Source organism: Marinobacterium litorale DSM 23545 (genome assembly GCF_000428985.1).
Taxonomy (GTDB): domain Bacteria; phylum Pseudomonadota; class Gammaproteobacteria; order Pseudomonadales; family Balneatricaceae; genus Marinobacterium_D; species Marinobacterium_D litorale.
Genome location: NZ_AUAZ01000016.1, coordinates 1 through 55,522, shown reverse-complemented (window position 1 = coordinate 55,522; position 55,522 = coordinate 1). Strand labels below are relative to the sequence as shown.

At 57.7% G+C, this 55,522-nt stretch carries 56 protein-coding genes and 1 rRNA gene (1 of these 57 cut by a window edge); 31 read left to right on the top strand and 26 right to left on the bottom strand.

Translation table 11 applies throughout. The features are described from left to right. Positions 1–210, top strand: the 3' end of a protein-coding gene (locus G403_RS0112660; RefSeq protein WP_027854319.1) for a molybdopterin oxidoreductase family protein. The gene continues 1,866 nt to the left of window position 1, outside the view; only the last 210 of its 2,076 coding nucleotides appear in the window; its start codon lies beyond the left edge, outside the window; its stop codon occupies positions 208–210. Positions 211–318: 108 nt separating this feature from the next. Continuing rightward, entirely contained in the window at positions 319–1,392 is a 1,074-nt protein-coding gene (gene gspK / locus G403_RS0112655) for a type II secretion system minor pseudopilin GspK (protein WP_084404026.1), read from the top strand. 93 nt (positions 1,393–1,485) lie between these two features. On the opposite strand, the gene G403_RS23245 is transcribed toward gspK, so the two are convergent. Further along, positions 1,486–2,295: an alkaline phosphatase PhoX gene (locus tag G403_RS23245; RefSeq protein WP_051298973.1), complete on the bottom strand. Its 810-nt coding sequence runs from the start codon at positions 2,293–2,295 to the stop codon at positions 1,486–1,488. Here G403_RS23245 and G403_RS0112645 point away from each other — a divergent pair. Genes G403_RS0112645 through G403_RS24545 form a run of 8 tightly spaced genes read left to right on the top strand, consistent with a single transcriptional unit; the run spans position 2,294 to position 7,200 of the window. Next, a complete protein-coding gene (locus G403_RS0112645) occupies positions 2,294–2,761 on the top strand; it encodes a type II secretion system F family protein (protein WP_027854317.1) in 468 nt (155 codons plus the stop codon). The genes G403_RS23245 and G403_RS0112645 overlap by 2 nt on opposite strands. A 25-nt stretch (positions 2,762–2,786) precedes the next feature. Next, a complete protein-coding gene (gene gspG, locus G403_RS0112640) occupies positions 2,787–3,233 on the top strand; it encodes a type II secretion system major pseudopilin GspG (protein WP_036233693.1) in 447 nt (148 codons plus the stop codon). Positions 3,234–3,245: 12 nt separating this feature from the next. Next, entirely contained in the window at positions 3,246–3,728 is a 483-nt protein-coding gene (locus tag G403_RS23240) for a prepilin-type N-terminal cleavage/methylation domain-containing protein (RefSeq protein WP_051298971.1), read from the top strand. Next, entirely contained in the window at positions 3,729–4,094 is a 366-nt protein-coding gene (locus G403_RS0112630; RefSeq protein WP_027854315.1) for a type II secretion system protein, read from the top strand. Next, positions 4,094–4,759, top strand: a complete 666-nt coding sequence (locus G403_RS0112625; protein ID WP_036233690.1) for a prepilin-type N-terminal cleavage/methylation domain-containing protein — start codon at positions 4,094–4,096, stop codon at positions 4,757–4,759. Before G403_RS0112630 ends, G403_RS0112625 begins: the two co-directional genes overlap by 1 nt. Positions 4,760–4,763: 4 nt before the next feature. Continuing rightward, positions 4,764–6,056: a hypothetical protein gene (locus tag G403_RS0112620; protein WP_156899697.1), complete on the top strand. Its 1,293-nt coding sequence runs from the start codon at positions 4,764–4,766 to the stop codon at positions 6,054–6,056. After that, positions 6,053–6,487, top strand: coding sequence for a hypothetical protein (locus G403_RS0112615; protein ID WP_027854312.1), 435 nt, complete (start codon positions 6,053–6,055; stop codon positions 6,485–6,487). Before G403_RS0112620 ends, G403_RS0112615 begins: the two co-directional genes overlap by 4 nt. Beyond that, positions 6,484–7,200 (top strand): type II secretion system protein N, encoded by a 717-nt coding sequence (locus G403_RS24545; RefSeq protein ID WP_027854311.1) that lies wholly within the window; start codon positions 6,484–6,486, stop codon positions 7,198–7,200. The genes G403_RS0112615 and G403_RS24545 overlap by 4 nt, the downstream gene beginning before the upstream one ends. A 4-nt stretch (positions 7,201–7,204) precedes the next feature. On the opposite strand, the gene tatC (G403_RS0112605) is transcribed toward G403_RS24545, so the two are convergent. Genes tatC (G403_RS0112605) through tatA (G403_RS0112595) form a run of 3 tightly spaced genes read right to left on the bottom strand, consistent with a single transcriptional unit; the run spans position 7,205 to position 8,519 of the window. After that, positions 7,205–7,948 (bottom strand): twin-arginine translocase subunit TatC, encoded by a 744-nt coding sequence (gene tatC / locus G403_RS0112605; RefSeq protein ID WP_027854310.1) that lies wholly within the window; start codon positions 7,946–7,948, stop codon positions 7,205–7,207. Then, complete coding sequence (tatB, locus tag G403_RS23230) at positions 7,945–8,262, bottom strand: Sec-independent protein translocase protein TatB (RefSeq protein ID WP_051298969.1); 318 nt, start codon at positions 8,260–8,262, stop codon at positions 7,945–7,947. Before tatB (G403_RS23230) ends, tatC (G403_RS0112605) begins: the two co-directional genes overlap by 4 nt. Before the next feature lie 11 nt (positions 8,263–8,273). Next, on the bottom strand, positions 8,274–8,519 hold the full coding sequence (gene tatA, locus G403_RS0112595) for a twin-arginine translocase TatA/TatE family subunit (protein ID WP_027854309.1): 246 nt from the start codon (positions 8,517–8,519) through the stop codon (positions 8,274–8,276). Positions 8,520–8,689: 170 nt separating this feature from the next. Here tatA (G403_RS0112595) and G403_RS0112590 point away from each other — a divergent pair, with 170 nt between their 5' ends. The 4 genes from G403_RS0112590 (at position 8,690) to G403_RS0112575 (ending at position 14,186) form a co-directional block, all read left to right on the top strand. Further along, positions 8,690–9,742, top strand: a complete 1,053-nt coding sequence (locus tag G403_RS0112590) for a polyamine ABC transporter substrate-binding protein (protein WP_169719902.1) — start codon at positions 8,690–8,692, stop codon at positions 9,740–9,742. Then, positions 9,729–12,056: a putative bifunctional diguanylate cyclase/phosphodiesterase gene (locus G403_RS0112585; protein WP_027854307.1), complete on the top strand. Its 2,328-nt coding sequence runs from the start codon at positions 9,729–9,731 to the stop codon at positions 12,054–12,056. Before G403_RS0112590 ends, G403_RS0112585 begins: the two co-directional genes overlap by 14 nt. A gap of 124 nt (positions 12,057–12,180) precedes the next feature. Next, on the top strand, positions 12,181–13,428 hold the full coding sequence (locus tag G403_RS0112580; protein WP_245578316.1) for an EAL and HDOD domain-containing protein: 1,248 nt from the start codon (positions 12,181–12,183) through the stop codon (positions 13,426–13,428). Further along, complete coding sequence (locus tag G403_RS0112575; RefSeq protein WP_027854305.1) at positions 13,425–14,186, top strand: sulfite exporter TauE/SafE family protein; 762 nt, start codon at positions 13,425–13,427, stop codon at positions 14,184–14,186. The genes G403_RS0112580 and G403_RS0112575 overlap by 4 nt, the downstream gene beginning before the upstream one ends. 6 nt (positions 14,187–14,192) lie before the next feature. Here G403_RS0112575 and G403_RS0112570 read toward each other — a convergent pair whose 3' ends face one another. From G403_RS0112570 to G403_RS23215, 6 genes are read right to left on the bottom strand one after another with little or no spacing between them, the layout of a single operon-like run. After that, entirely contained in the window at positions 14,193–15,095 is a 903-nt protein-coding gene (locus tag G403_RS0112570) for a hypothetical protein (protein WP_027854304.1), read from the bottom strand. Further along, positions 15,092–17,227 carry a putative bifunctional diguanylate cyclase/phosphodiesterase gene (locus tag G403_RS24540; protein WP_051298965.1) on the bottom strand — a complete coding sequence of 712 codons (2,136 nt, stop codon included), beginning with the start codon at positions 17,225–17,227 and terminating at the stop codon, positions 15,092–15,094. The genes G403_RS0112570 and G403_RS24540 overlap by 4 nt, the downstream gene beginning before the upstream one ends. Then, positions 17,224–18,222, bottom strand: coding sequence for a phosphate/phosphite/phosphonate ABC transporter substrate-binding protein (locus G403_RS0112560; RefSeq protein ID WP_084404024.1), 999 nt, complete (start codon positions 18,220–18,222; stop codon positions 17,224–17,226). The genes G403_RS24540 and G403_RS0112560 overlap by 4 nt, the downstream gene beginning before the upstream one ends. 6 nt (positions 18,223–18,228) lie before the next feature. Beyond that, positions 18,229–18,810, bottom strand: a complete 582-nt coding sequence (locus G403_RS23220) for an LOG family protein (protein WP_051298963.1) — start codon at positions 18,808–18,810, stop codon at positions 18,229–18,231. Positions 18,811–18,813: 3 nt separating this feature from the next. Continuing rightward, a complete protein-coding gene (locus tag G403_RS0112550; RefSeq protein WP_027854302.1) occupies positions 18,814–20,715 on the bottom strand; it encodes a sensor histidine kinase in 1,902 nt (633 codons plus the stop codon). A gap of 21 nt (positions 20,716–20,736) precedes the next feature. Beyond that, positions 20,737–22,968, bottom strand: a complete 2,232-nt coding sequence (locus G403_RS23215; RefSeq protein ID WP_051298960.1) for a putative bifunctional diguanylate cyclase/phosphodiesterase — start codon at positions 22,966–22,968, stop codon at positions 20,737–20,739. 273 nt (positions 22,969–23,241) lie between these two features. Here G403_RS23215 and G403_RS0112540 point away from each other — a divergent pair, with 273 nt between their 5' ends. The 3 genes from G403_RS0112540 to G403_RS0112530 are packed head-to-tail and all read left to right on the top strand — an operon-like array spanning position 23,242 to position 24,581. Next, positions 23,242–23,850, top strand: a complete 609-nt coding sequence (locus G403_RS0112540) for a YjaG family protein (RefSeq protein WP_027854301.1) — start codon at positions 23,242–23,244, stop codon at positions 23,848–23,850. After that, positions 23,850–24,119, top strand: coding sequence for a hypothetical protein (locus G403_RS0112535; protein ID WP_027854300.1), 270 nt, complete (start codon positions 23,850–23,852; stop codon positions 24,117–24,119). The genes G403_RS0112540 and G403_RS0112535 overlap by 1 nt, the downstream gene beginning before the upstream one ends. 6 nt (positions 24,120–24,125) lie before the next feature. Beyond that, positions 24,126–24,581, top strand: coding sequence for a hypothetical protein (locus G403_RS0112530; RefSeq protein ID WP_027854299.1), 456 nt, complete (start codon positions 24,126–24,128; stop codon positions 24,579–24,581). Here G403_RS0112530 and G403_RS0112525 read toward each other — a convergent pair. After that, on the bottom strand, positions 24,578–25,528 hold the full coding sequence (locus G403_RS0112525) for an NADP-dependent oxidoreductase (protein WP_027854298.1): 951 nt from the start codon (positions 25,526–25,528) through the stop codon (positions 24,578–24,580). The genes G403_RS0112530 and G403_RS0112525 overlap by 4 nt on opposite strands. Before the next feature lie 201 nt (positions 25,529–25,729). Here G403_RS0112525 and cysZ point away from each other — a divergent pair, with 201 nt between their 5' ends. Beyond that, the gene (gene cysZ / locus G403_RS23210) at positions 25,730–26,512 is read left to right on the top strand and encodes a sulfate transporter CysZ (protein ID WP_051298957.1); all 783 of its coding nucleotides are present in this window, start codon (positions 25,730–25,732) and stop codon (positions 26,510–26,512) included. Here cysZ and phoR read toward each other — a convergent pair. The 4 genes from phoR to G403_RS0112495 form a co-directional block, all read right to left on the bottom strand. Further along, positions 26,509–27,825, bottom strand: a complete 1,317-nt coding sequence (phoR, locus tag G403_RS0112510) for a phosphate regulon sensor histidine kinase PhoR (RefSeq protein ID WP_027854297.1) — start codon at positions 27,823–27,825, stop codon at positions 26,509–26,511. The genes cysZ and phoR overlap by 4 nt on opposite strands. 33 nt (positions 27,826–27,858) lie before the next feature. After that, positions 27,859–28,554, bottom strand: a complete 696-nt coding sequence (gene phoB / locus G403_RS0112505; RefSeq protein ID WP_027854296.1) for a phosphate regulon transcriptional regulator PhoB — start codon at positions 28,552–28,554, stop codon at positions 27,859–27,861. 105 nt (positions 28,555–28,659) lie between these two features. Next, positions 28,660–29,541, bottom strand: coding sequence for a 4-hydroxybenzoate octaprenyltransferase (ubiA, locus tag G403_RS0112500; protein ID WP_027854295.1), 882 nt, complete (start codon positions 29,539–29,541; stop codon positions 28,660–28,662). Positions 29,542–29,558: 17 nt separating this feature from the next. Continuing rightward, a complete protein-coding gene (locus G403_RS0112495; RefSeq protein ID WP_027854294.1) occupies positions 29,559–30,098 on the bottom strand; it encodes a chorismate--pyruvate lyase family protein in 540 nt (179 codons plus the stop codon). 115 nt (positions 30,099–30,213) lie between these two features. Here G403_RS0112495 and G403_RS0112490 point away from each other — a divergent pair, with 115 nt between their 5' ends. Next, positions 30,214–30,801, top strand: coding sequence for a DUF1415 domain-containing protein (locus G403_RS0112490; protein ID WP_027854293.1), 588 nt, complete (start codon positions 30,214–30,216; stop codon positions 30,799–30,801). Positions 30,802–30,824: 23 nt separating this feature from the next. Here the strand turns inward: G403_RS0112490 and phoU are convergent, their stop codons facing one another. The 6 genes from phoU to G403_RS0112460 all read right to left on the bottom strand — a co-directional run bounded on the left by phoU (position 30,825) and on the right by G403_RS0112460 (position 38,255). Continuing rightward, on the bottom strand, positions 30,825–31,574 hold the full coding sequence (phoU, locus tag G403_RS0112485; protein ID WP_027854292.1) for a phosphate signaling complex protein PhoU: 750 nt from the start codon (positions 31,572–31,574) through the stop codon (positions 30,825–30,827). Positions 31,575–31,767: 193 nt separating this feature from the next. Beyond that, positions 31,768–33,396 (bottom strand): methyl-accepting chemotaxis protein, encoded by a 1,629-nt coding sequence (locus G403_RS0112480; protein WP_027854291.1) that lies wholly within the window; start codon positions 33,394–33,396, stop codon positions 31,768–31,770. Between the two features lie 100 nt (positions 33,397–33,496). Next, complete coding sequence (pstB, locus tag G403_RS0112475; protein ID WP_027854290.1) at positions 33,497–34,387, bottom strand: phosphate ABC transporter ATP-binding protein PstB; 891 nt, start codon at positions 34,385–34,387, stop codon at positions 33,497–33,499. Between the two features lie 11 nt (positions 34,388–34,398). Continuing rightward, the gene (gene pstA, locus G403_RS0112470; RefSeq protein ID WP_027854289.1) at positions 34,399–35,670 is read right to left on the bottom strand and encodes a phosphate ABC transporter permease PstA; all 1,272 of its coding nucleotides are present in this window, start codon (positions 35,668–35,670) and stop codon (positions 34,399–34,401) included. Beyond that, the gene (gene pstC / locus G403_RS0112465; protein WP_027854288.1) at positions 35,663–37,051 is read right to left on the bottom strand and encodes a phosphate ABC transporter permease subunit PstC; all 1,389 of its coding nucleotides are present in this window, start codon (positions 37,049–37,051) and stop codon (positions 35,663–35,665) included. The genes pstA and pstC overlap by 8 nt, the downstream gene beginning before the upstream one ends. Before the next feature lie 160 nt (positions 37,052–37,211). Next, complete coding sequence (locus G403_RS0112460) at positions 37,212–38,255, bottom strand: substrate-binding domain-containing protein (protein WP_051298955.1); 1,044 nt, start codon at positions 38,253–38,255, stop codon at positions 37,212–37,214. Between the two features lie 242 nt (positions 38,256–38,497). On the opposite strand from G403_RS0112460, the gene G403_RS0112455 reads away from it, so the two are divergent. Next, positions 38,498–38,914, top strand: coding sequence for an acyl-CoA thioesterase (locus G403_RS0112455; RefSeq protein WP_027854286.1), 417 nt, complete (start codon positions 38,498–38,500; stop codon positions 38,912–38,914). A 3-nt stretch (positions 38,915–38,917) separates the two neighbouring features. Here the strand turns inward: G403_RS0112455 and G403_RS0112450 are convergent, their stop codons facing one another. From G403_RS0112450 to G403_RS0112435, 4 genes are all read right to left on the bottom strand, one after another. Then, positions 38,918–40,252, bottom strand: coding sequence for a DASS family sodium-coupled anion symporter (locus tag G403_RS0112450; RefSeq protein ID WP_027854285.1), 1,335 nt, complete (start codon positions 40,250–40,252; stop codon positions 38,918–38,920). 105 nt (positions 40,253–40,357) lie between these two features. After that, on the bottom strand, positions 40,358–42,568 hold the full coding sequence (uvrD, locus tag G403_RS0112445) for a DNA helicase II (RefSeq protein WP_027854284.1): 2,211 nt from the start codon (positions 42,566–42,568) through the stop codon (positions 40,358–40,360). A gap of 166 nt (positions 42,569–42,734) precedes the next feature. Then, complete coding sequence (locus G403_RS0112440) at positions 42,735–43,709, bottom strand: homoserine kinase (RefSeq protein WP_027854283.1); 975 nt, start codon at positions 43,707–43,709, stop codon at positions 42,735–42,737. A 9-nt stretch (positions 43,710–43,718) separates the two neighbouring features. Beyond that, positions 43,719–44,000, bottom strand: a complete 282-nt coding sequence (locus tag G403_RS0112435; protein ID WP_036233687.1) for a DUF2782 domain-containing protein — start codon at positions 43,998–44,000, stop codon at positions 43,719–43,721. A gap of 125 nt (positions 44,001–44,125) precedes the next feature. Between G403_RS0112435 and polA the strand changes: the two genes are divergently transcribed. Then, on the top strand, positions 44,126–46,861 hold the full coding sequence (gene polA, locus G403_RS0112430) for a DNA polymerase I (RefSeq protein WP_027854281.1): 2,736 nt from the start codon (positions 44,126–44,128) through the stop codon (positions 46,859–46,861). Positions 46,862–47,046: 185 nt separating this feature from the next. On the opposite strand, the gene yihA is transcribed toward polA, so the two are convergent. Beyond that, complete coding sequence (yihA, locus tag G403_RS0112425; protein ID WP_027854280.1) at positions 47,047–47,688, bottom strand: ribosome biogenesis GTP-binding protein YihA/YsxC; 642 nt, start codon at positions 47,686–47,688, stop codon at positions 47,047–47,049. Positions 47,689–47,879: 191 nt separating this feature from the next. Here yihA and G403_RS0112420 point away from each other — a divergent pair, with 191 nt between their 5' ends. The 10 genes from G403_RS0112420 to G403_RS0112375 all read left to right on the top strand — a co-directional run. Then, entirely contained in the window at positions 47,880–48,482 is a 603-nt protein-coding gene (locus tag G403_RS0112420; RefSeq protein WP_027854279.1) for a c-type cytochrome, read from the top strand. A gap of 129 nt (positions 48,483–48,611) precedes the next feature. After that, positions 48,612–49,241, top strand: a complete 630-nt coding sequence (locus G403_RS0112415) for a thiol:disulfide interchange protein DsbA/DsbL (RefSeq protein WP_027854278.1) — start codon at positions 48,612–48,614, stop codon at positions 49,239–49,241. A 156-nt stretch (positions 49,242–49,397) separates the two neighbouring features. Then, a complete protein-coding gene (locus G403_RS23205; RefSeq protein WP_051298953.1) occupies positions 49,398–50,966 on the top strand; it encodes a GGDEF domain-containing protein in 1,569 nt (522 codons plus the stop codon). A 54-nt stretch (positions 50,967–51,020) separates the two neighbouring features. After that, positions 51,021–52,652 carry a ubiquinone biosynthesis regulatory protein kinase UbiB gene (gene ubiB, locus G403_RS0112405; RefSeq protein ID WP_027854277.1) on the top strand — a complete coding sequence of 544 codons (1,632 nt, stop codon included), beginning with the start codon at positions 51,021–51,023 and terminating at the stop codon, positions 52,650–52,652. 79 nt (positions 52,653–52,731) lie between these two features. After that, positions 52,732–53,139 (top strand): phosphoribosyl-AMP cyclohydrolase, encoded by a 408-nt coding sequence (gene hisI / locus G403_RS0112400; protein ID WP_027854276.1) that lies wholly within the window; start codon positions 52,732–52,734, stop codon positions 53,137–53,139. Continuing rightward, positions 53,136–53,468, top strand: a complete 333-nt coding sequence (locus G403_RS0112395) for a phosphoribosyl-ATP diphosphatase (RefSeq protein ID WP_027854275.1) — start codon at positions 53,136–53,138, stop codon at positions 53,466–53,468. The genes hisI and G403_RS0112395 overlap by 4 nt, the downstream gene beginning before the upstream one ends. Positions 53,469–53,516: 48 nt before the next feature. Next, complete coding sequence (gene tatA / locus G403_RS0112390; protein ID WP_027854274.1) at positions 53,517–53,774, top strand: twin-arginine translocase TatA/TatE family subunit; 258 nt, start codon at positions 53,517–53,519, stop codon at positions 53,772–53,774. Between the two features lie 15 nt (positions 53,775–53,789). Then, on the top strand, positions 53,790–54,155 hold the full coding sequence (tatB, locus tag G403_RS0112385) for a Sec-independent protein translocase protein TatB (protein ID WP_027854273.1): 366 nt from the start codon (positions 53,790–53,792) through the stop codon (positions 54,153–54,155). Then, a complete protein-coding gene (tatC, locus tag G403_RS0112380) occupies positions 54,148–54,903 on the top strand; it encodes a twin-arginine translocase subunit TatC (RefSeq protein WP_027854272.1) in 756 nt (251 codons plus the stop codon). The genes tatB (G403_RS0112385) and tatC (G403_RS0112380) overlap by 8 nt, the downstream gene beginning before the upstream one ends. Before the next feature lie 508 nt (positions 54,904–55,411). Next, a 16S ribosomal RNA gene (locus G403_RS0112375) occupies positions 55,412–55,522 on the top strand; the annotation flags it as partial.

The window sequence follows — 55,522 nt, the reverse complement described above, 5'->3', positions numbered from 1 at the left end:
GTGTACATGGGTAACCGTCATGGCCAGGTCCGTGTCCATGTCATGCTTTTCGAGGGTGTGCAGCCGGGCGTTGTTATCGTTGAAGGGATATGGCCGAACAAAGCCTTTGTGGATGGCCGAGGGATTAACACTCTGGTCAGTGCAGAAGCTGCATTACCCGCCGGTGGCGCCGTCTTCCATGATACCAAGGTCTGGATCAAGGCCGGTTAGATACTGAACCGCCTGCCCGCGCTTATGATCTAAGACCTTGTACAGTCTTCATGGGCCTGTCATCTAAAGCGTGTTTACTGATTGGTCGACTTAAACGAGCGGCCGATCATGTTGCACTTACCGGTAAACAGCCACGTTCATAAACCCCGTCCCTTAACCCTTGCGGGTTGTTGCTCCGCTCAATCAACGTTTGATCGTCAGCGCGGTGTTGCGCTATTGATGGTGTTATTCGCTCTGGCGCTGGTGGCGATTGGCCTGCCGGTGGTGGTGCAGCAGAGCCGCGCCGAGTTGGCCGCGTTACGGGAGCTGCATAATGCCCGCCAGGCCCGTGAGTTGCAGCGAGCTGCCCAGCTGTTGGTGCAAGCCGGGATGACGCAGCGACGTTGGCGGGAAAGCCCGCTGTTCTGGCAAACATTGCAGGGGCAATGGATGGATTTGCCGGTATCCGAGTTGGCGGAAGAGGGGCTGCCGTCCGCTCAGATACGCATCCGGCTGCGAGATCTGCGCGCCTGTTTCAACGTAAACCTTCTGCGAGGGGAATCGTCGGCCGAGGGGCAGCGGCAGCTCAGGTACTTACTGCGTTCGCAACGTTCGGCCGGTTTGTCGCCCGCTCAGCTTGTGGATCGCCTGACGGATTGGATCGATGCCGATGGACAGGCGCAGCCTCAGGGTGCCGAGGCGATCCAGTACACTCAGGCTAATCAGCCCTGGTTACCATCCAATGCCGCAATGGTTGATCTCAGCGAGCTGAATCTGCTGCCACCGGGTGACAGTTTGCGCGTCTGGCGCTACCCCGAACTCTGTGCCTGGCCGGATACCGGCCCCTGGCGGCTGAACCTGAATGCGCTGACGCTGGATCAACTACCTCTGCTGGAAGCGCTTTATGCGGGTGAGGTGCCGGGCTCGATTCTGCAGCGGTTGTTGTTGGGGCGTCCGGCCATCGGTTATGCAAGTGCAGATGAGGTTAAAGCGGCGTTGAGCGGTGTGGGCGAGGAGCAAACCGAGCGGATCCTGGATGGGTTGGTGTTGAATTCGGAGCGTTTCCGGCTGGAGACCGAGATTGAGTTAGATGATGAGACCTATGCCTTCAAGCAGGATTTTCAGCTTCAGGGTGTCTCCAAATGGGCCGCCAGAGTGCCGGCTCAGCGAATCAACTGGCTGACGCTACAGCGAGGGTTCTGAAGGTGTAGTCTCAGCCCGTTGGGTTGTTTGGCTGATAAAAGAAAAGGGGTGCGTTGCTGCACCCCTTTTTCATAGAGCAGAGTGATCGTTAGATCAGACGCCGATCGGGCCGCCGTCAGCCTTCTGGATAACCACTGTGGAGGCGCGCGGACGGACACTGGTACCGGCCGGAGTCACTTCAGTAGCATCCGCAGAGTACGGCCAGTTACCCGGGTGCTGGATGTTGACGAACATCGCAGTGTTGTCCGGGTTGAATGCCAGACCGGTCACTTCACAGCCGTTCGGACCCACGAAGAAGCGCTTGAGCATCTCCTGGTTTTCGGCGGTGATCGTGGTCTGGTTCCCTTCGGCATCAACCACGTTGGACGGTACAACACCCAGTACCTGGTCGTTGGTATCGTCGGCCACGTCGGAACCGTTATCCGTCTGGATCCACAGGATACCGCGGCTATCGAAGCCAAGGCCGTCCGGGCTTGCGAATTCGTTCAGGTCGGTCAGACCCGAGCGGTTGATTTCGGCAGAAGCGGAATCGTTGGAACCGAATACGAAGATATCCCACTCGAAGCCGGACATATCGTCCGCTTCGCTCCAGCGGATGATATGACCGTAGTCGTTATCGATACGCGGGTTGGCAGCGTTCGCTTCGGTGCGGCGGGTGTTGTTGGTCAGGGTGAAGTAAACGTCGCCGTTGAGCGGGCTGACAGCACACCATTCCGGACGGTCCATCGGCGTTGCGCCCATGGCATCAGCAGCACCGCGGGTGTTGAGGATGATATCGGACAGATCACCGAAGATAGAACCCAGAGTGCGGCCATCCTGAGCAACGGCTTCCGGAGTCAGCGGCAGCCATACACCGGTGCCGTTCTCATCGAAGCGCGCAACGTACAGAGTACCTTCATCCATGTACCAGCGGCTGCTGAGTCTGCCCAAGGTCGGTGCTCTGCTGGTACTGCTCGACAGTGCGCGACTGTCCCGGGCGCTGGCCATTCTGATGGGGAGCGGCGTGCCGCTACTGACTGCTCTGCGGGTCAGCGTCGACACCCTGGGCAATCGTATTCTGCAGGAAGCCTTGCAGGTGTCTGCTGAAGAGGTGCGTAACGGGACCCCGCTGCACCGGGCTTTGGGGGAGCGGGGTTACTTTCCGCCGCTGCTGGTCAACATGATTGCCAGTGGCGAGGCGAGCGGACGGCTCGATGAGATGCTGGAGCGCGTCGCGTCCCATCAGGAGCGAACATTTACCCAGCGTGTAGATACCACGCTCGCTCTATTCGAGCCACTGATGATTCTGTTCATGGGGGGGCTGGTGCTCTTTATTGTTCTGGCTATCCTGCTGCCGATCATGCAGCTCAATCAGGCCCTTAACTTTTAGTCCCGAGATCTGAACGGAGGTTTTGATGTCAGCATTTACTTACGCCAGACCGTCAAGAATGAGAGGTTTCACCCTGATGGAGATCATGGTGGTGATCTTTATCATCGGCCTGCTGGTCGCCATCGTCGCGCCCAATGTGCTGGGCAATCAGGACAAAGCGATGGTGCAAAAGGTCAAGGCCGATCTGTCCACGCTGGAGCAGGCGCTGGATATGTATCGTCTGGATAACCTGCGCTATCCCACCAGCGAACAGGGCCTGGCTGCGTTGGTTCAGAGGCCCAGTATCGAGCCGGCACCGCGCAGCTACCGAGATGACGGTTATATCCGTCGCCTGCCCGAAGATCCCTGGGGTGGCGCTTATCAGTATCGGGCACCCGGCGAGCATGGCCGGATTGATGTGTACTCGCTGGGGGCTGATGGCCTTCCCGGGGGCGAGGGTGCCGATGCCGATATCGGTAACTGGTCACTCTAAGGAGCCTTACGGATGAGGTTTCGGCGCGCTCAGTCGGGTTTCAGCTTGCTGGAGCTGATGCTTGTGCTGGCGCTGATCGGATTGATCAGTGGTCTTGGCCTGGCAATGCTGGGCGGCAATCCCGGGCGCCTGTACGAAGCGAGATTGGAGCAGTTGGCCGCACGCTTTGAGGATGCCCGGGCACGGGCGCGTTTGCAGGGCTGGGTGATCGGTTGGGTGTGGGATGAGCGAGGTTACCGTTTTGTGCGTCTGCGCGCCCTGTCGCAGGGCCTGCAGTGGGAAGCATTGGGCCGGGAAGGGCCCGGAGACAGCCCGGACTGGCCGGAACATATGCAGTTGTCAGCAGTGGCTCTGAGCGACGCATCTGCGGACATGCCGTTGTATCGAATCTGGATGCCCGGTGGAGAGCGCTTGGGGCCTGTGTTGCAGTGGCGCTGGCCTGAAGGACAGGCGCAGATAGATCGAGACGGCCGGCTGGCGATGAGTGTCCGTTAGATGCATCGGGATCGGGGCTTTACGTTGATCGAAGTGCTGGTGGCGCTGTTTATTGCCGCGGTGATGTCACTGGCGGTTAGCCAGGTGGTGGCACAGCGGGTTGATGTGCATGTGATGGGTGCTGTCCGCACCCATGCGGCGCTCTGCATCCGGGAGCTGTCTGCGGTGTTTAGGGTGGAAGCATACTGGCCCGCGCCGGGGCGGCAGACGGGCGAGATCAAGCAGGGAGAACGGACCTGTTACTGGCAGGCGCAGATCAGCGCCACCGGTCTGAGTTCGGTGCGCCGGGCGGAGTTGACGCTATACAGCGACCCTGCCCGGGAGAGGCCGGTCGATCACTACAGTCTATTCCTTGCGGCTCCCTGATGGCTTTATACCCGCATCGGAACGCTCGACAGCGCGGCTTGACGTTGATCGAGCTGCTACTGGCGCTGGCCTTGACCGCGCTGTTGGGTGTCATGCTGGCCGCCCAGATCGACCTATGGGTGGGGCTTAAAACGGGTACGAAGCTCACTGACAGCCGCGATGCGCAGGTGCTGGAGCTTTGCAGTGCGCTGGATAACCGGTTTGCAGCGCTCGTCGAGCGACCGCTGCACACACAGGGGTTAGCGCTCTACAACGAACGTCTGGAGTGGCTGCCGGATCAACAGCGTCTGGAGTGGGTGGCACTGAATGGTCCGGCCCTGGGCGGTCTGTTTGCGGAAACGGATGATCAGCTCGCTTCAGTACCGGTCCGACAATACAGTGCGCTGCAGCGCCAGGCACTGAGTTGGCAGCAGGAGGGCGGGTTGGCGCTGGAGGTCAGTGCAGATCTGGACAGTCCACGGGCGACACGCTGGCAGCCGCTTATCGAGTTGACCGGCGTCGATCAGGTGCAGGTTGAGTTTCGAGTTGAAGAGCGTTGGCAGTCTTTCCCATCGGATGGGCGGGTTGCCACTGAGGCGGTCAGGGTGCTGTTGATGTTGGATGAGCAGGCGCCGCAAGTTGCGCCTTACCGGTGTACTTTCACGTTGCCCGCGCAAGAGGTGTAGCGCAGTGACCAGAGTTGAACAACGAACGGCGGGGAATCGCCGCCCGGTCCCCGGACAGCGGCTGTCGGCGTTAGTGAGAAAGCGTCTGACGAAGGCCGGACGTGGTGGCGAGTTGTTGCTGCGCCCGCTAAAGCCCGGCTCGCCAGAACCCTTAGGCAGCGGTGGTGATGGGCACAGTGCAGGAGTCTGCTGGCTGTTCCGGCAGCCAGGGCAGGACACGCGATGCGGTTATGGCCTGCCGCCCATGGCGTTGCGCGATAGCCCGGCAACGCTGTTTTTGAATAGTAGCGATTACAGCCTGTTCGATGTTGAAGCGCCGCCTGGAATCAAAAGAAGTGAGTACTCACTCCTATTGGAAGATTTGCTGCTAGGCGATGTCTCGCAGCAGCAGATCGTATGTGTTGGTGAGCGGTGGGGACGTCTGCAACTGGTGGTGTGTGCCCGGCCACTGATCGATGAATGGCAGCAATGGGCGTTAAGCAATGGAATCGATCTCCGGCGGATCCTGGCGGATTTTCAATACGTGCCCGATGCGGAGCAGCAAACCGTCCTCTGGCGACAGGGGGAGATGCTGACACTGGTGCGACCGGTATTGCCGGACAACCCGGGCGGCGTGCTGGCGTGGCCCGACCGGGAGCCGCCCCCCTTGCCTTCCGGCTGGCAGGCTGAGGTCGAGTTCGAGAGTGCCAGTGAAGCTGAGGCGCTGGAGCTGCTCGCAGCGCAGTATCGTAGTGCCGGGACGTCCCTTTTGCCGCGCCAATCGGCTGATGCTGCCCGGGTTCTGGATACCATCTGGCACCGCCTGGCAGATGAGCTGACCGTGTTACGTAAACCGCTGGCCTGGGCTCTGCTGGCTATGGTGGGTTACGGCCTGCTTACCTGGGTTCAAGCCCAACAGGCGCAGGCCTATTACCGGGAGTCGCTGGCGCAGCGACTGGGGCACAGTGCTGCGTTGCCGCTGGAGCGCGTAAGACGCCAGTTGATGCAGCAGCTCCATGCCCGGCAGGAGCCGCTGCTTGAGCTGGCGGACAGCGAGGATCGCTATCGTCGCGTTGAGCAATGGCTGCGGCAGAATCCGGGCTGGCAGCTCGAACATCTTGCGCGCACCGAGGCGGGCGAGCGTCTGCGCTTGAGCTGGCGTGGTCCAGAGACAGCACCGGAGCTGAGCCAGTTACAGCAGGCGTGGGATGAGCAGGTCGGCGGTTTACGTTGGCAACAGTCGGTTGACGATGGCCCTGCCGTTTACACCCTGTATCGCGGAGAGACAGCGGATCGCCCGGAGAGCGGACAGAAATGAGTGTTATTCAGCAGTATTGGCAAAGTCGGCCCCGGGCAGAGCGGCAGCGTCTGACGGTTGCTTTGATCATCAGCGCCCTGCTGTGCGCCTGGCTGGGTGCTCAGCAGTGGTTGAAACAGCAGCATGCTCTGGAGCAGTGGTGTTCGCTCTATCAGCTCAGTGGACAGCTGGTGGAAAGTACCGAGCTCGATGCCCAGAAACTGGGCCAGCTAGCGCAGGCTGAGGGGGTGCGCTTGGCGCGTCTGGAGCCTGGAGACGGGGGATGGGCATTGCAGGGTGTCAGCCCTCAACTCGATGGACTGAGAGACTTGATGGCGGTGCTGGCAACGCAGGGCTGGTATCCCCATGCCTGGAATATCGATTCACACCAGGGCCGGTTTAACTTTGAGCTGGTGATTTTGCCACTGCAAAGCCGGGAGGTTAGGCGTTGAGACTGAAGTCGATACTGTGGAGCGGGTGTTGTCTGGTTGCGGGCGGTACCGTGTTTACCGGCACCCTGTTGGCGGGTGTACCCCTGTCCTACTGGGCGGAGCAGCTAGAGTTACCACGGGATCTTGAGTTGGAGACGCTGCAAGGCAGCCTGATTCAAGGGCAGATTGACCGTGTAGCGGGGCCCGGCTGGCAACTCGAGGATGTGAACTGGTATCTGGCAGCAGACTGGCCGCTGACTGCTCGGGGTGGGTTTGCGATCTCGGGTCAACGTTGGCAACTGCATCTGAGTGGCTGGCCCTGGCGCTGGCGGGCTGATGTGGTCCCGCAGCCCGGTCAATGGGTGTCCAGGGGAGCTTCACAGTCGCCGTTTAGCTGGGCAGGGCAGTGGCAGGGGGCCGTGCAGCTGGAAGGCCGTGCAAACGGCTGTGCTCAGGCGCAGGGGGCGTTTGTAAGTAATAACTTACGGTTGCAGACGCCACTGGTTGCGCCCTTTGGTCAGGTGACATTAACCCTGGATTGTCAGGCGGGCCTGTTACTGAGGGCACAGACGCGGGGTGAGGGGCAGCAGCTGAACTTTGTTGCGGATCTGGCCGCCCGGCGCAGTCGCCTTAACGGCCATATCCGCGCTGGCAGCCCGCTGGCAGAACCGGCGCGAACCATCGGTCTGAACCGGGGCGGTGGCGAGCAGATTCAGCGCGGCTGGCGTTGGTAATCGTTTAAGCGGTTTCGGCTTCCGGACTGCGGATCATGGCGCGAGCCATCAGGATACCCAGCTCGAACAGCAACCACATCGGTATCGCCAGCAGGCTCTGCGAAATCAGATCCGGCGGTGTCAGCAGCATGCCCACCACGAAGCAACCCACGATCACATAGGGACGCTTACCGGTCAGGTCCTGTACGTTGGTTATGCCTGATCCTACCAGTAGCAACGTCGCCACCGGGATCTCAAACACCACGCCAAAGGCGAAAAACAGCTTCAGGACAAAGTTCAGGTAGCTGTCGATATCGGTCATGACCGCCACGTTTTCCGGCCCGACGCTGGTGAAAAAACCGAAGATGATCGGGAATACCACAAAATAGGCGAAGCTGATGCCGAAATAGAACAGCAGGATGCTGGAGAGCAGAATCGGCACCGCCAGTCGCTTTTCATGGCTGTACAGCCCAGGGGCGAGGAAGCCCCAGGCTTGATGCAGAATCAACGGCATCGCGAGAAACAGGGAGAGTACCAGCGTGAGTTTAAAGGGGGCGAAAAAGGGTGAGGTAACATCGGTCGCGATCATGCTGGTGCCCTCCGGCAGCAGCTGCGACAGAGGAGCCGAGATCCAGGTGTAGAGCTCATTGGCGAAATAGAACAGCGGCATGAAGATTACGATGACGGCCAATACGCAGTAGAGCAGACGCTGACGTAGCTCCACCAGATGGGCGATCAGTGGCTGAGAGGATTCTGTGTTTGGGCTCATGTCATCTCTTTACTGTCGGGCGCGCCGCTGCGCGTTGTGTCAGCCGAAACGTCATCCGACCGGTTTGAACCGAAACTCCGCTTTACCGGCCCCAGCTCCTGCTCCAGGGTTTCCCGTTTGCGAGCCGCGGCCTGCTTGAGCTCCTCAACCTTCAGCTCCTCCCTGATCTCCGATTGGATGGAGCCGACGGTACGACGGATGCGGCCCAACCAGAGACCGCAGGTCTTCGCGGCAATGGGTAAACGGTCCGGGCCAAGGACCAGAAGCGCCACAACTGCGATAATCAGCAGTTCGGAAAATCCGATATCCACCATGCGCCAGTCGCTTACTTGTGAGTTACGGGATCGGCTGCCTGGGACCGGGTATCGGTGCTATCGAACCGGGCATCCTGAGCGTTTTCCAGCTTGCCGTTGTCGGACAGAGCTGCATCACTGTCACTGACCGCTTTCTTGAAGCTTCTGAGGGCGCCGCCAAGATCACCGCCCAGGGTACGCAGCTTTTTGGTACCAAAAAGCAGAATAACGATCGCCAGTACGATGACCAGCTGCCAGATACTGATATTGCCAAGCATGGAGTTGTCCTCAGTTCACAGGAATTCGGCTGCGGATTAAATCAGAACAACGTGATCACTTTATGACAGCAGTGCGTGAACCCGGATTTAACAGGGCGCTTTCACTGTCCCCGAGGATTGGTATACTCGGATTTTTCTGGCTGGAATCGCTCCTGGATCAGAGGGCACTGATGCAAAAGGACAGGATACGCTGGGTAGCCGCAGTGGCGGGATTACTGGGAATAACAGCCGCTGCTGGTGCCGAGACGTTAACGCTGCTCAACTGGGAGGAGTACCTGGACCCGGCGGTGATCGAGCGCTGGGAGGTCGAAACCGGTATTCGTATTGATCAGGTCTACTTCGACAACGACGAGCGCCGAGACCAGATTCTGGTGGATGTGGGGCGCCATGACATTGATCTGGTCGTTGTCGATGAGGTGGCGTCCCGTCTGTTTGGTGAGCGCGGCCTCATTCATGCACCCACGCGTGAGCAGGCGCCCAACCTGCAGCATCTGGAGCCCGAATTCCAGGCCCAGTGCAGTCAGTACGCGGTACCTTACATGTGGGGGACGTTAGGGATTGCTTACCGGGCAGACAAGGTAGCGAAGCCCACCAGCTGGGCCGATATAATGGAGCCCCCGGCGGCGCTTTATGGACATATCGGTATGATGGACGATATCACTGATATGCTCGCGCCCACTCTGTTGTTGAACGGTCACTCTATCAATACCGACGACCGTGGCGAGCTTGAGCAGACCTTTGAAGCTCTGCGCCAGCAGGTCCCGGCGGTGCTCACCTACGACTACGCCATTACCTACCTGCAAACCTCAGCCCAGGCTGATGAGCTCTATATGGCAACCGTCTACAGCGGTGACCAGGAAGTGCTTAACGCGATCAGTGGTAGTGAGCAGTGGCACTATGTGGTGCCTGATGAGGGCACGATTCTGTGGGTCGATTGCCTCTCGGTGGTGACGGATTCCCCTCAAGCCCGTTGGGCAGAGCGGTTTATCGATTTCCTGAACCGTCCTGAAATTGCCGCGCTGAACGCCGAAGCGCTTTGGGTGGGTACACCCAACCGTGCCGCGCGGGCGTTGCTTGGCTCCGAGGTGCGCGCAGATCAAACCGTTTACCCACCGGAGTCGGTGATGGCAAAGCGCCAGCTGTATGAGCCGATCTCCGATGAGAATCTGTTGCTACGTCAGCGTATGACCCATGCCATAAGAAAGTTGCATGAATCTCAGTAAGCGCGCCGCCTTTCTTATCGTTCCGGTACTGCTGGCCAGTTATGTGCTGGTCGCCGTGGCGGTCTACTATGCGGAACGTTCATCGGTTGAACGGCTGGAGCAGGCGCGGCTGAGCAACAAACTCACCGAGTTGCGCTCCACCTTCTCGGTGTACGCGTCCTTTGCCGACAGTTATCTGTTTGCCCTGTCGGAATCTGAAGCACTCCACCAATTTCTGCTGGAGCAGGATAACAGCTACCGGCAGCAGGCCCTGGGCAGCAAGCTGGAAGCCGCTCTGGGTAATTTGACACGGCAACGCTCTGACTATCTGTCGTTTACGGTATTCGGGCCCGCGGCGGTGCCCGAATTTTACTTTGCCAGTACCGATAACCCGTTCAGCGAGATCAGCAACGTAGAGCTTGATCAGGCGCGGCAGGCCTGGCTGAGTGGCGGGCTCAGCGGTGTAAGCCTTGAGCGTACGGAAACCGGTGACTCACTCCTGATTCATCACAAGTTGATCGACCGACGAACCTTTGCCGCCCCCTTGGCCACTCAGCGTGAGAACAGCGTTTTGGTGCAGATTGCCGTGGAGCTGAATGCGTTTGATCAGCAGCTGGCCGAGCTGGTGGAGGCCTACGATGCACGCGTGACCTGGAGTGAAGAGAGTGGGCCCAGGCCTCGGCTACTGGAGCACGAGGTTCGGTTATTGCCTTCCCTCTACCTGCGCGTGGAGCCGGATGAGCGGTTTGTTGCCAAGCAGTTGACGACCCTGGCTCAGGGGCTGACGATCGGTGCTCTGGTGCTGAGCGGGTTATGTGCGCTACTGCTGACTTCACTGATGCGGCGCTTTATTACGGAGCCGGTGGCGGAGCTGGAGCATCAGCTGAACGATGTGATGCACGGACAGCGCAACCGTATCGATATCCAGAGCCGAGACGAGATCGGGCGGCTGGCGCAGCGCTTCCAACAGCTCTACGGCCAGTTATCCGATGCCTATCGGCGATCACGGGAGTTGGCTGAGCGCGATACACTCACCGAGCTGCCCAACCGCAACCATTTTTATGAAATGGCGGTTCGTGAACTCAAGGCTGCGAGCGACCACGGCTACCATGTAGCACTGCTCTATATCGATCTGGATCACTTTAAGTTCGTCAATGACAAGTACGGCCACAGTGTGGGTGATGCCCTGCTTAAATCATTCTCTCAGCGAGCCGGTGTGCTGGTGAAGCAGGAGACCGAGCGCTCACCCAGAGCCGGCCAGGCGATTCTGGCGCGTCTTGCCGGTGATGAGTTCGCGGTACTGCTCTATCGGTATCAGGATGAGAACCACTGCGAGCGTGTGGCCCAGGCGCTGTTGGGACTGGTTGAAGGGGGCTATCGGTTTGAAATGGGCAGCTATCCGGTGACCTGCAGTGTGGGCATTGCGCGTTATCCACAGGATGGCCATACCATCACTCAGCTGATCTCCAACGCGGATACCGCCATGTACCAGGCCAAGAACGGCGGTAAGAACCAGGTCGCGTTTTATTCTCAGGAGCTGGCCCGTCAGGCGCGTTGGTCGCTGGAGATCGAACATCAGCTCAAGGCGATCGATTTTGATGAAGAGTTTTTCCTCACCTATATGCCGATTCTGGACGGAAGAGGTCGGATTGCCGGGTGTGAAGCGCTGCTGCGCTGGTACTCGCCGGTGTTGGGCGCAGTGCGACCTGATCAGTTTATCCCCATTGCTGAGCGCACCGGTCTTTACAGTAAGCTGGACCGGTGGGTGATCGCGCAGGCGTTGTCTGACTTCGCCGCACTGAGCAACATGATCGGCCGTCAGGTGCAGCTATCGATCAACCTGTCGTCGGCAGAGCTTACCGGCGGCGATGTGGATCGGTATATCGGTGAACAGATCCAGTTGTTGTCGGTACCGGCCGACATGATCGAAGTGGAGATGACCGAAACCGTCGGGGTCGACGCCAGCCGTCAGCGCGACCAGTTGCTGCATCGCCTGCGCGATCTGGGTCTGCAGATCGCCATCGACGACTTTGGTACCGGCTACACCTCGATGATGCAGATGCTGGAATACCCGGTGGACAAGATCAAACTGGATCGCAGTTTCGTCGAACGGCTGATGCTTCCCGGAAACTTCGCCCTTTTGGAGCCGATAATCTCTCTCTGCCACGCGCGTGGTCTCAAGGTCACCGCCGAGGGTGTAGAAACCGAAGCCCAGGCCCAGGCGCTGATTGACAGCGGTTGTGACCTGCTACAGGGCTTTCTCTACGGTCAGCCGATGCGCCTGGCGGAGTTTGAGCTGTGGCTGCAGAAGCATCAGCGTGATACACAGAGTTGAACAGGCGTTTGCCGTTGCAGACAATAGGCCGCTGTTGAGTATACTAGGGCGTCGTGTCCACAGTCGGGCAGTGAGTGGGAGGTTGTGTCCTCCCGGCGGGCATTAACAATCAGAGGTTTTACAGGTGGCTACAACAGGCAAGGATATCGACGGGGGCGCCGAGGACATTCAGGTTCTGATGGCTCGCCAGCCAATCTATACCAAGAGTCAGGATGTGGCGGCGTTTGAGCTTTTGTTCCGGGACCCAAAAGGCAGTTTCGTTGAGGGGCTCGCCGATAAGGATGCGACACTGGGCGTTTTGCAGGGCACATACTCCAGCGTCAGCCAGGGTGGTGAGGTGCACAATCTGCCCTGTTTTCTGAAAGTGACCGATAGCTTCCTGCTTGATCATGATATGCCGGACCTGCCGCGTCAGAGCTTCGTGATCGAGATACTGGGTCATTCCAAGTTCAGCCCGGCCCTGGTCGATCGGGTCAAGGATCTGGCGTCGCAGGGGTACCGTCTCGCATTGGCGGATTATGATCCCACCGATGAGCGTTTTGCACCGCTTATGAATACGGTCCACGTGCTGAAGATTGATATTCAGAAGTTGGGCCTGGATAACCTGCCCGCCATTTTGCAAAAGCTGCGTCCCTATCAGCTTGAACTGCTGGCCGATAAGGTAGAAACCAAAGAGGAGTTCCGTCTCTGTCTGGAGATGGGCTTCGAGCTCTATATGGGCTACTTCCTCAGCAAGCCTGAACCGGTTAAAGGTAAGAAAATCACCGGCAACAAGGTGGTTTTGATCCAGCTGCTGGCGGAACTGCAACGCCCCAACGCCACGGCACAGTCGGTGGAAGAGATTGCGCTTAATGATCCGCAGCTGACCTATCGGATCCTGCGTGTGGTTAACTCCGCCGCGTTTAATCTACGCCGGGAGATTACCTCCCTGTCCCACGCTATCGCGTTGCTGGGAATGGATCAGATCCGCCGCTGGGTGATGCTGTTCATGGCCAACAGCGATGGTAACAAGCCGGATGATCTGACCCGCAACATGCTTCAGCGTGGCCGGATGTGTGAACTCGTGGCCGAGATGACCGAGCGGGAAGAACCGATCAACCACTTTATCGTAGGTCTGCTCTCTCAACTTGATGTGATGATGGATATCGAGATGAAAGAACTGATGGATCAGGTCCCGCTGCGTCAGGATATGAAGGATGCACTGGTGAGCCGTACGGGCTCCATGGGGCAGATCCTGCAGGAAGTGGAGCACTACGAGCGTGGCGAGTTTGAACATCTCCAACGCCTGCTTGAACGCCACTTCTATGAGATGGCTTATCGCCATAGTGTGGCCTGGTCCACCCAGGTGATGCAGGCGTTGCAGGCGGCATGATCTCATTGCTGCCACCGGATCTTTCGGTGGCGCAAGCTATCCTGCTGGTCTTGACCGCGGGGTTCACCTCCATGATGACCGCTGCCATGGGAATCGGTGGCGGTCTTCTGCTAATCGCGGTGATGGGGCAGGTTGTGCCACTGAATGCCCTGATTCCGGTTCATGGCCTGGTTCAGCTGGGCTCCAATGCCAACCGCGCCGTGATGATGCGCCGTCATATCGATTGGCGAATGGCCGGTTTATTCGCCGCCGGCGCCGTTCCCGGCGCGCTGTTGGCCTCCATGATCGTGGTGCAGCTGCCGCTGGCGACGATACAGCTTTCCATTGGTCTCTTTATTCTCTGGCTGGTGTGGGGCCCCAAACCCTCACGCCGCGAGTTGTCGCGGTTATCGCTGATACTGATGGGATCGATCACGACGGTGCTAACAGTGTTTGTCGGTGCCACCGGGCCGCTGGTGGGCGCGTACATCCATCGCAACAGTTTTGACCGGTTTCGCACCGTGGGGACTTTCGCCACCTGTCTGTCGATCCAGCATATGCTCAAGGCTGCCGTTTTTACCTTTATCGGCTTCAGCTTTATTGACTGGCTGGGGCTGTCACTGGTGATGATCGCCAGCGGTGCGCTGGGGACCTGGATCGGCCTTCATCTGCTCAAAAAGATACCGGCCGATCGCTTCAGCCTGATTTTCAAGACGCTGGTCACGCTGCTGGCGGTACGCCTGCTGTGGTTGGCGTTGACCGCCCTGATGGCGTCCTGACGGGCCTTAGAACTCGTAGCTCAGCTCGAGCCCATAGCGCATATTCCTGCTGTCAGCACCGTTCAGCCAGTGCTCGGCCTGCAACTCCAGCTCGAATCCCGGTGCAGGAGACTCGTACTCCAGCCGCAGCGTTCCGATCCACTGCTCTTCATCCTCCCACTCCCAGGGATCTCCCGGGTGGCGGTCGGCTTTCTGTTCCAGCTGCCAGGTGGGTCCGGTGGACAGCTCCCAGCCCGGTACCGGGGTAATCCAGCTGATCCAGAGCTGCGCTTCGTACTGCAATTCCTGTTCTGCTTTCTCGCTATCCTGCTGGGCCGTGTCGGTCCAGGCGCTGAACTGCTCATGCTTGAAGCTTAGACGGGGAAGCAGGTAGAGGCTGTATAGCGGTGTCCCGTACTCGGCCTGAAGGCTGATTTTGGTTTGAAACCCCTCGCCCCGGCCCGCTACAGGCTTGGCATCGTCGGCCAGTTCCGTGGCCTTATAAGCCACATCCAGATAGCGATCATGACTCAGGTGTAAAGACCAGCCATAGCCTCCCAGCGCACTGTCCCAGTCCCGGCGCAGTCCGACCCCAACAAAGGGATACTGGCGCCACTCGGTTCGGGTTTTATCCTTTTTCAGGGAGTCGTCTTCGCGGTAGTTCCGTTTACGATCCAGTGTGCGTCGCAGGTTATAGCCCAGCCGTGCGCTCCACTGCCAGTTTTCATCCGGGGTCAGTCCCAGGTCCAGCAGCGTCTCACTTTCCCAGCGGCTCTTTCGCTCATATTCCCGTTTGTCGAACTCGCCGTCATCAAAGTCGATCACGCTGTGACTGGTGCCGTCGGTGTATTTGATGTCGGTTTTGAGCTCAACGCCCGCCCAGGCGGACGAGGTCATCAGGAGCAGGGGGAGTGCAGGGAGCAGTTTCATGTATTCAGCGGCTGTTGTTCGGAGATGAGTTTAAGCAATTGTGCCTTTCGCATGGGTCGGGCGAGACCGAATCCCTGGCCGTAATCGACGCCCATTTCCATCAGGCGCTGGTGTTGTTCCGGTGTCTCGATACCCTCGGCCACGGTTTCCAGTGAGAGGGAACGGGCCAGGGCGATCATGGCTTCGATCAGAGGCTGGGAGTGTCCTTGCAGTAGATTGTTGACGAAGGAACGGTCGATCTTCAGACCATCAATGGAGAGGTTGTTGATGTAAGCCAGCGAGGAATAGCCGGTACCGAAATCATCAATCCAGATCTCGATGCCCGCGGCTTTCCAGCGTCTCAAGGCCTGTTCGCAGCTTTCCAGGTGGCTGATCATGCTGGTCTCGGTGATCTCGATGCACAGCCTGTCATCAGGCAGGGCGTGTTTTTCCTTCAGGTCACAGATGTGCTGACACAGCTCGGGTTGATGCAGTGCCGCCCCGGAGATATTGATCGAAAGACCGAAATCGGGCTGCTGCTCCAGAATATCTGTCAGGTCTGCCGTGGCATGTTCGGCCACCCAGCGGGTGACATCCTCGATCAGGTCTGACTCCTCGATGATCGGAATGAAGCGGCCTGGTGAAATTAAACCATGTTCCGGGTGTTGCCAGCGCAGCAGAGTCTCGGCGCCAACAATATGGCCGGTTCTCATGCTGAATATGGGCTGATAGTCCAGGTAGAGGTAGTCTTTGCCAATCGCTTCCCGAATCCCCTGCTGAATCTGCAGGCGTTCGCGAATCTCTTCGGTCATCTGCGGCTGGAAGAAGGCGTACTGGTTTCGTCCATGCTGTTTGGCCGCGTACATGGCCACATCGGCATGTTTAAGAATCTCGCTGCTGCTGACGCCATCATCGGGGAAGATCGTGATGCCGATGCTGCAGGAGATGGAGAAGTACTGACCGGTGAGCAGGAACGGCAGCGCCAGTGAGGTGGCCAGGGTCCGTGCGACCTCTGCGGCATCCTCGGAGCTGTCGATCACGGGTATTAATACCACGAACTCATCCCCCCCCAGACGCGCCAGTTCCGGGGCGGGTGTACGCTTATGCTGGTGGCAGCTCTTGAGAGCATTGGTCAGGCGGCGGCCCACCTCCCGCAACAGTTGATCGCCCCGTTCGTGGCCGGCCGTATCGTTAACCTCCTTGAAGTGGTCCAGATCGACGAACAGCACCGCGAATCGACTGCTCAGCCCGGCGCTACGGTGCATGATGTCGTGTAGTTTCTTCTGGAACCAGTGGCGGTTGGGTAGCTGGGTCAGCGCGTCTTCAAAGGCCATCTGCTGGACCTGGTCATGACTCTCTTCCAGGTTCTGGCGCATTCGCTCCAGAGCCGAACCCAGCCTTGCAAACTCATCATGGCCACCCAGCTCAAAGTTAATATCCCGATCACCCTGTGCGTAACGTGTGCTGCGCTCCGTCAATACTTTCAGCGGTGAGAGGTAACGGCGGGTCAGCCAGCGGGCGCAGAACATGCAAATGGGCAGCAATATGATGAAGGTAATCAGGAATGCCTGCCGCATTTCGTGGAACAGCGTGTTTTCATCATTTTCCAGAAGCTCTGTCTGATCGCGGGCCGCTTTGATGGCGGTGCTGAAATCGAAACCGGTGGCCATGGTCGCCAGTGTCTGATCGGCCATCCGGATTTGGGTGCGAAGATGCAGTGTGTCACCATCCCACAGGGTGTCCGGCGCCAGGGGAGAGGTGGGTAGATATTTTTCGACCGCATTGCCGTAGCCAGGTACCGATGGCTTGCCATCATGGACTACCCGGCCATCCAGGTCGTAGATAAAGAAATACTCCAGATTACGGGTCTCATTCAGCCGTTCAAACGCTTCCTGAATCGCACTGAGGTCCCGGTTGTAGATCTCTACATTGAGACCGTCTCCCAGCGCCTGCATCAGCAGACGGGAGTCCCGCTCCAGGTGGTCTTGAATAACACGGCTCAGGTAAGCCTCATTGGTGGTGGACGATTCGCGCTGGAAGCGCTTAAGCGAGTCATCAAGTGCCATCATCAAGATCAGCATGATCGCAGCGGCCAGCAGGGTCAGGAGCAGTGACAGTCGGGTGATGACGGACAGGTGACGAACGGGCGTCATGGGCGGGCTCCTTCGCTCAGGAGCTGCTCCAGGAATAGATGGTCCCGGGGGGCGACCGGTTCAAATCCTTCCGTATCCTCGTAGCGTAATAGCAGCGACCGTTGAGGGCTGCCCATCGCCAGCAGTGTATCCTGAAGACGCTGGGCGGCAGCGTCCGAGAGGGCGGGGGTTGCCAGTTCGAACGCCCGTGGGTAAAGCGCGGAGCGGTGGATCACGCGCAAATGCTCTCTGACCGAAATGGGAACCCGCTCAGGATTTTGCCAGTCGCCATTGTTGAGGGCGCCGGCCTGAACCAGTCCCTTGTCGACCCAAAGCACATTGTTCTTCTCGTTACGGCTGAACAGATAACCGATGCGACCTTGGGGTACGGGATCGCTGTGGTGGTCCAGCTCAATCAACTTGAGCCCTTGCGAGGTGATGATTTGGCGGGGCAAAAAATAGGAGGAGAACGAGGCTGTGTGCTCAAAAGCGATACGTTGATTGACCAGGTCTGCCAATGTACGGAACGGAGAATCGGCACGGACATAGATCAGGGTTTGATATTCGCGCTGACCGTTCTTGAGCTTTTTGACAATCGCCCGTGCCTTGGCTTCACGTATCAGTCGAGCCGCGGTGTAAGGTGTTTCGGTGATCCAGTGAACCTGTCCCTTTTGAATAGCCTCAATCAGCGCATCTACAGAGGGGAACAGCCGGACCTCGCCGCGATCGAAGCCCAGGTCCGCCATTCGGCTGGCCATATAGTCCACCATCGGACGCAGCTGTTTGAAGTCTTTCTTGGGGCGATCGCTGACCTGTGCGATGACCAGGGGGACAGCGTTTGCTCGGGGTCCCGAAAGCAGGCCCATACAGAGCGCAATCAGAAGTGGATATAGCCAGGAAGTTAGCGTTTTCTGCATGAACGAGTGCACGCGGTTATAGCCGTAGTGAACCACGGAGAATAACGTAAAAACGTTACCAAGCACCAGCACGGTGCCGCTCGCACCGGGCGATCGCATGGCGGGCTAGATTTTGTTGGAGGCCAGATTGGGGCTGGCTGCCAGGGCGGCGGGCAGTAGCTGGGCCAGCAAGGTTTCAATCTCAGTATGGACCTGCAGCAGGTCGCGACAGCCGGGCCTGATAAATCCCTGGTTGAGCGTGTGATTCAGGAACTCCAGCAATGGATCGTAGAAGCCCGCCACATTGAGCAGGGCGATCGGCTTGCTGTGGTAACCCAACTGAGCCCAGGTCCAGACCTCGAACAGCTCTTCGAAGGTCCCGATGCCGCCGGGCAGGGCAATGAAGCCATCGGCCAAAGACGCCATGCGTGCTTTGCGGATATGCATATCGGGCACCACCTGCAGCGCACTGAGCTGGCCGTGGGCCACTTCCGCCGATGAGAGGGCCTCCGGGATAATCCCTGTGACTTCGCCACCGGCTTCGAGGGCTGCATCGGCCAGCGTGCCCATCAAGCCGATGGAGCCACCGCCGTAGACCAGTCCGATCTCTTGTTGCGCCAGCGCCTGGCCCATTTGCCGTGCAGCTTCAGTAAAGGCGGGATCAGTTCCCTGACTGGAACCACAGAAAACGCAGATTCGGGTCGGCATAGCTTAATCCTCGGCGGGGTCCTTCAGTACCATCGGTATACGAATGGTAAAGAGGGTACCCTGACCGGGTGTGGATTGCACATCGATTGTGCCCTGCAACACATGGTGGACCCATTGATGGACCAGGTGAAGTCCGAGGCCTGTATGCCCCTGACCTCGCGAGCTGGTGACGAAAGGATCGAATAGATTGGTGAGGAGCGTTGGCTCTATACCCCGTCCATCATCGACCACCTGCAACTCGAGTTGATCCGGAACAATCTTATGTGCCTTGAGATCGATCTGGCCGGGCTGGTCGGTATGAAAGGCATGCCCTACAGCATTCTCGATCAGATTCTGAAGCACCTGAGAGAGAATGCCGGGGGATGATGTTAGCTCCAGATCCGCCTCGATCTCCGTTCTCAGTTTGACAGGACTTTGTTTTAACCGGGGGCCGAGGCTTAGTTCCAGATCATGAATCATGTCATGAAGCTGAAAGTGGCGAATATCTTCGTGAGCGCGGTCGATAGCCAGGCGTTTAAAGCCGGTGATCAGACGGTTGAGTTGGCTCAGGTTACGCTTGGCTAACTCCAGCCCTTGTTCGATACGGTTGATTTGGGGTGAGAGGTCGTGACTGTCCGTATGCTGACTGATTCCTTTTCTGAGCTGGTCGAACTGCTGGCCAACGCTGGATATCACCATCAGCGCCCCACCGGTGGGTGTATTCAATTCATGGGCGACGCCGGCAACCATCATCCCCAAAGAGGAAAGTTTGCGACTTTCCACCAGCTCATCCTGCAACAGCTGTTGGTTGCTATGGGCCTCGGCCAGAGCCTGGTGGCTGAGGTTAAGGTTGCGATGCTCCTTGTCGAGCTGTTGGTAAAGGCGGCGTTGCAGTAATTCGGCCGCCATGAACCGGTAAAGCAACCAGAGACTGCTGAGCCAGGTCAACAGGGCAACAGCCAGTGTTGTCGGAAGCAGGTTGGCTTTGAGGGCCGGGATTGTCTGTGCGTCACTGGATGTGACCAGATAGATGGGATAGCTGGACGCGATCACTTCATCGGCCAGCGGCAGCTTGCTCCAGCTCCAGTAGCGGTTATTGTACGCAATCATGGGCCCCACAGGCTGATCCTGGATGCGTTGCCAGAGCTGTGGCGCCTGTTTGGCCAGCGTACTTTCAGGATTATCCAAAATCTGGCCCCAGGGCTCGTTCTCGTCATCTGCCAGTAACCAGTATCCTTTGGGACCCAGAAGTTCCAGGCGGCTTTCTGCACTGTGTCTGGTCCGCAAGGCATCGAACAGCGGGCGCAGGTCCAGGTTGATCACCAGCAGTCCGTCGTGTTGTCGGTCGGACGGTGAGGTTCTCAGAGTGGCGCGCAGGGTCGGAACCAGTGGGATTTCGATCAGCCCATGCTCTTTATTGAGATCGATGGGGGAGAGGTAGACGCTGTCCGGCTCTTGAGCGAAGCCTCGTGTTACGTAATAACGGTGCTGTTTGGACTGTAACTCTTCGCGGTCTGCAACCCTCGCCTTACCCTGATCGAAATCGACCCGTACCTGTTCCTGGCCCTGGTCATCGAGCCAGCGGATCTGGGAGATGAGGGGACTGTTATCGCCGAAGCGAGAGAAGGCGTGGCCGAGGAGAAAATGATCCACCGGTTGGTACTGACTCAGCGCTTTACGCACCCGGTCACTGTGACGCAGTATCTTGATCAGGTTACGGATTTGGCCAAGCTCAGTGGTCAACAACAGGGTCGCGTGGCTGATATCGGCGCTCTGCTGGGCCTGAATCGGTTTGCTTTGCAGGCTTAATACACGGTGATAGCCGAAATAGGCGGCCGCTGAAATGGCGCCGCTCAGGCAGAGAGCCACAGCAAGAGCGATCAGGCGAACGCGGGTCTGGTAGGAAAGCCGGGTCTTCCTGGCCATGGCAACTCCTCTCAATCAGCGTTATTGCGGCAGGTTTAACCCCTGTTTGAGCATCGCCAGCGTCGCTGAGAGAGGCTGGGGCTTGGCGAACAGATAGCCCTGCCCAACGGGGCAGCCTTTATCGCGCAGGCGCTGATGTTGTTCCTCGGTTTCGATCCCTTCGGCCACCGTATTAAATCCGAAGCGCGCACTGATGCGCAGAATCATCTCCACGGCATGATCCGCATCGCTACTCTGACCCAGTTTGCGCACGAAGCTCTGGTCGATTTTCAACGTGGTGGCGGCCAGGTTGGTGATATGGGCCAGGGAGGAGTAACCGGTCCCGAAATCGTCGATACTGACCCCCATTCCCATCTGGATCAGGCCGCGCAGTTGCGTCTCGATCTGCTCGTAACTCTCCATGGCCTGGGTTTCGGTGATCTCCAGCTCCAGCAGCGAGGGAGGCACCTGCTCCTCTTCAATCAGCGTCTGCAACTCACTGAAGTACTCTTCCTGAAACAGCTCGTTGCCGGAGGCATTAAAGGCGATCGGCAGGTTAAAGCCTGATTCGCTGAGCTGTCTGACCGCCCGGCACGTCTGGCGGAGGATATTTGCGTCCAGTTCCTTGATCAGGCCGGCCGCTTCCGCAAGTGGAATAAACTCGGAGGGAGGGACTTGGGTGCCATCTTCAAGCTGCCAGCGTGCCAGGGCTTCAAATCCGATCACCTGGCCATCGCTCAGCCTTACTTTGGGTTGCAGCGCAATCTGAAGCTGGTTGTTGTTCAGCGCCTGTCGCAATTGCTGGAGCAATAGTAGTCGCTGACGAATATTGTGGGAAAACTCCGGTTCGTAGTCCAGATGTGGACGATGCAGTTGTCGGGCGGAGTCGATGCAGCACTCCGCCATACGCAGGATGTCGGAAGGAGCCGCATCAGGGGTTTCGGCAAGATCGAGGCACGCGGTTGTAAAGGTGATATCGTGCTTACTGTTATCGATCTCAAAGGGTTGTGCCAGCAGGCAACGCAGAGGCTCCGCGGTGGGTGCCTGATGCCGGTCGCTGAGTATGGCGAAGGAGTCACTGCCGATACGTACCAGCTGTTGAGTGTGCTCTAAACCATGCCACAGGCGCTCGTGTACGGACTTTAGCAGCTGATCGGTAAACCGGTTGCCGAAGGTTACCTCGATCTCTGCGAACTGATCGATATCCAGCACAATCAACTTCAGCTCGGCACGGGCCGCTTGGCTCAGTCGTCCCAGCTCCCAGCACAGCCAGTTGCGGTTGTGGGCGCCGAGCAGCGTATCTCTGTAGGCTAGTTCACTGAGGCGGTTGGTCAGTCCCAGGTTGGCAAAGCCGCTACTGACCTGTTCGGCAAATACATGCAATAGGCTGATATGAAAATCGGAGAGTGGTTCGGCGGCTTTTACAACAGTCAGGTACTCCTGCGCCGAGATTTTCCCATTGTGAAAGTAGAGGATGGTTTGGTTGGGCCGAAAGATATGCTGTCTGCTCTGGCGTGCTTTGATCAGGTCATCTTGGATAGGCGGCTCATTCAGTTGCTCAAGAGTTTCTCCGTACAGGCTTGAGAAACAGCCACTGGCCGCCATCACCTGCAGATTATTCAGCGGCTCCTGATCCACAGAAATTGCGCTGACGATTCCCCCCTGTTCTGCACCGATTAGCTGGCTGATCTGCTCCAGAACCAGTCGGCTGAAGCTGGGCAGATCCGATTGGCCGCTGATGGCACGGCTGGCATCCACCAGCATCTGCAATCCGCGTCGGGCACGGTCCAGCTCAGTGATATAACTCCAGGTGCGTAGGTTGGCGGTCACCAGGGTAATCAGTTTGTCGGTGGCCAGATCCGCCTTATTCCAGTAATCATCGATATCATAGCGGGCCATCACATCATCCCGCGGGGCCATACCGGGCTGCCCGGTGACCAGAATGATGCGCAGTGAGGCGTTGCCCTGGCGCTCACGAATGGTGTTGATCAGGCGTAATCCGGCATCGTCTTCCTCCATGACGACATCAAGCAGGACCACGGCAATATCCGGATTTTCGGCCAGGATGACGCCGGCCTTGGCTGCAGACTGTGCGGTGAGAACTTGAACCGGCAGGCCTTCAAACTCCATGCCCTCCAAGGCATAAATCAGGGAGGCTTGGTATATAGGGTCGTCTTCCACGCTCAGCACTTGCCAGGCACCGGATTTTGGTGCCGACGGCTGTCGGTGTGGAACCGGATTTTGATCGGTTAACTGCTCGACTCCCATATTCATCGGATGACCTCCCGAGATCCCATTCCATTGGTTACTAAAAGATAGCAACGAAAACCGGAAATAAAAGAAATTTACTATGACATTAGCGTCATTAGTGACAAATTACGTGATATTTTTATCAGAATTTTGATTGCCTGGTCAAAAAATAATGACTCTAATAATAGACAGTAAGTATCCCGTTCGCATTCGTGCGCATTGTGGGTTACAGGTGGAGCCGTTCTGGCCGTACAATAGGCAGATCACGCAAAGAGAACCGATCAGAGAGAGACTGGCATGACCGAAATGCAGCAACTGGATAAACAGCTCCGTGACCTGACAGGCTGGCAGCTGGTTGCGTTCAGCGCTGCCCTGAGCGAGCGGATGTTTCCCAATTATCAGCTGTTTTCGCGTCTGGTCGGTTTTGGCGATCACAAACAGCTGAGAAGCGTTCTTGACGGGGTCTGGAACCAGCTGGCCGGTAAGGGGGCGCGGATTAATCCCGAGGTTCAGCTGGATAATGTGGAAGCCAACATCCCCGATCTGGACGAGTACGATATGTACGGTGCCATGCCCGCCTACGATGCGGCGGTGGCGCTCTACTCCACGCTTACCTGTGTCAGCGAAGGGGAGGTGGCGGAAGCGCTGGAGGTGGCCAACCTGTCGCGAGAGTGCGTGGCAAACTTTATTGAAGTCACCGAGGCCAATGACCAGATGTCCGATGAGGAGCTGGTGCGCTTTATCAACACCCACGATCTGATGCTGGACGAGGATGCGTTCAGGGAGGAGGTGATCGCCCGATTGCTGGCCCAGAAACAGCCCAGTGCCGCCTTTATCGAGGCGCTGCGAACCCTGTCCGAAAACGAAGGGGTCAGTAATATTGGCATCAGTGGTGAAGAAGACTGATGCTGAGAGTGGGTTTACTGTTGCTGGTGGTGCCCCCGCTCATCTTGATGGGAGCCTACCTGATGGAGCAGGCCGGCGTGGACAGCTGTCTGGATGCAGGCGGTGCCTGGAACTATGCCCAGGCCCGTTGCGAGTCTGAAGGTGAGTTTCCCTTTGTGCCGTTTATGGTGCGCCATCCCCTGATGGTGAATGGCGGCATGCTGCTGGCGGTGGTTGGTTTGGTTTTCTGTTTGATCGGCCTCTACCGGGGGCGCGGCTCGGAGCAATAATCTGTAATGATCAAGAAAAGTTTACTGGTGCTGCTGGTACTGGCTCTGGCGGGCAGCGCTTACCTCTGGCTCAATCGTGAGTCATTCGTGGCCGAGTTCAACCAGGAACGCGCGCAGGAAGCGGTCCAGTTCCGTAACGCAGGCCTGGAGTTTGGGCGCAGCAACAATCAACAGGCGTGCCTGGAAAAAGCGCTGACCGATTTCGATACCCAGTGCACCGGTTTTTCCTGCACCGTCCGCTACGGTCGTTTCCTGAATGCCTGCCTGGAAACAGCAGCCGAGGAGCCCGCGTTCTGCGATGGCGTCCCGGCCTATCAGGAAGAGATCAGCGAGGAGGAGAAGGCGTGGGCCCGTGAAGCCTGCTGGGCCCGGGATATTCGTGGCGAAGGCTGCCGCTTGTTGTTGCGCCAGCAGCAGCATTTCTGCACCAACGGCGTGAATGCAGCGAGCACCGGCGGTTAAGCGCCGGTCTCGATGGTCAGTACAGTCTTGCCACGTTGATGGCCGCTGCTGCTGAGTTGATGGGCTTCGGCGGCCTGTTGCAGCGGTCGTGTTTCGGCAAGCGTCAGTGACAGTTTGCCCTGTTCGGTTAATGTGGCAAGCTTCGCCAGCTGCGTACCGTTGGGCTCAACCCGGATACCGAGCGCCCGGCAGCCCGCTTTTTCTGCGGCTTCCATCACCTCGCCGGCGGTGACCGAGGGCAGGGTCACCAGTGTGCCGCCGGAGCGCAGACAGGTCAGTGCTTCAATGGCGGTTTGACCGCCCACACCATCGATAATCACATCCACATCCCGCACGCTGACGGCCAGGTTGGCCTGACTGTAGTCGATGCACTGGTCACAACCCAGCGCCTCAAGAAAGGCTTGATTGGCGCTGGAAGCGGTACCGATTACGAAAGCACCCGCTGCCTTGGCCAATTGCACTGCCAGGTGCCCCACTCCCCCGGCTGCGGCCAGAACCAGCACCCGCTGTCCCGGTTTGACCTGCGCTTTGTCGTGCAGCGCCTGCCAGGCGGTCAGTCCGGCCAGCCCCAGTCCGGCGGCGGCGTTCACATCCAGCGCCGGTGGACGCTTGGCAATTTGGTTGCTCGGTGCACAGGTATACTCGGCGTAACAGCCAGCGGCTTCCGGGAAGCGCAGAAAGCCGAAGACCTCATCTCCGGGCTGGAAGTCGGTGACGCCATCGCCGACGGCCTCAACCGTCCCGGCGCATTCCCAACCGGGGATGAAGGGCAGCTCGCCAATAAAGGCGCTGGCACCGCCACCGGCGCAGGTTTTCCAGTCTATCGGGTTAACGCCTGCGGCGCGGTTTCGGATGAGCACTTCACCGCGTACCGGGGTCGGGCGTTCAATCTCGTCCAGTTCCAGGTTTTCGGGGCCGCCGAAGGCATGGAGTCGTATCGCTTTCATGTTAATCTCCACCGCTGTCGCGACGCGACCTAGTGTCGGCGGCGACAGTACTATTGTCATGCAGTCTATGAGGGGAAGGCGTGGCCACGAGCGGGCCGCGCACGATGCTATAAAGCGTTGCACCCCTTGGGCTCAGAATCAAGCGCAGTATAGAGGGTTGTCGGCGATGGGTTGACGGCAACGCTAATCAAGGAGGCTTTTATGAGCGCCAATCCATTTACGGGCGCAGGTTATTTCTTACGGGGATTATCGATGCTGCCGCAGCCAGGATTGCGCAGTTTTGTATTGATTCCGCTGTTGATCAATGTGCTGCTGTTTGGCGGCGCGATCTGGTTGCTGGTGGAGCAGTTCGACGTCTGGATCGATCAGTTGATGCGTGCCTGGCTGCCGGATTGGGGGTGGCTGGATTTTCTGCGCTATCTGCTTTGGCCGCTGCTGGCTTTGGTGATTCTGGTGGTGGTGTATTACAGCTTTTCGCTGGTAGCCAACTTCATCGCAGCGCCTTTTAACGGCTTTTTGGCCGAGCGGGTGGAGCGGCAGTTGCGCGGCGTTGTCGTGGCCGATGAGGGCTGGTCGGAGCTGGTACGCATGGTTCCCCGGTCGCTGATGCGCGAGCTGGCCAAGCTTCAGTATTACCTGCCTCGGGTTCTACTGTTGCTGGTGTTGAGCTTTATTCCGGTGATTAATCTGGTGATGCCGCTGGTCTGGTTTGTGTTCGGTGCCTGGATGATGGCCATTCAGTACTGCGATTATCCCATGGATAACAACAAAGTCAGTTTTTCCGAGATGAAACGGCTGCTGAAAGCGCGCCGTTTTACCGCCGTGGGGTTTGGGTCGCTGGTGCAGTTTGGCATGCTGGTGCCGGTGGTAAATCTGATCATCATGCCGGCGGCCGTCGTCGGTGCCACCATCTACTGGGTGGAAGAGTATGCCGGTCCGGGGCCAAATGCGGCGGCTAATACGACGCAGCCTGTGAGGCGTTAAGCGGTATCACTCTGACGCTGGGGAACGGCCATACGCCTCAGCATTTCGGGCGGGAAGTGGCAGGTGAAGGTACTGCCCTTGCCCGCATGGCTTTCGATCGTCAGGTGCGCACCGTGGCGCATCAGTACATGTTTGACGATCGCCAGGCCCAATCCGGTGCCGCCGCTGGCTGAAGAGCGGCTCTCATCGACCCGGTAGAAGCGCTCGGTCAGGCGGGGGATATGGATCGGGTCGATACCGATGCCGTTGTCGCGCACCGAAAAGTGCCCCCCTTTCTCGTCCACAGACCAGCGGATCTGGATCAGCCCGGGGCCGGGGGTATAGCGCACGGCATTGAACACCAGGTTGGAGAACGCGCTTTGCAGCTCCAGTTCCTGGCCCATCAGGTCGTAGTCCGGGTTGATCTCCAGCTCAAATTCATGGCCGCGCTCGCCGGAAAGGTCTTTGGCATCGCGGTGGATCTGCTCGATCAACTCCTGAATATCGACCGGCTGTTCATCGTTGATGTGCTGGGTGGATTCCAGCCGGGACAGCAGCAGCAGGTCAGCGACCAGACTCTCCATGCGCTTGGACTGGTGCTGCATCTGGGTCAACCCCCGTTGTAACGGGCGGGGTGGCTCCTGCTCGAGGAAGGTTTCCAGGTATCCGCGAATCACGGTCAGGGGGGTGCGAAGTTCATGGGAGGCGTTGGCAACGAAATCGCGACGGGTCTGCTCCAGCTTAACCAGACGGGTTACATCACGGGCGACCAGGACGCGATCCCCCTCCCCAAAGTGGTTGACCTGGTATTGCAGATGGATATCGGAATTCACCGGAGAGGGTAGGTTCAGGGTCTCCTGGAACTGGTTTCTCTGGTAGTGGCGGATAAAGCGGGGATCACGCAGTAGATTAAAGATCGATTTGCCCCGATCCCGGTCCTGAATCCCGATCAAGGTGACAGCGGCTTTGTTCCACCACTCCACGTTGTTGTGCTTGTCGACGATGACGATGGCGTCAAACAGTGCGGCCGTGCACTGCTGAAAGCGGGTGATCACCGACTGTAGTTTCTGTTCCCGGGTCTGAGCCCGTTTGTGGTGCCGGTCCAGTTGGTCCAGCAGGTCGCCCCAGGGGCCGGTGCCATCAGGCGGGATGCCGGTACTTTCTTCCGATAGCCATTTCATAACACGGCTGAAGTGGCGCGCCTGCAGAAAGCCCCAGGCCAGAACGGCCAAAGCCGTCCCCCAACCGGGATAGGACAGAAGCGCACCCACGCCACCGCCAGCGACGGCGGAGCCTACCAGAGTGAGTATCATCGGATTTGCAGATTGGTACATAAAACCTCTAATCCGATGGTCGCCCCGGACGTGTCAGGCGACCTGAGAAGAGAAACGGTATCCAGTGCCGCGTACGGTTTGTACGAGGTACTCGTGGCGCTCGCCAAGGGCCTTGCGCAGACGGCGGATATGAACATCGACGGTGCGTTCTTCGACATACACGTTGCCGCCCCATACCATATCAAGCAACTGGCCTCGGGAATAGGCGCGGTCCTGGTGAGTCATGAAGAACTGCAGCAACCGGAATTCGGTGGGGCCCAGTTCCACGGGCTGGCCATCGGCGGTGACCCGGTGGGATACCGGATCCAGCGTCAGTCCGTCAACGGTGACCGGCTCTTCAACACCCTTAGGGGTTGCCCGGCGCAACACGGCCTTGAGGCGTGCTACCAGTTCGCGGGGCGAGAAGGGTTTGATGATGTAGTCATCCACACCGGCATCAAGCCCTTTGATCTTGTTGTCCTCATCGGTCTTGGCGGTGAGCATGATCAGCGGGATATCCGCGGTGACCTCATCCTTGCGCAGCCTTCTTGCCAGATCAATGCCGCTGGTTCCGGGCATCATCCAGTCCAACAGGACCATATCCGGTTTGCGATCCAGGATCATAGCGTGAGCCTGCTGGGCGTTCTCCGCTTCCAGACACTCATAGCCGGCCATCTCAAGGGCGACGGCGATCATTTCCCTGATCGGTGCTTCATCGTCAACGATCAACACGCTTTTTGATGCAGACATCGGGTTTCTGCCTCTAACTTTTCTGCTGTTATAAACCGCGACTATTACAAGACGTTTGGGTTACATAAATATGACAATAGTGCAGAAACTCGGCAAACCGTACTCTCAAACTGCGTAGTCGGTGATAATCCCGACCAAGACCAGCAGCTCGGCCCAGTGGTTATTGAGAAATGCTTTGAGACAGGGCATCCGCTCGCGATGGCGAATCAGCCACTGCTGGTAGATAAACAGGGTGGCGGCACCGGCCAGTCCCAGGTGGAACCACAGGCCCAGCCCGGCCACCTCGCCCACCGCCAACAGCAGCAACAGCGCCGTTACATGAAGCGTCCCCACGATCAGGCGATCGTAACGGCCAAACAACACCGCTGACGATTTGATTCCGATCTTCAGGTCATCATCCCGGTCCACCATGGCGTACATGGTGTCATAGGCCACGGTCCAGGCCAGCTTGGCGAGGAAAATCAACCAGGCGATGACCGGCAACTGCTCCTGGATGGCCGTGAAGGCCATGGGGATCGCCCAGCCAAAGGCGGCACCGAGTACGACCTGGGGCAGGTGTGTATAGCGCTTCATAAACGGGTAGACAAACGCCAACGCAAGCCCGGCGAACGACATCAGTATGGTCAACCCGTTAGTGAATAACACAAGCCCGAACGCCAGCGCCATCAGTACGGCAAACAGGGTCAGTGCTTCGCGCTCAGTGACACGGCCGGTAGCCAGGGGACGGTCTTTGGTGCGCTTGACGTGGCCATCGAAGTGGCGGTCGGCGTAGTCGTTGATGACACAACCGGCGGAGCGGGTTAGCCAGACGCCCAGTGAGAAGATGACCAGCAGGTGCAGGGGCGGGACGCCTTCCGCAGCGATCCAGAGCGCCCAGAGCGTCGGCCAGAGCAGCAGATAGGTGCCGATGGGGCGATCGGCCCGCATCAGGTGAATATAGGCGCTCAGCTTGTCGGATTTGGAGTTATTGGTCATCGACATCGCCATTGGAGTCCTCCGGTTGGTCAGCGCGGGTATTGTATGCCTTCCAGTGGCGGTAGAAAAACTTCACAGACCAGCAGGGGTTTGTTTTCCAGATAAAACAGGGAGCGGCGCGCCCACAGGGGCGGGTTTTGACCGTTGGCGATACGGGCGACCTGAAGTGGGGCGCGGCGCATGCTGGGCTCGCTGAACAGCAGAGAGCCCAGTGAGCGGGACCCGATCAGGCGCAGGGTGCGTTGACGGCCGGTCAGCGTCGGTGTCGGAATCACGGTGCGGGCGTAGACCCAGGGCTCTTCGTCAGCGCACAGCAGGACCTCCCGGATCAGCGCGTATTCTCGGCTGCGCATCCCCAGCGTCACCCGCTCATTGGGGCCGGGCAGGGCATAGCGTTGACGCTGGACCCGGACCGAGAATCGGCCCTTGCTTGCGCGTTGCAGCAGGCGCGTGAGCGAACCCTGGTCCGTCAGCCAGCGGCGCAGGGCCAAGGGGGCATTAATCGGCTGGCGCAGTGTGCGCCAGTGCTGGACGGCTTCAAGCGCCGGGTGTCTGGTCTGGTCGTTCACGTTGGATGAGTACTGCTATTGGAGCGAGGCAGTGTAACACCGCCGGGTATTGACTGTAGAGAGTGGAGAGCGGTGGTAAACTGCACCTCCTTTTCCAGCCCGATATGGAACGATCATGACGCAGCCCGCTGACAAACAAACCCAAATCGATACGGCTCGCCGTTTAACCCGTGACTGGGTGGAGCGGATGGTCGTGGGATTGAATCTGTGCCCCTTTGCCGCGCCCGTGGTAAAAGCCGGTACGATCCGTTACCACGTCTCTGAGGCGGAGGATGAGGATCGGCTATTGCGTGACTTTCTGGTCGAGCTGTCCCGTCTGGTGGAGACGCCGGAGTCGGCGTTATCCACAACACTGGTGATCACTCCCTGGCTGGTTCGTGATTTTGACGCCTTTCTGGATCTGGTGGCCGATGCCGAAGCGTTGATCGAACAGGCGGGCGTTGAGGATCTGTTCCAGATTGCGAGCTTCCACCCCGCCTATCTGTTTGCAGAGGTGGATGAGGACGATATCAGCCACTGGACCAACCGCGCACCCTTCCCTACGCTGCACCTGATCAGGCAGGATGAGATGAGTCGCGCACTGGCCGGATACAAGGACCCGGAATCGATCCCTGAGCGCAATATCGCCCGTCTTAAGGCATTGGGGCGGGCGGGTCTGATTGAGCAGTTCCCGCCGTTAGCAGACTACTGGTCCGAACGGTGATCGGCGGACGCTAAAGAGGTGGATTACTCCTCCTCTCCATCATCGTCAGCGGTCTCTTCGCGAACCGTCTTCTTCATGCTTTGCAGGCTCTGGTGGCGTACATCGGTGCCGCTGACCTGATAGATCAGGTGTTCGGACAGGTTACGGGCATGGTCACCGATACGTTCCAGGCTGCGCAGTACCCAGATAACACTCATGATATTGGAGATCGAACGCACATCTTCCATCATGAACGTGACCAGCGTGCGCATCGCCGTGCGGTACTCCTGATCCACGTTGCGATCCTGCTTGGCGACGCGGTAGGCCATCTCCAGATCGTTACGGGCAAAGGCCGTTAATACGTTCTTGACCATATCACGCACCAGGTTGCCGATATGACGTACTTCCTGGAAACCGTGCTGGGTACGTGAACCTTCCGACATTTCGATCGCCTGCTGAGCGATGCGGCTGGCTTCATCGCCGATACGCTCCAGATCGGCCACGGCGCGACTTATGGAAATAATCAGGCGCAGATCGGAGGCCGCCGGCTGGCGACGGGCAATGGTGGTGGTGCATTGCTCGTCGATGGTCAGTTCCATTTCATTGGTCTGTTTGTCGATCCGGCGCGCCTGCTCGGCCAGCTCTATATCCGATGTCAGCAGTGCTTCGATGGCGTCGTTGACCTGGCGCTCGACGATGCCGCCCATGGTCAGCATCTGGGTGCGGATCGCTTCCAGTTCTTCGTTAAACTGGTGAGAAATATGATTGGAGTAACTATCCTTTTCGAGTTCCACGGTCTTGTCTCCGTCGTGGTTTGTGCCCGTCAGCAACGTGTGTGTCTTTATAGGTATAGGCGATTGGCCATTATAGAAGATCGCACCCTACATTGCGCGTATGACAGTTTTGTGAAATTCGGGCCTGTGCATCATTGCACGGCCCAGGTTGGCTCTAGATTCGGCTCTGTGTCCTCGGGTGCTGCGCGGCAACTCAGGAGAGTGCCGCTTTGCTGTCACCGGTTTTGAAGCGGTCCACCAGTTGATGCATGGAGGTGGACTCCTGACGCAAGGCATCGCTGACCGAGCGGGTGTTCTGTACACACAGGGCTAGGGAGTCGGCGCTCTCTTTTAACGCTTGAGCCCGTCGGCCGATACGTCCGCTTTCATCGCGTTGGGTGGCAATGGCGCCGCTGATCCCTTCACTGTGGCGTTCCATTTCCACAAACTGTCCTTGCAGCTGCTCCAGAAACGCCTGCAACTCAATAATCTGTGATCGATTCTGGTTCCCGGCGCTGCGCATGGATTCCAGCTGTCGGCCCACGCCGTCCACGCCCTCTGTCAGATCGCCAACCCACTGGCGGATGTCGCGGGTGGATTCGGCAGTGCGCTGTGACAGCACGCGGACTTCATCGGCAACCACGGCAAAACCGCGGCCCTGCTCGCCGGCCCGGGCTGCCTCTATGGCTGCGTTCAGGGCGAGCAGGTTGGTCTGCTCGGCGATATCGGCGATGATGTCGATGACCTTGCTGATCTTGGTGCTGGACTCGGTCAGCGTAGTGATCGAATCACCCACCCGGTTGATGATTTCCACCGTGTGTTCGGCGGCCTGCGCACTGCTGACGATCCCCTGTTGCGCTTCGGTGTTGGCCGAAATCGCATCGTTCACCGTGGCAACGGACTGGGCGATGGCCGTCTCGATGGAGGAGGTTTGTTCAACGATATTATCCATTGAGCGGTTTACATCGCCGATCAGGCGCAGGGTATCATTCGAGGTGTTCTGCAGCGATTCCGCTTCTGCATCGAGCTGAGATGAGCGCTGACTGAGGCCGGTGGCGGCTTGGCGGATATCAGCGATGAAGTGGCCAAAATGCTCGACGAGGCGGCGGATCGCCCGCCCAACTCCCGCGACTTCATCTTTTCCACGCAGGTTGGGTGTCTTGCGCAGGTCTGCGTCGCGAGCCATCTCACTCAGTCCCAGCTCCATCCTGAGAAGTCTGCGAATCACGGTGTGGTGCAGCCAGAGTGTCATTCCGACCACCATGATCAGAAACAGGGCCGAGCCGATAAACAGGAAGTTCTGTTGGTGAGCGAGGAAGCCAAGCAGCCCCTGGGCGGCACTGGAAAGCGCCTCTCGTGTCAGCTGCTGGCGCTGTTGAATGGCGGTCAGCATCGGCTCCATGGCGTGAACGAGATCGAAGTCGACAACCTTGCCCACTTGATAGTAACTCTTTTCCGCCATCTTTGATTCAAGCCGTTCGATCAGGGCTGTGACACGGTCAAAGTCGGCTTGATGCTCTTCGGCCCAGGCGCTGAGCTGGGGGTTGTTGGCGACCGCTTGCCAGTGACTGGGCAGGCTCTCCTGCAGCTCGGTAAACACCGGGGTGATTTCGCTCCAAAGCAGCAGCTGTCCCTTGGTTTTGTAGGCCAGATCCTGCAGACGGCGGTGGTCCTGCGCCAGGTCGCTTAGCAGCCAGGTTTCCTTGAGCTGATACTGAATCAGGTTGTTGGAGGCGGTTTCCGCTTTCAGGATGATACTCCAGGAAAGTGCGGCCAGACCGGCGAGGGCGAGCAGGCATAAGCCCGCAAAAAACAGAATGCGGAAACGCACGGTAGAAAACATAACAACTCCTGCAGGATATGACAGGGGCAGGGTAGAAGCGATGTGTTACATATTTATGACGGGAAAGGGTGCCCTGAGCAGGGCACCCTTTGGGTCGTGCTTAGCCGAAACGACCGGTGATGTAGGATTCGGTCATTTCATGTTCTGGCGCGGTGAACACGGTGCTGGTGTCGTTGACTTCGACCAGGTGGCCCAGGTGGAAGTAGGCCGTGCGGTGGGAGACGCGCGCCGCCTGCTGCATTGAATGGGTCACGATCACGATGGTGTAGCTCTCGGACAGCTCCGCAATCAACTCTTCCACCTTGGCGGTGGCGATGGGGTCCAGTGCCGAGCAGGGCTCATCCATCAGGACCACTTCCGGGCTTACAGCGATCGTACGCGCAATACACAGGCGCTGCTGCTGACCGCCCGACATGCCGGTAGCGGTGGCATCCAGACGGTCTTTCACCTCATCCCAGAGGCCGGCTTTACGCAGGCTGCTCTCAACGATGTCATCCAGCTCGGACTTGCGGTTGGCAAGACCGTGGATACGGGGGCCGTAGGCCACGTTGTCGTATATCGACTTGGGGAAGGGGTTTGGCTTTTGAAACACCATGCCCACCCGTGCGCGCAGCTCGACGACATCCTGACGTGGGTCGTAGAGATCCTGGCCGTCCAGCTCCAGGGTGCCTTTAACCCGGCAGATATCGATGCTGTCGTTCATGCGGTTGAGGCAGCGCAGGAAGGTGGATTTGCCGCAACCGGACGGGCCGATGAAAGCGATGACCTCGTTGCTGGCGATATCCAGGCTGACACTTTTGATCGCACGGCTCTCGCCGTAAAACACTTCCACGTCGCGCAGCTTGAATTTGGCATCGTCTGCGTAGGGCGTGCCGACGGTCTTGCCTTCGACAATAGGGCCGCTTGCCGCCGTCTCCTCAACCACCGGGATCTGCGGCTCATTCTCGTCGTGCAGTTTCTTTTCAGGCACAGTTGTAGGAATACTCGTCATCTTTGTTCTCCTCACCACCGGCGCTCAAGGCGTTTACGCAACCAGATGGCCAATGCATTCATACTGATCAGGAAGCTCAGCAGCACCATGATGGCGGCTGAAGCGCGTTCTATAAAAGCCAGCTCGGGGCTGCCTGCCCAGAGGAAGACCTGAACCGGCAGGACGGTGGCTGAATCCAGGAAGCCATCGGGCACATCGACGATAAAGGCCACCATGCCGATCAGCAGCAGCGGGGCAGTTTCACCCAGCGCCTGTGCCATGCCGATGATGGAGCCGGTGAGCATACCGGGCAGCGCCAGAGGCAGTACGTGGTGGAGGACCACCTGCATCTTCGAGGCACCGATGCCGGATGCCGCTTCACGGATCGACGGCGGCACACTCTTAATCGCAGCACGGCTCGAAATAATGATTGTCGGCAGGGTCATCAGGGTCAGTACCAGACCACCGACGACGGGCACCGAGCGCGGCATGCCGAACAGACCGATAAATACCGCCAGGCCCAGAAGACCGAAAATGATCGACGGTACGGCAGCCAGGTTATTGATGTTGACCTCGATAAAGTCCGTAAGCTTGTTCTGAGGCGCAAACTCCTCAAGATAGATTGCGGCCGCGACCCCGATCGGGAACGACAGAATCAGTGTTACAAACATGGTCAGCAGGGAGCCGACAACGGCCCCCATAATCCCGGCGCGGGAGGGGTCACGTGAGTCACCGCCCTTAAAGAAGGTGTCGTTGAAACTCACTTCAACGATGCCTCTTTCAAGCAGGCCATCAACCCACTCACGCTGCTGTTCGCTCAGCTTGATCGAGTAGGCGCTATCGCCGGCGTGTTTGACGTAGACATCCACATCGGTATGGGCGAGCAGGTTCATCTCACGGGTGCTGCCGAGCCAATCCGGGTTGTTGACCAGCGCTTCGCGCAGGTCGGTGGACGCATAGGGGTTAATCAGCTTGCGTACGGCATCCCGGTCTGCCTCGGTGGCGTCCGGAATCTCTTTCAACAGCGCCTGTACCAGCGGCTCGACGAAATCGGCCATACGCAGCTGCTTCTGGTCAGTGGCATCATCCAGGAACATCATCTCCTGGTTGAGCTCGACCTCGAGATTGAGGCTGGTTTTCATAAAGCCGGTGTAGCCCTTGCCGATGATATCGGTAAACAGCACCACCAGTGCGGACAGGGCTATGGCAATCGCTAAAATGCCGTAGGCGCGGAACCGCTTCTCCTTGCGGTAACGCTTTTTCAGGGACTGGCGGACGATCTCCGCTTGCGGTCGATTAGTCATATTGTTCCCGGTACTTACGCACGATATGCAGAGCGATAATGTTCAGTAACAGGGTGGAGAGGAACAGCATCGCACCCAGGGCAAATGCCGCCAGGGTCTTGGCACTGTCGAACTCCTGGTCGCCAGTCAGCAGGGTGACGATCTGAACCGTTACGGTGGTCACCGTCTCCAGTGGGTTGGCGGTCAGGTTGGCCGCCAGGCCTGCAGCCATGACCACGATCATGGTTTCGCCGATGGCGCGGGATACCGCCAGCAGAATACCGCCCATGATACCGGGCAGGGCAGCCGGGAAAATCACCTTTTTCATGGTTTCCGACTGAGTGGCACCCAGGGCCAGGGAGCCGTCACGCAAGGACTGCGGTACGGCGTTGATCACATCGTCAGACAGCGATGAAACGAACGGGATGATCATGATCCCCATAACGGCACCGGCCGCCAGAGCGCTCTGTGAAGAGGCATTAATGCCAAAGCTGGCAGCGAAGTCACTGATAAAGGGCGCCACGGTAAGTGCCGCGAAGAAACCGTAAACCACGGTGGGAACCCCGGCCAGCATCTCCAGCATCGGCTTCACGATGTTACGAATCTTCGGATTGGCATATTCAGACAGGTAGATGGCCGACATCAACCCGACCGGTACCGCCACCAGCATGGCGATCGCCGAGATCAGCAGCGTACCGGTGAACAGCGGGATCATGCCAAAGGCGCCTTCGGCAGCGACCTGGTCAGCACGCAGGGCGGTCTGCGGGCTCCAGTGGGTGCCGAAGAAAAAGTCGATAAAGGAGATCTGCTGGAAGAAACGGAAGGTTTCGAACGCAACAGAGAAGATAATCCCGACAGTGGTCAGGATTGCCAGTGCGGCGCAGGAGAAGAAGATCCACTTCAGGATCGCCTCGACCTGAACACGGGCGTTCAGAGTCGGGCGGATGCGCACCCAGGCTATAAACGCAGCAAGTACAGCCACCGAAACCACCAGAGCTGTCATGTACATCAGACTCTGCTCACGCAACCGGACCAGCAGCTCAGCTGCCTGGACGATGGCTGGGTCGGCAAAGTCCTTTGCCAGTGCGCCTGACGCGATGTTGCTGATCTTGCTCAGCAGAAGGCTCGCTTCGCCTGCATTGCTCGGCAGCAGGTTCTCCGGCAGGGTGCCCACGACCATCGTCTGGATCACCTGACCCTGGAACGCCGCCCAGAGTCCTAGAACGATAAGGGCCGGAATACCGCACCATAAAGCCGCACGGGCGCCATAATAAAAGGGAAGCGACTTAAGGTGTCGGATCCCACCCAGGGGCATTGCCAGTGCACGGGAGCGGAAGTATCCCAACCCGTAGGCCACGGCAGCAAATGCCAGCGTGATAAGAAGCAGGTTTGCCGGTTGCATGTATCTACCTGTCTGCGATGTTTCTGTTGGGCCCGGATTGTACCTTTTAACCCGGGCACCTACACGGCCAGTAGCGAAGTGATTTGGTCACTCCAGACGTGCAAAAGGGTGTGGCCCTCTAAAGGACCACACCCCGGAGGATCGGGCTGATCCTGACCGATTACTTGAGCTCGTCGAGCGTCAGGTTAGTCAGGTTCTCAGCCTTGTCCATCAGGTTAGCCAGCTGCTCACGCGGCGGGATGATCAGGCCCACGTCTTTCAGGTAGCCGTTCGCACCCAGAGCGCCATTGCTGGTGAACTCGTTGACGTACTCCTGAATGCCAGGAACAACACCGATGTGTGCTTTCTTGACATAGAAGAACAGAGAGCGAGCAACCGGGTATTTATCGGCAGCGATATCTTCAGCAGTTGGAACCATGCCGTTCAGCTTGGCAGCCTGCAGACGGTCAGCGTTCTCTTCCAGGAAGCTGTAGCCGAATACGCCGTAGAGGCCGTGGTCGCTGATCAGTTTCTGAACGATCAGGTTGTCGTTCTCACCGGCTTCGATGAACGCGCCATCTTCACGAACGCTTTCGCAGATCGCTTTGTGGTCGTCCTTGCTCAGGCTTTCGGATTCCGGCAGCTCTTCACAACCAGCACCCAGCGCCAGTTCGTTGAAGGAGTCACGGGTACCGGAGGTCGGCGGCGGGCCCATTACACGGATCGGCTTGTTCGGCAGGCTGGCGTCAATGTCGCTCCAGTTTTTGTTCGGGTTAGCAACCCACTTGCCATCAACCGGTACCTTCGCGCCCAGCGCCAGGAACAGCTGTTCCAGCGTGATGTCCAGGTTTTCAGCTTCGTTGGAGCTGGCGATCACGATACCGTCGGAACCGATACGGAATTCAGTGATCTCGGTAACACCGTTCTTCTGGCACAGTTCGAACTCAGAGGTCTTCATGCGACGAGAAGCGTTGGTGATATCCGGGTGCTGAGTGCCGATGCCAGCGCAGAACAGCTTCATGCCACCGCCAGAACCGGTAGATTCCAGTTTCGGAGTGTTGAAATCGGTGTTGGTACCAAAACGCTCGGCAACGACAGTCGCGAACGGGTAAACGGTGGAGGAGCCAACGATGCTGATAGTGTCGCGAGCAACAGCAGCGTTTGCCATGCCAAGACCGGTAGCAGCGGTCATCGCAATCGCAAGAGCACGGGTACGCAATTTCATTCTGTATCCCTCTTTAGCTGGATCGTTTGAGTTGAAGCGGTTTATGGGCGGCACTATAGGATTAAAAAGTTACGGGTTTGTTACAGTCTGAAATTGGGTACGTTGATTTTTTCAAGGCAACGCTTGGGTTCGGGTTCGAATCGATTATGATGCAATGCCGGAAAGCCGTGGAGCCCAGCTTTTGCTGGCAGATCGAGTCGCTGCACTGCATCATAGAGGCTGTCGTTTCAACAGGAGGTCACATGGGAACTGTCGATAGGAGCCGTGTTCTGCAGCCGGAAGGCGAACTTAGCCTTCAGCTACCGGCCGGTCACGATGCCGTCAATATGTTTGGGGATGTGTATGGGGGCTGGGTCAGCGCGCAAGCGGTTTTGGCCAGTGAAATCCGTGCCGGACAGGAAGCGCAGGGCCGTATCGCGACAGTCTCTGTGGGACAGATGACCTTCATGTCGCCGGTTTTGAAGGGCACCGTCCTCTCTTTCTACACCCGCGTACTGGAGCGCGGCCACAGCTCGTTGCGTATTGCGGTGGAGTGTTGGGGGCAATGTCCTGACGGGCGGGCGCCACGCAAGGTGACGGTGTGCGAATGTGTTCAGGTCGCAATTGATGGGGAAGGGCATATCCGCCGGTTGCCGCCGACGGATAGCCTGGGGGGATGACCGTTACAGCATCATCATCGCGGCACCGGTAATAACGGCAGTCATTGCCGCATTCAGCACGATCCCGGCACGCATCATCTGCGTCTGGGGGACGGCTCCGGAGCCGTAAACGATCGCATTGGGCGGCGTTGCCACGGGCAACATGAAAGCACAGGAGGCTGCGATGGCGATAACGGCAGCCATGACCACCTCCGGCATCCCCATCACACCGGCAATTCCCACGAAAATCGGCACCAGCAGTGCGCTACTGGCGGTGTTGCTGGCGATTTCCGTGAGCATGACCACGAAGCCGGCCACCACCAGGATAAAGAGCACCATCGGAGCGCCTTCTAACAGGCTGCTGACAGACTCCGCCAGAAACAGGCTGGCGCCGGTTTCTTTCAGCAGGGCCGAGAGGGTCAAACCTCCCCCGAACAGCAGCAGTACACCCCAGTCTGCCGACTTCTCCACCGCCTTCCAGGACACCAGCTTGAGCATGCACAGCATCAGGATGGCCGCGACAGCTATCAGGGCATCAAAACCTTTGGTCACACCCACCAGCTTGGAGATTGGGGCGCTGAACAGCCAGAGTGCCACGGTGAGCGCAAATACCGCCAGCGTCGCCCACTGAGTACCGGTCAACGGGGCATGAGCTTCTTTGGTTTCGAACCGATGGCCCAGCTCCGGGCGCATAACCAGCCAGAGCAACAGAATCATCAAAGGGAAGGAAACCAACACGATCGGAAAGCCGATCTTCAGCCAGTCCAGAAATGTCAGGCCTACGGCCGCGGCGGCAATCGCGTTGGGTGGACTGCCCACCAGCGTGCCGATACCACCGATACTGGCGGAGTAGGCAAGACCCAGCAAGACAAACCAGTAGGTTCTTTTGTTCTCTTCGTAGGGGAGCTGTTTGATCAGGCCCAGCACCAGGGGCAGCATCATGGCGGTGGTCGCCGTGTTTGAGATCCACATGGAAAGACCGGCCGCTGTGACGAACAGCAGAATCGCGGCAACCCCGAGCCGGCCCCGGGCCAGGCGAACCACATGGCTGGAAATGTAGCGGTCCAGCCCCTGTTCACTGAGGGCGGCAGCCAGTGCGAAACCACCCAGAAACAGGAAGATGATCGGGTTGGCAAAATTTTTCAGTGCGTCGGCGACCGAGAAAACCCCGGTCAGTACGGCCAGTACTGGTATCAGCAGGGCAGTGACCGTGATGTTAAAGGTCTCGGTCATCCAGAGAATAGCGACCAAGGCTAATACCGAGAGTCCGGTTTTCAGGGTGGGCTCCAGCGGGGCAAGCAGGTAGATGGCTGCTGCCACCGCAAGGGCGAGAATGAAGCTGACTTTACTGCCCGGCATGTTTTCAGGCTCCTTTTAGACGAAAGTCGCGATTTTACGGCTCTCGCCGCGCTGTCGCCATCACCTGAAAACAGAATAGCAGCTGTTTAGGCCACCGGAGGGTTGTTAAAGGGCCTCAAGTTTGGCAAAGCCCACAACCAGCCACTTGCTGCCCACGTCATCGAAATTGACCTGGACGCGAGCTTTGGGTCCGCTGCCTTCGAAGTTGGTGACCAGCCCTTCGCCAAATTTCGGGTGCATCACCCGCTGGCCCAGTGCCAGGCTGGTTTCGGGAATGTCGCTACCGCCCAGGCTGGAGCTCCCGAACAGAGAGCTCTCCTGTGACTGGCCGCTGCTGTAGGGACGGCGCACGGTGGCATTCAGGCGAACCTCTTCCACCAGCTCCATAGGGATCTCCTGAATAAAGCGGGAAGGGCGGTTATAGTTCTCCTGGCCGTGCAAGCGCCGGGCTTCGGCGTAGGTCAGGTAGAGCTTCTGCATGGCGCGCGTGATACCCACGTAGCAGAGTCGGCGCTCCTCCTCGAGGCGGCCGGGCTCCTCGGCGGACATGCTGTGCGGAAACAGCCCCTCTTCCATACCGGCCAGGAACACCAGCGGGAACTCCAGTCCCTTGGCCGAGTGCAGGGTCATCAGTTGCACGCTATCGGTATGCACGTCGGCCTGGGCATCACCGGCGTCCAGCGCGGCTTGGTCGAGGAAGGCTGCCAACACCGAGTTGAATCCCTCCGGTGTCTCATCCGCCTGCCACTGACCGGCAAACTGCCGCGCAGCGGTGACCAGCTCCTCCAGGTTCTCGATGCGGGACTGTGCCTTTTCGCCTTTTTCTTTCTCGTGGTGCTGAATCAGACCAGAGTGTTTAACCACATGCTCAGTCTGTTCGTGCAGTTCGGTTTCTTCGGTTTCGCTATCCAGCCGGTTGATCAGATCCAGGAAGGCTTGCAGGGCATTACCGGCGCGGGCGGTTAGTTTGCCGTATTCGATGATCTCATTGGCGGCGCGCCACATGGAGACACCTTCGGCACGGGCGTGTTCGCGGATCTGCTCGATGGTACGGGTACCGATGCCCCGGGTGGGCACATTGATCACCCGTTCCATGGCGGTGTCGTCATCGCGGTTGGCGAGCAGGCGCAGGTAGGCCAGGGCGTTTTTGATCTCCAGTCGATCGTAGAAACGCTGACCACCGTAGATGCGGTAGGGAATACCGGCGCGGATCAGAGTTTCTTCAAGTACCCGGGACTGGGCGTTGGAGCGGTAGAGTATGGCGCTCTCGTCGCGGCGGTTGCCCTCATCGATCCACTTGCTGATTTGATCGATGATAAATCGAGCTTCGTCCTGCTCATTGAATGCCGCGTAGAGGCTGATCGCCTCGCCATCGCCGAGGCTTGTCCACAGCTCTTTACCCAGGCGGCCGAAGTTGTTGCGGATAACGGCGTTTGCAGCGCCCAGAATGGTACCTGTGGAGCGGTAGTTCTGCTCCAGGCGGATGGTTTCGGTGCCGGGAAAATGGTCCGGCAGGTGCTGAATATTTTCGATCCGGGCGCCTCGCCAGCCGTAGATCGACTGGTCATCATCACCCACCGCCATCAGTTTGTCATCGCCCTCGCAGAGCAGGCGCAGCCAGGCGTACTGGATCGCATTGGTGTCCTGGAACTCGTCCACCAGTACGTAACGGAAGCGCTCGCGGTAGTGCTTGAGCAGTGCCGGAGCCCGGTCACGGAGCAGTTCCAGAGCGCGTAGCAGCAGTTCGCCGAAGTCGATCATTCCACCGCGATCGCAGGCCTCTTCGTAGGCTTCATAGACGCGCACCATTGTGTCCTGGAACAGATCACCGGTACGTTCGATATGGCGGCTCCGCAGGCCTTCATCTTTCTGGCCGTTGATGTACCACTGCATCTGCTTGGGCGGCCAGCGGTTCTCGTCCAGGTTCATCTCCTTGCACAGCCGCTTGATCAGACGTAGCTGGTCGTCACTGTCCATGATCTGGAAGTTGTCGCGCAGACCTGCGTCCTGCCAGTGAGCTCGCAATAACCGATGCGCAAGGCCATGGAAGGTCCCGACCCACATGCCGTGGGTATTGAGCCCCAGCAGATGTTCGATCCGTCCGCGCATCTCCCGAGCCGCCTTGTTGGTGAAGGTTACGGCCATGATGGAATAGGGGGAGATGCCTTCTGCTTCGATCAACCAGGCGATGCGGTGCACCAGTACCCGTGTTTTGCCGGAACCGGCACCGGCCAGTACCAGCAGGTTTTTAACGTCGGCGGTTACCGCCTGACGTTGGGCGTCGTTGAGCGAGTCGATGATGTGGGTAACGTCCATAGGCCTTTCGCAGAAATCGTGTGCGGTGGTTTTTAGTTCGCAGGGGCCAGAGTATAACGGTTTCGGGTGGGTACTGGAAAAGTATACAGGTAGAAATCAAACCGCTGGGAGTAGGAGTGGATCGCATCAGAAAACCCAACGCGATCCACCCGGATACGCACGGTACTCAGAGGACAGCCGGCTGAGCAATGCGAGCCAGCAGAATGCGCTTCAGCTCATCCGGATCCTTGAGCTTCATCTCGCCACCCTGGCGTGAAGCCTGGGAGATGCCGAGCCAGGGAATCAGGCGTGAGAGCCAGAAGCGCATGGCGGCGGTGCGGCACAGTTGAGGCCAGGTCTGACGTTCGACATCGGCAAAGGAGCGTACCTCGGCATAGGCATCCAGCAGTGCGCGCTCCCGGGCCGGGTCGATACTGCCATCCGGGTTAACGCACCAGTCGTTCGCCACAATGGCCAGGTCGAACAACCAGAACGCGGTGGCCGCATTGTAGATATCGAGGATCGCTTCCACCTCGTCACCGACAAACAGCGCATTGTCGTGGAACAGGTCGCCATGGATGATGCCGCGGGGCAGGGACTCACCATGGGTCTGGCGCAACTCGTCAAACAGGCGTACCTCTTCGGTGAGCAGGCCGGCATCCTCATGACTGAGTCGCGGAGCGATATTTTCGCTTTCCCGGCGCCACCAGAACACGCCACGATGGGCCTGACGGGTCAGGAAAAAGTCCTGTCCGGCCAGGTGGAAGCGCGCCAGAGCGCGACCGATACTGGCGCAGTTGGTTGGTGTCAGCTCCTGCTGATCGCGGTGACCACCAACAAAACGGGGCTGCAGGAAAGCCGGGCGGCCATTGAGCTGTTTCAAGCCGATGCCGTGACGATCCTCAATGGCATAGGGGACCGGCACCTGGCGCTGGGCGAGCCACTGCCCCAGCTCGACGAAAAAGGGCATCTCCTCATAGCTGAACTCCTCAAACAGGGTCAGCACATACTCGGTCTGCTTACCGTCCTGCTCCAGCGTGACGAAATAATTGGTGTTTTCGATGCCACCTTCGATCCCTTTGAAATCGATGCAGGTGCCAAGGTCATAGTCGGCCAACAGCGTATCGAGCTGTGCCGGGGTAACGGGGGTATAGACTGCCACGGTGGATTCTTACCAGCGAAAAATAACCCATTTAGGGATTAGGAGTTGAGACTCTTCGGCACGGATGTACTCATCGGAGCCTTGGGCGGGGACCAGGTAATAAGGCTTGCCGACCTTGGGCACGACCTTGATTTCCCTGAGCTGTCCGTTGATCGAATACTCGTAATACGTGGCCTCGCCATCATGGGTGATGGTGATCTCCGGCTCCTGCGTCTCGGTATTGGTGACGATCTCGGCCTGGGCCAGCGGTGACAGGATCAGTGCCCCTGCCAGCAGAAGCTGTTTAATCATTGCTCTCTTCCCATTTGGTTGAGGCGCGCCTGTTGGTCGAAGCGGCCCGATTTGTCTATGATTGTGGGCCTTTGCGGCGGACCGAACAAGCCCGAATCCGAACCCACCAGCCGATGGATGCACCGATGAGCGAACAGAAACCTCCCGTTATTCTAGTGGACGGCTCCTCCTATTTGTACCGAGCCTTCTTCGCCTCCCAGCAGGCGGACCTGAGAACGGCGGATGGATTTCCGACCGGCGCGGTGCGGGTGGTGACCTCCATGCTGCGCAGTTTGCTCAAGCAGTATCCGAAAAGCCCGGTGGCGGTAATCTTCGATGCCAAGGGGAAAACGTTTCGCGACGACCTGTACGCCGATTATAAAGCGCAACGACCGCCTATGCCGGATGATCTGCGCGACCAGATCGAGCCTATTCACGACATTATTCACGCCATGGGCATCCCGCTGTTTGTCGAGGAGGGGGTCGAAGCCGATGATGTGATCGGCACTCTGGCGCGTCAGGCGGAGGCTGCCTGTTGCGATGTGGTGATATCCACCGGTGACAAGGATATGGCGCAGCTGGTGGATGAGAAAGTCACCCTGATCAACACCATGACCGATACCGTGATGGATATGGAGGGGGTAAAGGAGAAGTTCGGTATTCCGCCGGCGCTGATTATCGACTACCTCGCGTTGATGGGGGACAAGGTCGATAACATCCCCGGTGTGCCGGGCGTGGGAGAAAAAACGGCACTGGCCCTGCTGCAGGGGATCGGCAGTATTAAAAGCCTGTACGAGAATCTGGACAAGATCCCGGATCTCGGTTTCCGTGGCGCCAAATCGATGCCGAAGAAACTCGAAGAAAACCGCGAAATGGCGGAACTCTCCTATTTGCTGGCGACGATCAAAACCGATGTGGAGTTGCACGTGGGCCTTGGCGATATCACCTTGCCCGCTCCGGATAGTAGCAAGTTGATCGAACTGTTTAAGCGTTTCGAGTTCAAGACTTGGGTGCGTGAACTGGAAGAGGGCGGCGGCGATGCGGCGGCTGAAGAGGTGGTGCAGCCGACCCTAGAGGTCGAGTACGAAACAGTTCTGGATCAGGCCAGCCTTGATGTGTGGTTCGAACGGCTGAAGCAGGCTGGCTGTTTTGCCTTTGATACGGAAACCACCAGCCTCAACTATATGGAGGCGGAGCTGGTGGGGGTCTCCTTCTCCGTGGAAGTGGGCAAAGCGGCGTATGTACCCCTGGCGCATGATTATGTGGGAGCACCGGATCAGCTGGATCGCAATGCCGTTCTCGAGCAGCTTAAACCGATCCTGGAAGATGAGGGACTAAAAAAAATCGGCCAGCACATCAAGTACGACATGAATGTACTGGCTAAATACGGAATCGAGATCCGAGGAATTGGCTCTGACACCATGCTGGAGTCCTATGTGCTGAATTCCACCGCCAGCCGCCATGATATGGACAGCCTGGCCCAGCGCTACCTGAATGTGGAAACCGTCAGTTTTGAGACCATCGCAGGGAAGGGCAAGAAGCAGCTCACCTTCAACCAGATCGACCTGGAGCAGGCCGCGCCCTACGCGGCGGAAGATGCCGATATCACCCTGCGTCTTCACGAGACATTGATGCCCAGGCTGGAAGCCGAGGGCGATCTGGTCAACGTGTTGCAAGAGATCGAGCTGCCGCTGGTGCCGGTGCTATCGCGAATGGAACGAAATGGTGCGTTGGTGGATGCAACGCTGCTGGCGCAGCAAAGTCAGGAGATCGAAAAACGCCTTGCCGAGCTGGAAAAGGAAGCGCACGAGCTGGCCGGCGAGCCGTTTAATCTCGGCTCCACCAAACAGCTGCAGGAGATCCTGTTCGAGAAACAGGGGCTGCCGGTGAAGAAGAAAACGCCGAAGGGAGCTCCCTCCACTGCTGAAGAGGTGTTGCAGGAGCTGGCGCTGGATTATCCGCTGCCCAAAGTGATCATCGAGAACCGGGGGCTGAGCAAGCTCAAGTCCACCTACACCGATAAACTGCCGCAGATGATCAACAAGGCCACGGGCCGGATTCATACCTCCTATCATCAGGCCAACACAGCCACCGGACGTCTCTCGTCGTCGGACCCCAACCTGCAGAATATCCCTGTGCGCACGCCGGAAGGGCGTCGTATTCGCCAGGCATTTGTTGCTCCCAAAGGGTACAATATCGTCGCGGCAGACTATTCACAGATCGAGCTGCGGATCATGGCTCACCTGTCCGGTGATAAAGGCTTACTGGACGCCTTTGCTCATGGTGAGGATATCCACAGGGCCACTGCGGCCGAAGTATTCAAAGTCGCGCTGGATAAAGTCTCCGCGGATCAGCGCCGCAGTGCCAAGGCGATCAATTTTGGTCTGATCTACGGCATGTCGGCGTTTGGTCTGGCCAAACAGATCGGTGTGGGTCGAAAAGACGCCCAGACCTACATCGACCACTACTTCGAAACCTATCCCGGCGTACAGCGCTACATGGACCAGACTCGCGAGCTTGCGCGGGAGCAGGGCTATGTGGAAACAATCTTTGGCCGACGCCTTTATCTGCCTGAGATTAATGCACGAAACCCCATGCGCCGGCAGGCGGCCGAGCGCACGGCCATCAATGCGCCGATGCAGGGGACTGCCGCGGATATCATTAAGAAGGCGATGGTTGCTGTAGACACTTGGTTGCGGGAGAGCGGCTTCGATGCGCGCATGATCATGCAGGTGCATGACGAACTGGTTTTCGAAGTGTGTGAGTCTGAGGTTGATGCCTTTTTAAAGCAGGTGCATCCGCTGATGGAAAACGCCGCGAAACTGGACGTGCCGCTGCTGGTGGAGGCTCAGGCGGGGGACAACTGGGAGCAGGCCCACTAATTTTTTGTCGGTCGGGTGAACTTTGACGAAAAAGGGGCGTCAGAGTTTATAAGATCGCAGCTGCCCAGGATGCAGCCGAGAGGAAGAGGCGGTCTTAATCTGTCATGACAAAGATGCTGACCCCGATCGCCGTTTCCTTCCCCTTCACGGCATCGGGGTTTTCTTTTGCCCGGTGTAAGCGGGGCTTATGCTTCCTGATCAGCCCCTTCCGGGGGGAGTAGCCAGCTATCCAGTCTTGCACGTAACTGATCCACACCGGTTTTCTTCAGAGCCGAGAAAGTCTGTACCGATACTGCATCGCCCAGAACCTCGGTCAGGGCCTTGCGCAGAGACAGTAGCGTACTTTGTGCCGGGCCTTTTTTCAGTTTGTCTGACTTGGTCAGAAGAACATGCAGAGGAACGCCGGTGGCGGCACACCAATCCACCATCATCTGGTCGAACTCTTTCATCGGGTGGCGAATATCCATCACCAATACCACGCCACGTAGACACTCGCGGTGTTGCAAATATGCATCAAGGTGTTTCTGCCAGTGCTGTTTGAGGGCCAGCGGCACCTTGGCATAGCCATAACCGGGCAGGTCAACCAGGCGCATCCCTTCCAGATTCAGGTCGAAGAAGTTGATCAGCTGCGTTCGGCCCGGTGTTTTGGACACCCGGGCCAGTTGATTTTGCTGGGTCAGCGCATTGATTGCACTGGATTTTCCAGCGTTGGATCGGCCGGCAAACGCGACTTCGGCCCCCTCATCGGGCGGGCACTGGTCGAGCTTGTTGGCACTGGTGCTGTAACGTGCAGAATTGTACTGAATAACCGGTTCGCTGGAGGACATGAGAATCCGTTGTCTGACCCCCGACTAACATATACGTTCCAGTTTGTGGGGATATTGGTTTATAATGCCGCCAATTTTACCCGCGATCTGGTTTGCGCTCCAGTCAGGGAAAGCATGACTTCGGATGTTTTCGCCGCCACAAGCGGCGGAAATAACACACTTTTTAGTCTTACAGGGGTCTGGGTTAGTCAATGAACAAACTACTGATCAGCTTACTGGTAAGCCTCGGCATCACCGGCGTTGCACATGCAGCGGGCGATGCAGCGGCGGGCCAGCAGAAAACTGCCGTTTGCGCGGCTTGTCACGGTGCCGATGGTAACAGTGCAGCGCCGAACTTCCCGAAACTGGCGGGCCAGAACGCCAGCTACCTGCTCAAGCAGTTGAATGATATCAAAAGTGGTGCGCGCAGCATCCCTGAGATGACCGGCATGCTGGATAACCTGAGCGACCAGGACCTGGCGGATATTGCAGCGTACTTCGCCAGCAACAATGTGGCTGTAGGCCAGGCGGCGGCTGATCAGGTTACCGCGGGTCAAGAGATCTACCGTGCCGGCATCGCCGACAAGGGTGTTGCGGCGTGTACCGCCTGTCACTCTCCAAACGGCCAGGGTAACGAAGCCGCGGCTTTCCCGGCCCTCAGCGGTCAACATGCCGGTTACGTGGAAAGCACGCTGAAGAAATTTGCAGCGGGTGAGCGTAACAATGATCCGTCAGGCATGATGCGTGATATTGCCGTGAAGATGAGCGAGTCTGATATGAAGGCGGTTGCTCAGTACGTGCAGGGTCTGTACTGATTCAGTGCCCGGTCTTCGTGCTTTTCAAAGGCAGCTTCGGCTGCCTTTGGTGTCTCTGGGGTTCGCTGAACTTTTACGGGTTTTTGCGGGTCTGTTGAGGGACTGATTGTCTACCAGGAGTGTAATGTAATGAAAAAATGGCTAGTTGCCGTTGCAGCAGCGCTGATCTCTTTGTCAGCAGTAGCTGCGGATGAGCCTTACCGTGAGGGTGTTCAGTACGAGCGAATCGCTCAGCCGGTACCGACAACAACCAAGGGGGATGCGGTTGAAGTGGTGGAGATGTTTGGCTATCTCTGTCCTCACTGCAACAGCTTTGAGCCCCTGCTGCAGCACTGGAAAGCACAACAGTCTGATGATGTGAAACTGGTGAACATTCCGGTGGTGTTCGGGCGCAGCTGGGAGCCGATGGCGCGCGCTTACTACGTGGCTGATCTGCTGGATAAAGTCGAGGAAACGCACCAGGCTATGTTTGATGCGGTTCATGTGCAACGTAAACGGTTCCGCTCTGCGGATGATCTGGCGGATTTCTACGCAGATTATGGCGTTGATGCCGACACGTTTAAAAAACAGTACAACTCCTTTGCGGTGGATATGAAGCTCAAGCAGGGCGAGTCCAAGGCGCGGGGTTATGGAATTACCGGTGTCCCTTCGATGATCGTTAATGGTAAATATCGCGTCACCGCTGAGTCCGCCGGTGGACATGAGGGGATGCTGAAAGTTGTCAGCTATTTGGTAGAGAAAGAAAAAGCGCAGAACTGATCGCGCTTTTTGATCCCCGCCCAAAAACCGCTCATATCGAGCGGTTTTTGTCTTTTAACCGGCCCCCGGCATGATATATTTCCCTGACAATGATCAGAATTAGACCCGCTGTGTCGAAGAGTTGAACAGCGCAAGCCGTAGTTTGGAGCGGTTCCCGTGGCGTTAGAGCAGGACGACTGGAAGCAGAAGTACAAAGAGCTGGCGCAGGAGTGCGAGGCCCTACAGAGAGACACGGATAGTACCGCTTCCCGGGGCCGGGCGCTAAGCAGCCAGCTGGCGCTGGGGCTTCGAGGGCAGAGTGCTGCGCTGGATGCAGAACTTGATTTATTGCTGCAGATGATGCGCAAGCCCGATATCAATGGTCAGTTTGATCGTGTACTGGGTCGGGTCGAACGACAGATCAAACTGCTTGATGATCAGCGGCTGTCGGTGAGTAAGGATATTCGTGTTGGCTTTGAGCGCTGGATCAACCAGCTCCGTTCAATCAATCAAAGCGAGCCCTTCACCAACCTGCTCAACGCCAGTGAGCGCCGGGTGCCGGAAGCGGCCGAGCACTTTTACAAGTTGGCTGAGTTGCTGCAGGAGTTGGTCGAACTTCAAAAAGGGCTGCTGCCCGCTCAGGCCGAGAATGAACACTCTTTCGCACTGAGCGCCTCCGACCCCAACGATGTGGTGGATCTGGAGATGCTCGAGAGCCGCATCGCCACAGAGATGCTGAACCTGATCGAAGCGCTTAATATCGAAGCCTCGGGTCTGGCACTTGCTCGTGAACTGATCGCGCGGATCGAAAAGGGTATCCCGGCGGCAGACCTGCCCGATGTGATGGCCTCGCTGGTCAAATTGGCCAGACTGTCTACGGGGCTTGAGCATCAGGAATTTGAAACTTACCTGCTGAGCCTGAATGAGCAACTCACCTATGTGCAGGATTTCCTGTCACAGAGTCGTCAGGAAGAGAGTCGAGCGTTTGAGGCACATCAGCAGCTGGATCACAAGGTTCGTCGTGATGTCAGCAAACTCCATCAGAGCGTCAAATCCTCCAACGATTTACTCTCCCTGAAAAAAGCGGTGGCCGAACAGCTAACGTCCATCGTTCGTACCATGGACCGCTACAAGGATCATGAGAGCGAGCGAGAAGGTCGGATGCAGCAACGCTACGATGCGCTGGTGGAAAGGGTTGAGCAGATGGAGGTTGAGGCCGGTCGCGTTCGCTCGAGAATGGAAGAGGAGCGGGTCAAGGCCCGGACTGACCCGCTGACTGGCTTGCCGAATCGAGCTGCATACGATGATCAGCTTGCCACTGAACTTGAACGCTGGCAGCGCTATAATACGCCGTTTTCGGTTGCGGTGGTCGACCTGGACCGTTTTAAGCGGATTAACGATGAGTATGGACATCTGGCCGGTGACAAGGTGTTGCGGCTGGTGGCGAGGGTGTTGCAGCGAAACTTGAGGGGAAGTGACTTTATCGCTCGCTATGGCGGAGAGGAGTTCGTGCTGCTCTTTCCTTCTACCGGTAAACGTGATTCTTTGGTCGCGGCTGACAAGCTCAGAGAGGCCGTTAAAGCAAGCCCGTTCAACTTTAAGGGCGAGCCGGTTATGGTGACCGCGTCCTTCGGCGTTGCCGAGGTTCAGCCCGATGATGATGCCGAGACCCTGTTTGGGCGAGCGGACTGCGCGCTGTATCGAGCCAAGGAGGGGGGCCGGGACCGCGTTATCGGATCCGAGTGATATCTCATCGTTTTTCTGTTCTGTTCCTGCCCCGCCCCTTATCGGAGTTGATTCGTGCGTACGGTTTTCCGCCTGTTAAAAATTGCTCGTGTGGTTGCGCAATACCGCTTGGATACCTTCCTGCTGGAAGCGCCGCTGCCCGGCTATCTGCGTTTTTTCCTGCTGTTTCTGCCCTCGCGCTGGTTTATTCGGGTACACGAGCCCCGTGGGGTGCGGCTTCGTTTGGCATTGGAGGCTCTGGGCCCGGTATTTATCAAATTCGGGCAGATGCTTTCGACCCGCCGGGACCTGCTACCGGATGATCTGGCGGTGGAGCTGGCGCGATTACAGGACCGGGTCCCCCCCTTCGCCAGTGAGCAGGCGCGGATGATTATTGAGCGTTCGCTGGGACGGCCGGTGGGCGAGCTGTTCGCTGAGTTTTGTGTGGATCCGATTGCTTCGGCATCCGTCGCCCAGGTTCATGGGGCGCGGTTGCATGATGGCAAAGCCGTTGTCGTCAAAGTGATTCGTCCTGGAATCGCGTCTGTGATCCGTCAGGACGTTGGGTTGCTGTACACCCTGGCTCATATGGTGCAGAAACTCTGGTCGGAAGGGCGCCGTCTGCGGCCCGTGGAAGTGGTTGCGGAGTATGAGCAAACCATCTTCGATGAGTTGGACCTGCGCAAGGAAGCGGCAAACGGCTCCCAGTTGCGTCGTAATTTTGATGGTTCAGAAATGCTCTATGTGCCGGAAGTATTCTGGGACATGACCCGGCAGAATGTGTTGGTCATGGAACGAATCTACGGCATCCCCATCGCTGATGTGGAACAGTTGCATCGCCGTGAAACAGATATGAAGGTGCTGGCGGAACGGGGTGTCGAGATATTTTTTACACAGGTTTTTCGAGACAGCTTCTTTCATGCCGATATGCATCCGGGCAACATTTTTGTATCCCCGGATGACCCGAGCAATCCCCGTTATATCGCGGTGGACTTTGGGATCATCGGAGCCCTGACACCGGAAGATCAAAGCTATCTGGCCCGCAATATACTGGCCTTCTTCAAGCGTGACTACCGTCAGGTTGCACAGCTGCATATCGACTCCGGCTGGGTGCCGGCCGATACCAATGTGAATGCATTTGAAACCGCCATCCGCAGTGTTTGTGAGCCGATTTTTGAGAAACCGCTGAAGGATATCTCTTTTGGAATGGTGCTGCTGGGGCTGTTCCAGACAGCACGCCGCTTCAACATGGAAGTACAGCCTCAGCTCGTACTGCTGCAAAAGACGCTGCTTAATATTGAGGGGTTGGGGCGTCAGCTCTATCCGGACCTCGATCTTTGGAAAACGGCCAAGCCGTTTCTGGAAAAGTGGATGCGTGAACGGATGGGGCCGCGCGCAGTCTATAGAAAGATGAGGCAGCAGGCACCGGATTGGCTGGACAAGCTGCCTCATATGCCGCAGCTGATCTACGATGGATTGCAGCAGATGCGCCGTCTGGAGGATACTCAGCGGTCTTTGGTTGAGCTGCGGTCGGAGGCGTTCCGGCATGATGCGAGGCGGGGCCGGCGTTCTCTGGTGCTGGGCGGGTTGTTGATTCTGTTGGCGGCGATGACCACGCAGCCGGAAGTAAGGTCCGCTCTTGATAGTATGCCCTGGTATGGCTGGCTTTTTAGTCTGGCGGGTGTGGCAGCGCTCTGGCGTGCCTGAGCCTCGCTGTGTGGTTAGACCCGGTGTGATCGGGTATTCTTGCGCTTTGCTACGAACCAACAGGCTTTGAGATAACGGGATGACAGACGACTGGCTTGAACAGATAAAATGGGATGGGCAGGGGTTGGTGCCTGCCATCGCGCAGGATTTTCGCTCCGGTCGCATATTGATGATGGCCTGGATGAATGCCGAATCGCTCAAGCTCTCAGTCGAAGAAGGGAGAGCGATCTATTGGTCGCGTTCCCGCGGTAAGCTTTGGCGTAAGGGAGAAGAATCGGGGCATGTGCAGCGGCTTCATGAGGTGCGGCTGGACTGTGATAGTGATGTCGTCCTGCTGCAGGTGGAGCAGCTGGGTGAGATTGCATGCCATACAGGCCGTGAGAGCTGTTTTTATCGTCGTCTGGACGCTGATCGGACGTGGCAGATTACCGATGATGTCCGGAAAGACCCGGAATCGATTTATGCAGGTAAGGGGGAGAAGTCATGAGCGACGTCTTGGCTCAATTGAGCGAGGTGCTGGAGCAGCGTAAGACCGCTTCACCGGACAGTTCCTACGTAGCCAGCCTGCATGCCAAAGGTTTGAATAAAATATTGGAAAAGGTGGGCGAGGAATCGGTTGAGACGATTATCGCGGCGAAGGACGCGAAGCTCTCCGGCGATAACAAAGACGTGATCTACGAGACGGCGGACCTGTGGTTCCACTCCTTGGTCATGCTCTCTCATCTGGGCGAAAAGCCCGATGTGGTTTTGAATGAACTGGCGCGACGTTTTGATCTTTCGGGGCTTGAAGAGAAAGCCTCACGTGGCGGCAATTAAGTTTAACTAAGATATCTGCGGGGTAATCGCCTCGTTGGGAGTGAATACATGGGCTTTGGTGGAATCAGTATCTGGCAATTGGTTATTGTCCTCGGCATCATCATCCTGCTTTTTGGTACCAAGAAGCTGCGTAACCTCGGAGGCGACGTGGGTAGTGCCGTCAAGGGCTTCAAAAAAGCGATGAATGACGACTCCAAGGATGAAGAGGATAAGTCTGATAAGGCGCTGGATAAAAAAGAGGATGCTCAATTTAAAGAGCCCGAATCGAGTGCCGCTAAAAGCGAGCACAAATCTGACGGTCGTTAAGCGCAGCCGCTGTCGATGTTTGATATCGGATTTGCAGAACTCCTGCTGATCGGCGTTGTTGCGCTGCTGGTTCTTGGGCCTGAAAAACTGCCTTTGGCTGCTAAAACCTGCGGCCTGTGGCTGGGGCGGCTAAAGCGGTCGGTCAGCAGTATCCAGCGAGAGATCAATGAAGAGCTTCGCGTCGAAGAGCTGCGTCGTACGACAGCCATTGAGAAAGAGAAGCTCGATCAGGAGCTTAACGATATGCGGCGGCCGTTTGGCGCCAACGAATCGGACCCGGTAAATAGGGAGCAGAAAAGCCCGGCGCCGGAGTCGCAGGAAGTCGACATACCCAAGAGCGATGGCGAAGCCGCTGGCAAGAAGTCTTCAACACATGAGTGATTCCCATTACGATCCTGAGCAGCCACTGATTTCGCACCTGGTCGAGCTGCGTCAGCGTCTGCTTCACAGTGTCTTTCTGATACTGATTATTTTTCTTTGTCTGTTTTATTTCGCCAACGATCTGTACGAATGGTTGTCCGCGCCCCTGACCGCGATGCTGCCGGAAGGCACGAGCATGATCGCGACGGATGTAACCTCGCCGTTTTTTGCCCCTTTTAAGCTGACACTCGTTGCAGCAATTTTTCTGGCGATCCCTTTCCTGCTACATCAAGCTTGGGCTTTTATCGCGCCCGGCCTCTATCAACATGAAAAGCGGCTGGCTGTCCCCCTTTTATTGTCCAGTATCCTGCTGTTTTACCTCGGTGTCGCCTTCGCGTATTTCGTTGTCTTTCCGCTGGTGTTTGGCTTCTTTACCAGTGTTGGGCCCGAGAATGTAGCGATGATGACCGATATAAGCAGCTACCTGAACTTTGTGTTGAAACTGTTCTTTGCCTTTGGTGTCGTCTTCGAAATACCGGTTGCGACCCTGCTGATGGTGTGGTCTGGCATGACCGACGTCGCATCGCTTTCGGCTAAACGCGCTTATGTCATCGTGGGCTGTTTCGTGGTCGGGATGCTGCTAACGCCCCCTGATATCATTTCCCAGAGCTTGCTGGCGGTACCGATGTGGTTACTGTTTGAAGTGGGGTTGTTGATGGCTCGCCTGACGGGCCGCAAGAAGACCGAAGAAGAGTCCGGTCCGGCGTAAAGGGTCGTTGGAAGAGCTGGAGTGTCACCTTTTTGTAAATTTTTTCCAAATGGCTGTTGACTCCCTCAGTCAGCTCTGTAGAATGCGCCTCCTCGCTTGAGACGACAGCCCCTTCGGGAGCCGGACGGAACAGCGAGGCGGTTTTCTAACCTCTTGAAATCATTAAGCCTTTTGGTTGATTCGAGAAAACGAAAATCGCAGTGAAAAGCGAAATAAACGCTTGACACTGAAGGCGGAGGCGGTAGAATACGCACCTCCTTATGAGGCGCTGAAAAGCGCGCCTCGCTTGAGACGATGGGTACAGCCACTGCGGTGGCAAGCATAAGTCGCTCAGCACGCTCTTTAACAAGTCGATCAGGTAATTCGTGTGGGCGCTTGTCAGGATCTAAGCACACAAAGCTTATATCTCAAGACAAGCAACCTATATGTGAATTCATTTAGCGTTGTTTATACCTTGAGCAGGATGGCGAAGAGATAATTCCTCTCTTTAGATTCCAATTAAACTTTTAAACTGAAGAGTTTGATCATGGCTCAGATTGAACGCTGGCGGCAGGCCTAACACATGCAAGTCGAGCGGTAGCAGGGGGTGCTTGCACCCCGCTGACGAGCGGCGGACGGG

What these genes read in the sequence shown, in the direction of transcription:
- G403_RS24540 (WP_051298965.1), bottom strand. Translation starts at nt 17,227, where the DNA reads ATGACGCCCGTTCGTCACCTGTCCGTCATCACCCGACTGTCACTGCTC.
- G403_RS0112490 (WP_027854293.1), top strand. Translation starts at nt 30,214, where the DNA reads ATGACGCAGCCCGCTGACAAACAAACCCAAATCGATACGGCTCGCCGT.
- tatB (WP_051298969.1), bottom strand. Translation starts at nt 8,262, where the DNA reads ATGGTGGATATCGGATTTTCCGAACTGCTGATTATCGCAGTTGTGGCG.
- tatC (WP_027854272.1), top strand. Translation starts at nt 54,148, where the DNA reads ATGAGTGATTCCCATTACGATCCTGAGCAGCCACTGATTTCGCACCTG.
- yihA (WP_027854280.1), bottom strand. Translation starts at nt 47,688, where the DNA reads ATGTCCTCCAGCGAACCGGTTATTCAGTACAATTCTGCACGTTACAGC.
- G403_RS0112615 (WP_027854312.1), top strand. Translation starts at nt 6,053, where the DNA reads ATGAGTGTTATTCAGCAGTATTGGCAAAGTCGGCCCCGGGCAGAGCGG.
- G403_RS23245 (WP_051298973.1), bottom strand. Translation starts at nt 2,295, where the DNA reads ATGGATGAAGGTACTCTGTACGTTGCGCGCTTCGATGAGAACGGCACC.
- G403_RS0112575 (WP_027854305.1), top strand. Translation starts at nt 13,425, where the DNA reads ATGATCTCATTGCTGCCACCGGATCTTTCGGTGGCGCAAGCTATCCTG.
- tatA (WP_027854274.1), top strand. Translation starts at nt 53,517, where the DNA reads ATGGGCTTTGGTGGAATCAGTATCTGGCAATTGGTTATTGTCCTCGGC.
- gspK (WP_084404026.1), top strand. Translation starts at nt 319, where the DNA reads ATGTTGCACTTACCGGTAAACAGCCACGTTCATAAACCCCGTCCCTTA.
- G403_RS23240 (WP_051298971.1), top strand. Translation starts at nt 3,246, where the DNA reads ATGAGGTTTCGGCGCGCTCAGTCGGGTTTCAGCTTGCTGGAGCTGATG.
- pstC (WP_027854288.1), bottom strand. Translation starts at nt 37,051, where the DNA reads ATGCAACCGGCAAACCTGCTTCTTATCACGCTGGCATTTGCTGCCGTG.
- G403_RS0112630 (WP_027854315.1), top strand. Translation starts at nt 3,729, where the DNA reads ATGCATCGGGATCGGGGCTTTACGTTGATCGAAGTGCTGGTGGCGCTG.
- hisI (WP_027854276.1), top strand. Translation starts at nt 52,732, where the DNA reads ATGACAGACGACTGGCTTGAACAGATAAAATGGGATGGGCAGGGGTTG.
- polA (WP_027854281.1), top strand. Translation starts at nt 44,126, where the DNA reads ATGAGCGAACAGAAACCTCCCGTTATTCTAGTGGACGGCTCCTCCTAT.
- phoR (WP_027854297.1), bottom strand. Translation starts at nt 27,825, where the DNA reads ATGTACCAATCTGCAAATCCGATGATACTCACTCTGGTAGGCTCCGCC.
- G403_RS0112645 (WP_027854317.1), top strand. Translation starts at nt 2,294, where the DNA reads ATGTACCAGCGGCTGCTGAGTCTGCCCAAGGTCGGTGCTCTGCTGGTA.
- G403_RS0112560 (WP_084404024.1), bottom strand. Translation starts at nt 18,222, where the DNA reads ATGCGATCGCCCGGTGCGAGCGGCACCGTGCTGGTGCTTGGTAACGTT.
- G403_RS0112415 (WP_027854278.1), top strand. Translation starts at nt 48,612, where the DNA reads ATGAAAAAATGGCTAGTTGCCGTTGCAGCAGCGCTGATCTCTTTGTCA.
- pstA (WP_027854289.1), bottom strand. Translation starts at nt 35,670, where the DNA reads ATGACTAATCGACCGCAAGCGGAGATCGTCCGCCAGTCCCTGAAAAAG.
- tatB (WP_027854273.1), top strand. Translation starts at nt 53,790, where the DNA reads ATGTTTGATATCGGATTTGCAGAACTCCTGCTGATCGGCGTTGTTGCG.
- phoB (WP_027854296.1), bottom strand. Translation starts at nt 28,554, where the DNA reads ATGTCTGCATCAAAAAGCGTGTTGATCGTTGACGATGAAGCACCGATC.
- G403_RS0112420 (WP_027854279.1), top strand. Translation starts at nt 47,880, where the DNA reads ATGAACAAACTACTGATCAGCTTACTGGTAAGCCTCGGCATCACCGGC.
- tatC (WP_027854310.1), bottom strand. Translation starts at nt 7,948, where the DNA reads ATGAGCCCAAACACAGAATCCTCTCAGCCACTGATCGCCCATCTGGTG.
- G403_RS0112480 (WP_027854291.1), bottom strand. Translation starts at nt 33,396, where the DNA reads ATGTTTTCTACCGTGCGTTTCCGCATTCTGTTTTTTGCGGGCTTATGC.
- G403_RS0112625 (WP_036233690.1), top strand. Translation starts at nt 4,094, where the DNA reads ATGGCTTTATACCCGCATCGGAACGCTCGACAGCGCGGCTTGACGTTG.
- G403_RS0112540 (WP_027854301.1), top strand. Translation starts at nt 23,242, where the DNA reads ATGACCGAAATGCAGCAACTGGATAAACAGCTCCGTGACCTGACAGGC.
- ubiA (WP_027854295.1), bottom strand. Translation starts at nt 29,541, where the DNA reads ATGGCGATGTCGATGACCAATAACTCCAAATCCGACAAGCTGAGCGCC.
- cysZ (WP_051298957.1), top strand. Translation starts at nt 25,730, where the DNA reads ATGAGCGCCAATCCATTTACGGGCGCAGGTTATTTCTTACGGGGATTA.
- G403_RS0112585 (WP_027854307.1), top strand. Translation starts at nt 9,729, where the DNA reads ATGAATCTCAGTAAGCGCGCCGCCTTTCTTATCGTTCCGGTACTGCTG.
- pstB (WP_027854290.1), bottom strand. Translation starts at nt 34,387, where the DNA reads ATGACGAGTATTCCTACAACTGTGCCTGAAAAGAAACTGCACGACGAG.
- G403_RS0112530 (WP_027854299.1), top strand. Translation starts at nt 24,126, where the DNA reads ATGATCAAGAAAAGTTTACTGGTGCTGCTGGTACTGGCTCTGGCGGGC.
- G403_RS0112455 (WP_027854286.1), top strand. Translation starts at nt 38,498, where the DNA reads ATGGGAACTGTCGATAGGAGCCGTGTTCTGCAGCCGGAAGGCGAACTT.
- G403_RS0112535 (WP_027854300.1), top strand. Translation starts at nt 23,850, where the DNA reads ATGCTGAGAGTGGGTTTACTGTTGCTGGTGGTGCCCCCGCTCATCTTG.
- G403_RS0112435 (WP_036233687.1), bottom strand. Translation starts at nt 44,000, where the DNA reads ATGATTAAACAGCTTCTGCTGGCAGGGGCACTGATCCTGTCACCGCTG.
- G403_RS0112395 (WP_027854275.1), top strand. Translation starts at nt 53,136, where the DNA reads ATGAGCGACGTCTTGGCTCAATTGAGCGAGGTGCTGGAGCAGCGTAAG.
- G403_RS23220 (WP_051298963.1), bottom strand. Translation starts at nt 18,810, where the DNA reads ATGCCGACCCGAATCTGCGTTTTCTGTGGTTCCAGTCAGGGAACTGAT.
- uvrD (WP_027854284.1), bottom strand. Translation starts at nt 42,568, where the DNA reads ATGGACGTTACCCACATCATCGACTCGCTCAACGACGCCCAACGTCAG.
- G403_RS23215 (WP_051298960.1), bottom strand. Translation starts at nt 22,968, where the DNA reads ATGAATATGGGAGTCGAGCAGTTAACCGATCAAAATCCGGTTCCACAC.
- gspG (WP_036233693.1), top strand. Translation starts at nt 2,787, where the DNA reads ATGTCAGCATTTACTTACGCCAGACCGTCAAGAATGAGAGGTTTCACC.
- G403_RS0112570 (WP_027854304.1), bottom strand. Translation starts at nt 15,095, where the DNA reads ATGAAACTGCTCCCTGCACTCCCCCTGCTCCTGATGACCTCGTCCGCC.
- G403_RS0112450 (WP_027854285.1), bottom strand. Translation starts at nt 40,252, where the DNA reads ATGCCGGGCAGTAAAGTCAGCTTCATTCTCGCCCTTGCGGTGGCAGCA.
- G403_RS0112590 (WP_169719902.1), top strand. Translation starts at nt 8,690, where the DNA reads ATGCAAAAGGACAGGATACGCTGGGTAGCCGCAGTGGCGGGATTACTG.
- G403_RS0112550 (WP_027854302.1), bottom strand. Translation starts at nt 20,715, where the DNA reads ATGGCCAGGAAGACCCGGCTTTCCTACCAGACCCGCGTTCGCCTGATC.
- tatA (WP_027854309.1), bottom strand. Translation starts at nt 8,519, where the DNA reads ATGCTTGGCAATATCAGTATCTGGCAGCTGGTCATCGTACTGGCGATC.
- G403_RS0112460 (WP_051298955.1), bottom strand. Translation starts at nt 38,255, where the DNA reads ATGAAATTGCGTACCCGTGCTCTTGCGATTGCGATGACCGCTGCTACC.
- G403_RS0112525 (WP_027854298.1), bottom strand. Translation starts at nt 25,528, where the DNA reads ATGAAAGCGATACGACTCCATGCCTTCGGCGGCCCCGAAAACCTGGAA.